This window comes from Pantoea sp. App145 (assembly GCF_047947045.1).
Taxonomy (GTDB): domain Bacteria; phylum Pseudomonadota; class Gammaproteobacteria; order Enterobacterales; family Enterobacteriaceae; genus Pantoea.
The window spans coordinates 288,201-345,066 of record NZ_CP133292.1; the positions used below are offsets into that span (position 1 = coordinate 288,201).

At 51.3% G+C, this 56,866-nt stretch carries 54 protein-coding genes, 9 pseudogenes and 2 riboswitches (2 of these 65 only partly in view); of the genes and pseudogenes, 30 read left to right on the forward strand and 33 right to left on the reverse strand.

The genetic code is table 11. The annotated features are described in order from the left end of the window. The 5 genes and pseudogenes from RCF31_RS24265 to RCF31_RS24285 all read right to left on the reverse strand — a co-directional run. Positions 1-37: the 5' portion of a MutS-related protein gene (locus tag RCF31_RS24265; RefSeq protein WP_416413875.1), read on the reverse strand. The gene continues 1,502 nt to the left of window position 1, outside the view; only the first 37 of its 1,539 coding nucleotides appear in the window; its start codon is at positions 35-37; the stop codon falls past the left edge of the window. A gap of 48 nt (positions 38-85) precedes the next feature. Next, a complete protein-coding gene (locus RCF31_RS24270; RefSeq protein ID WP_416413876.1) occupies positions 86-508 on the reverse strand; it encodes a universal stress protein in 423 nt (140 codons plus the stop codon). Between the two features lie 11 nt (positions 509-519). Continuing rightward, on the reverse strand, positions 520-1,743 hold the full coding sequence (locus RCF31_RS24275; protein ID WP_416413877.1) for a cation:proton antiporter: 1,224 nt from the start codon (positions 1,741-1,743) through the stop codon (positions 520-522). 150 nt (positions 1,744-1,893) lie between these two features. Further along, positions 1,894-1,957: riboswitch (Fluoride riboswitch) on the reverse strand. 422 nt (positions 1,958-2,379) lie between these two features. Continuing rightward, positions 2,380-2,450, forward strand: a riboswitch (Fluoride riboswitch). A 183-nt stretch (positions 2,451-2,633) separates the two neighbouring features. Further along, positions 2,634-2,945, reverse strand: coding sequence for a hypothetical protein (locus tag RCF31_RS24280; protein WP_416413878.1), 312 nt, complete (start codon positions 2,943-2,945; stop codon positions 2,634-2,636). Positions 2,946-3,094: 149 nt separating this feature from the next. Then, positions 3,095-3,280: pseudogene (locus tag RCF31_RS24285) on the reverse strand (hypothetical protein); the annotation flags it as partial. Between the two features lie 163 nt (positions 3,281-3,443). Here RCF31_RS24285 and RCF31_RS24290 point away from each other — a divergent pair. From RCF31_RS24290 to RCF31_RS24300, 3 genes are all read left to right on the forward strand, one after another. Further along, complete coding sequence (locus RCF31_RS24290) at positions 3,444-3,974, forward strand: plasmid SOS inhibition protein A (RefSeq protein ID WP_416413879.1); 531 nt, start codon at positions 3,444-3,446, stop codon at positions 3,972-3,974. Positions 3,975-4,109: 135 nt separating this feature from the next. Then, positions 4,110-4,391: a type II toxin-antitoxin system RelE/ParE family toxin gene (locus tag RCF31_RS24295; protein ID WP_012439768.1), complete on the forward strand. Its 282-nt coding sequence runs from the start codon at positions 4,110-4,112 to the stop codon at positions 4,389-4,391. After that, complete coding sequence (locus RCF31_RS24300) at positions 4,391-4,708, forward strand: HigA family addiction module antitoxin (protein WP_416413881.1); 318 nt, start codon at positions 4,391-4,393, stop codon at positions 4,706-4,708. Before RCF31_RS24295 ends, RCF31_RS24300 begins: the two co-directional genes overlap by 1 nt. On the opposite strand, the gene RCF31_RS24305 is transcribed toward RCF31_RS24300, so the two are convergent. Next, a complete protein-coding gene (locus RCF31_RS24305; protein ID WP_416413882.1) occupies positions 4,690-4,863 on the reverse strand; it encodes a hypothetical protein in 174 nt (57 codons plus the stop codon). The two genes, RCF31_RS24300 and RCF31_RS24305, sit on opposite strands and share 19 nt — an antisense overlap. A gap of 581 nt (positions 4,864-5,444) precedes the next feature. On the opposite strand from RCF31_RS24305, the gene RCF31_RS24310 reads away from it, so the two are divergent. The 5 genes from RCF31_RS24310 (at position 5,445) to RCF31_RS24330 (ending at position 8,757) form a co-directional block, all read left to right on the forward strand. Beyond that, positions 5,445-5,918 (forward strand): DUF905 family protein, encoded by a 474-nt coding sequence (locus RCF31_RS24310; protein WP_416413883.1) that lies wholly within the window; start codon positions 5,445-5,447, stop codon positions 5,916-5,918. Further along, complete coding sequence (trbC, locus tag RCF31_RS24315) at positions 5,891-7,690, forward strand: F-type conjugative transfer protein TrbC (protein WP_416413885.1); 1,800 nt, start codon at positions 5,891-5,893, stop codon at positions 7,688-7,690. Before RCF31_RS24310 ends, trbC begins: the two co-directional genes overlap by 28 nt. 14 nt (positions 7,691-7,704) lie before the next feature. Further along, positions 7,705-7,890 (forward strand): hypothetical protein, encoded by a 186-nt coding sequence (locus RCF31_RS24320; protein ID WP_416413886.1) that lies wholly within the window; start codon positions 7,705-7,707, stop codon positions 7,888-7,890. Between the two features lie 122 nt (positions 7,891-8,012). Further along, positions 8,013-8,222 carry a hypothetical protein gene (locus tag RCF31_RS24325; protein ID WP_416413887.1) on the forward strand — a complete coding sequence of 70 codons (210 nt, stop codon included), beginning with the start codon at positions 8,013-8,015 and terminating at the stop codon, positions 8,220-8,222. A gap of 229 nt (positions 8,223-8,451) precedes the next feature. After that, positions 8,452-8,757, forward strand: coding sequence for a hypothetical protein (locus tag RCF31_RS24330; RefSeq protein WP_416413888.1), 306 nt, complete (start codon positions 8,452-8,454; stop codon positions 8,755-8,757). Between the two features lie 85 nt (positions 8,758-8,842). Here RCF31_RS24330 and RCF31_RS24335 read toward each other — a convergent pair. Then, positions 8,843-9,442, reverse strand: a pseudogene (locus RCF31_RS24335) (ISL3 family transposase); the annotation flags it as partial. 4 nt (positions 9,443-9,446) lie between these two features. Between RCF31_RS24335 and RCF31_RS24340 the strand changes: the two are divergent. Together RCF31_RS24340 and RCF31_RS24345 are read left to right on the forward strand one after the other, a co-directional pair. After that, positions 9,447-9,838, forward strand: a pseudogene (locus RCF31_RS24340) (2Fe-2S iron-sulfur cluster-binding protein); the annotation flags it as partial. Positions 9,839-10,120: 282 nt separating this feature from the next. Beyond that, on the forward strand, positions 10,121-10,312 hold the full coding sequence (locus tag RCF31_RS24345; RefSeq protein WP_416413890.1) for a hypothetical protein: 192 nt from the start codon (positions 10,121-10,123) through the stop codon (positions 10,310-10,312). A gap of 223 nt (positions 10,313-10,535) precedes the next feature. On the opposite strand, the gene RCF31_RS24350 is transcribed toward RCF31_RS24345, so the two are convergent. Both RCF31_RS24350 and RCF31_RS24355 read right to left on the reverse strand, forming a co-directional pair. After that, on the reverse strand, positions 10,536-11,336 hold the full coding sequence (locus tag RCF31_RS24350) for a shikimate dehydrogenase family protein (protein WP_416414168.1): 801 nt from the start codon (positions 11,334-11,336) through the stop codon (positions 10,536-10,538). Between the two features lie 195 nt (positions 11,337-11,531). Then, positions 11,532-12,119, reverse strand: coding sequence for a hypothetical protein (locus tag RCF31_RS24355; RefSeq protein WP_416413891.1), 588 nt, complete (start codon positions 12,117-12,119; stop codon positions 11,532-11,534). Between the two features lie 98 nt (positions 12,120-12,217). Here RCF31_RS24355 and RCF31_RS24360 point away from each other — a divergent pair. The 5 genes and pseudogenes from RCF31_RS24360 to RCF31_RS24380 form a co-directional block, all read left to right on the forward strand. Next, positions 12,218-13,144: pseudogene (locus RCF31_RS24360) on the forward strand (IS3 family transposase); the annotation flags it as partial. Between the two features lie 705 nt (positions 13,145-13,849). Next, on the forward strand, positions 13,850-14,077 hold the full coding sequence (gene feoA / locus RCF31_RS24365; protein WP_416413892.1) for a ferrous iron transporter A: 228 nt from the start codon (positions 13,850-13,852) through the stop codon (positions 14,075-14,077). Next, complete coding sequence (gene feoB, locus RCF31_RS24370) at positions 14,074-16,389, forward strand: Fe(2+) transporter permease subunit FeoB (RefSeq protein WP_416413893.1); 2,316 nt, start codon at positions 14,074-14,076, stop codon at positions 16,387-16,389. The genes feoA and feoB overlap by 4 nt, the downstream gene beginning before the upstream one ends. A 231-nt stretch (positions 16,390-16,620) precedes the next feature. After that, the gene (locus RCF31_RS24375) at positions 16,621-16,911 is read left to right on the forward strand and encodes a nucleotidyltransferase family protein (protein ID WP_416413894.1); all 291 of its coding nucleotides are present in this window, start codon (positions 16,621-16,623) and stop codon (positions 16,909-16,911) included. Further along, positions 16,908-17,279 (forward strand): annotated as a pseudogene (locus tag RCF31_RS24380) (DUF86 domain-containing protein). Before RCF31_RS24375 ends, RCF31_RS24380 begins: the two are co-directional and overlap by 4 nt. A 47-nt stretch (positions 17,280-17,326) precedes the next feature. On the opposite strand, the pseudogene RCF31_RS24385 reads toward RCF31_RS24380, so the two are convergent. From RCF31_RS24385 to ptsP (RCF31_RS24415), 7 genes and pseudogenes are all read right to left on the reverse strand, one after another. After that, positions 17,327-17,427 (reverse strand): annotated as a pseudogene (locus RCF31_RS24385) (IS481 family transposase); the annotation flags it as partial. Between the two features lie 42 nt (positions 17,428-17,469). Continuing rightward, complete coding sequence (locus RCF31_RS24390; protein WP_416413895.1) at positions 17,470-18,324, reverse strand: hypothetical protein; 855 nt, start codon at positions 18,322-18,324, stop codon at positions 17,470-17,472. 162 nt (positions 18,325-18,486) lie between these two features. Then, positions 18,487-19,437: a transaldolase gene (gene tal / locus RCF31_RS24395; RefSeq protein WP_416413897.1), complete on the reverse strand. Its 951-nt coding sequence runs from the start codon at positions 19,435-19,437 to the stop codon at positions 18,487-18,489. A 75-nt stretch (positions 19,438-19,512) separates the two neighbouring features. Continuing rightward, positions 19,513-20,766 (reverse strand): class II D-tagatose-bisphosphate aldolase non-catalytic subunit, encoded by a 1,254-nt coding sequence (locus RCF31_RS24400; RefSeq protein ID WP_416413898.1) that lies wholly within the window; start codon positions 20,764-20,766, stop codon positions 19,513-19,515. A gap of 9 nt (positions 20,767-20,775) precedes the next feature. Continuing rightward, positions 20,776-21,879, reverse strand: a complete 1,104-nt coding sequence (locus tag RCF31_RS24405; RefSeq protein WP_416413899.1) for a PTS fructose transporter subunit IIC — start codon at positions 21,877-21,879, stop codon at positions 20,776-20,778. 156 nt (positions 21,880-22,035) lie between these two features. Beyond that, entirely contained in the window at positions 22,036-22,356 is a 321-nt protein-coding gene (locus RCF31_RS24410) for a PTS fructose transporter subunit IIB (RefSeq protein WP_084879630.1), read from the reverse strand. Positions 22,357-22,420: 64 nt separating this feature from the next. Further along, positions 22,421-24,931, reverse strand: coding sequence for a phosphoenolpyruvate--protein phosphotransferase (gene ptsP, locus RCF31_RS24415; RefSeq protein WP_416413902.1), 2,511 nt, complete (start codon positions 24,929-24,931; stop codon positions 22,421-22,423). 300 nt (positions 24,932-25,231) lie between these two features. Between ptsP (RCF31_RS24415) and RCF31_RS24420 the strand changes: the two genes are divergently transcribed. Together RCF31_RS24420 and RCF31_RS24425 are read left to right on the forward strand one after the other, a co-directional pair. Beyond that, the gene (locus tag RCF31_RS24420; protein WP_416413903.1) at positions 25,232-25,885 is read left to right on the forward strand and encodes an HAD-IA family hydrolase; all 654 of its coding nucleotides are present in this window, start codon (positions 25,232-25,234) and stop codon (positions 25,883-25,885) included. A 101-nt stretch (positions 25,886-25,986) separates the two neighbouring features. After that, the gene (locus RCF31_RS24425) at positions 25,987-26,805 is read left to right on the forward strand and encodes a phosphatase (RefSeq protein ID WP_416413905.1); all 819 of its coding nucleotides are present in this window, start codon (positions 25,987-25,989) and stop codon (positions 26,803-26,805) included. Here the strand turns inward: RCF31_RS24425 and RCF31_RS24430 are convergent. From RCF31_RS24430 to RCF31_RS24455, 6 genes and pseudogenes are all read right to left on the reverse strand, one after another. Then, positions 26,767-27,153: a fructose PTS transporter subunit IIB gene (locus RCF31_RS24430; RefSeq protein ID WP_416413906.1), complete on the reverse strand. Its 387-nt coding sequence runs from the start codon at positions 27,151-27,153 to the stop codon at positions 26,767-26,769. The two genes, RCF31_RS24425 and RCF31_RS24430, sit on opposite strands and share 39 nt — an antisense overlap. Next, positions 27,153-28,007: a helix-turn-helix transcriptional regulator gene (locus tag RCF31_RS24435; protein WP_416413908.1), complete on the reverse strand. Its 855-nt coding sequence runs from the start codon at positions 28,005-28,007 to the stop codon at positions 27,153-27,155. Before RCF31_RS24435 ends, RCF31_RS24430 begins: the two co-directional genes overlap by 1 nt. Positions 28,008-28,019: 12 nt before the next feature. Next, positions 28,020-29,039 (reverse strand): fructose-specific PTS transporter subunit EIIC, encoded by a 1,020-nt coding sequence (locus RCF31_RS24440; RefSeq protein WP_332668906.1) that lies wholly within the window; start codon positions 29,037-29,039, stop codon positions 28,020-28,022. Between the two features lie 26 nt (positions 29,040-29,065). Then, positions 29,066-31,579, reverse strand: a complete 2,514-nt coding sequence (gene ptsP, locus RCF31_RS24445; protein WP_416413909.1) for a phosphoenolpyruvate--protein phosphotransferase — start codon at positions 31,577-31,579, stop codon at positions 29,066-29,068. A 321-nt stretch (positions 31,580-31,900) separates the two neighbouring features. Continuing rightward, positions 31,901-32,059 (reverse strand): annotated as a pseudogene (locus RCF31_RS24450) (helix-turn-helix domain-containing protein); the annotation flags it as partial. Positions 32,060-32,127: 68 nt separating this feature from the next. Then, on the reverse strand, positions 32,128-32,601 hold the full coding sequence (locus RCF31_RS24455) for a hypothetical protein (RefSeq protein WP_167379271.1): 474 nt from the start codon (positions 32,599-32,601) through the stop codon (positions 32,128-32,130). Between the two features lie 415 nt (positions 32,602-33,016). On the opposite strand from RCF31_RS24455, the gene RCF31_RS24460 reads away from it, so the two are divergent. Then, positions 33,017-33,316 carry a helix-turn-helix domain-containing protein gene (locus RCF31_RS24460; RefSeq protein WP_416413911.1) on the forward strand — a complete coding sequence of 100 codons (300 nt, stop codon included), beginning with the start codon at positions 33,017-33,019 and terminating at the stop codon, positions 33,314-33,316. Positions 33,317-33,434: 118 nt separating this feature from the next. Here the strand turns inward: RCF31_RS24460 and RCF31_RS24465 are convergent, their stop codons facing one another. Next, positions 33,435-34,070: a DNA-binding protein gene (locus RCF31_RS24465; protein ID WP_416413913.1), complete on the reverse strand. Its 636-nt coding sequence runs from the start codon at positions 34,068-34,070 to the stop codon at positions 33,435-33,437. Between the two features lie 143 nt (positions 34,071-34,213). Here RCF31_RS24465 and RCF31_RS24470 point away from each other — a divergent pair, with 143 nt between their 5' ends. Next, the gene (locus tag RCF31_RS24470; RefSeq protein ID WP_416413914.1) at positions 34,214-35,134 is read left to right on the forward strand and encodes a YncE family protein; all 921 of its coding nucleotides are present in this window, start codon (positions 34,214-34,216) and stop codon (positions 35,132-35,134) included. Positions 35,135-35,295: 161 nt separating this feature from the next. Beyond that, a complete protein-coding gene (gene fliB / locus RCF31_RS24475) occupies positions 35,296-36,498 on the forward strand; it encodes a flagellin lysine-N-methylase (RefSeq protein ID WP_416413916.1) in 1,203 nt (400 codons plus the stop codon). A 187-nt stretch (positions 36,499-36,685) separates the two neighbouring features. Here fliB and RCF31_RS24480 read toward each other — a convergent pair. Further along, positions 36,686-36,823 (reverse strand): annotated as a pseudogene (locus tag RCF31_RS24480) (ISNCY family transposase); the annotation flags it as partial. A 372-nt stretch (positions 36,824-37,195) separates the two neighbouring features. On the opposite strand from RCF31_RS24480, the gene RCF31_RS24485 reads away from it, so the two are divergent. Then, a complete protein-coding gene (locus tag RCF31_RS24485; protein ID WP_416414169.1) occupies positions 37,196-38,983 on the forward strand; it encodes a thiamine pyrophosphate-requiring protein in 1,788 nt (595 codons plus the stop codon). Positions 38,984-39,044: 61 nt separating this feature from the next. Here RCF31_RS24485 and RCF31_RS24490 read toward each other — a convergent pair whose 3' ends face one another. The 4 genes from RCF31_RS24490 to RCF31_RS24505 all read right to left on the reverse strand — a co-directional run bounded on the left by RCF31_RS24490 (position 39,045) and on the right by RCF31_RS24505 (position 40,587). Next, positions 39,045-39,167 (reverse strand): hypothetical protein, encoded by a 123-nt coding sequence (locus RCF31_RS24490; RefSeq protein ID WP_416413917.1) that lies wholly within the window; start codon positions 39,165-39,167, stop codon positions 39,045-39,047. Positions 39,168-39,226: 59 nt separating this feature from the next. Further along, positions 39,227-39,736, reverse strand: coding sequence for a ferritin-like domain-containing protein (locus RCF31_RS24495; RefSeq protein WP_416413918.1), 510 nt, complete (start codon positions 39,734-39,736; stop codon positions 39,227-39,229). Positions 39,737-39,760: 24 nt separating this feature from the next. Beyond that, entirely contained in the window at positions 39,761-40,234 is a 474-nt protein-coding gene (locus RCF31_RS24500) for a ferritin-like domain-containing protein (protein WP_416414170.1), read from the reverse strand. A 185-nt stretch (positions 40,235-40,419) separates the two neighbouring features. Beyond that, positions 40,420-40,587, reverse strand: a complete 168-nt coding sequence (locus tag RCF31_RS24505) for a general stress protein (protein ID WP_021185151.1) — start codon at positions 40,585-40,587, stop codon at positions 40,420-40,422. A gap of 259 nt (positions 40,588-40,846) precedes the next feature. On the opposite strand from RCF31_RS24505, the gene RCF31_RS24510 reads away from it, so the two are divergent. Further along, positions 40,847-41,980: a glutathione-independent formaldehyde dehydrogenase gene (locus RCF31_RS24510; protein WP_416413919.1), complete on the forward strand. Its 1,134-nt coding sequence runs from the start codon at positions 40,847-40,849 to the stop codon at positions 41,978-41,980. A gap of 49 nt (positions 41,981-42,029) precedes the next feature. Here RCF31_RS24510 and RCF31_RS24515 read toward each other — a convergent pair whose 3' ends face one another. After that, on the reverse strand, positions 42,030-42,515 hold the full coding sequence (locus RCF31_RS24515; RefSeq protein ID WP_416413920.1) for a CinA family protein: 486 nt from the start codon (positions 42,513-42,515) through the stop codon (positions 42,030-42,032). 315 nt (positions 42,516-42,830) lie between these two features. Here RCF31_RS24515 and fdhF point away from each other — a divergent pair, with 315 nt between their 5' ends. From fdhF to katE, 7 genes and pseudogenes are all read left to right on the forward strand, one after another. Then, a complete protein-coding gene (gene fdhF / locus RCF31_RS24520) occupies positions 42,831-45,803 on the forward strand; it encodes a formate dehydrogenase subunit alpha (RefSeq protein ID WP_416413922.1) in 2,973 nt (990 codons plus the stop codon). After that, positions 45,803-46,288 (forward strand): DUF1641 domain-containing protein, encoded by a 486-nt coding sequence (locus RCF31_RS24525; RefSeq protein ID WP_416413924.1) that lies wholly within the window; start codon positions 45,803-45,805, stop codon positions 46,286-46,288. Before fdhF ends, RCF31_RS24525 begins: the two co-directional genes overlap by 1 nt. Before the next feature lie 52 nt (positions 46,289-46,340). After that, positions 46,341-47,648 (forward strand): annotated as a pseudogene (locus RCF31_RS24530) (cytochrome ubiquinol oxidase subunit I). 10 nt (positions 47,649-47,658) lie between these two features. Then, the gene (locus tag RCF31_RS24535; protein ID WP_416413925.1) at positions 47,659-48,594 is read left to right on the forward strand and encodes a cytochrome d ubiquinol oxidase subunit II; all 936 of its coding nucleotides are present in this window, start codon (positions 47,659-47,661) and stop codon (positions 48,592-48,594) included. Between the two features lie 112 nt (positions 48,595-48,706). Further along, positions 48,707-49,144, forward strand: a complete 438-nt coding sequence (locus RCF31_RS24540) for a hypothetical protein (RefSeq protein ID WP_416413926.1) — start codon at positions 48,707-48,709, stop codon at positions 49,142-49,144. A gap of 11 nt (positions 49,145-49,155) precedes the next feature. Continuing rightward, on the forward strand, positions 49,156-49,605 hold the full coding sequence (locus RCF31_RS24545; protein WP_416413927.1) for a DUF421 domain-containing protein: 450 nt from the start codon (positions 49,156-49,158) through the stop codon (positions 49,603-49,605). 529 nt (positions 49,606-50,134) lie between these two features. Beyond that, a complete protein-coding gene (gene katE, locus RCF31_RS24550; protein WP_416413928.1) occupies positions 50,135-52,399 on the forward strand; it encodes a catalase HPII in 2,265 nt (754 codons plus the stop codon). A 28-nt stretch (positions 52,400-52,427) separates the two neighbouring features. Here katE and RCF31_RS24555 read toward each other — a convergent pair whose 3' ends face one another. From RCF31_RS24555 to RCF31_RS24565, 3 genes are all read right to left on the reverse strand, one after another. After that, a complete protein-coding gene (locus RCF31_RS24555) occupies positions 52,428-54,791 on the reverse strand; it encodes a phosphoketolase (protein WP_416413929.1) in 2,364 nt (787 codons plus the stop codon). Positions 54,792-54,873: 82 nt separating this feature from the next. Beyond that, the gene (locus RCF31_RS24560; protein ID WP_416413930.1) at positions 54,874-55,638 is read right to left on the reverse strand and encodes a hypothetical protein; all 765 of its coding nucleotides are present in this window, start codon (positions 55,636-55,638) and stop codon (positions 54,874-54,876) included. A gap of 147 nt (positions 55,639-55,785) precedes the next feature. Further along, positions 55,786-55,968 carry a hypothetical protein gene (locus RCF31_RS24565; protein WP_416413931.1) on the reverse strand — a complete coding sequence of 61 codons (183 nt, stop codon included), beginning with the start codon at positions 55,966-55,968 and terminating at the stop codon, positions 55,786-55,788. A 228-nt stretch (positions 55,969-56,196) separates the two neighbouring features. On the opposite strand from RCF31_RS24565, the gene RCF31_RS24570 reads away from it, so the two are divergent. Further along, a complete protein-coding gene (locus RCF31_RS24570) occupies positions 56,197-56,604 on the forward strand; it encodes a YgiW/YdeI family stress tolerance OB fold protein (RefSeq protein WP_416413932.1) in 408 nt (135 codons plus the stop codon). A 73-nt stretch (positions 56,605-56,677) separates the two neighbouring features. Here the strand turns inward: RCF31_RS24570 and RCF31_RS24575 are convergent, their stop codons facing one another. Further along, a protein-coding gene (locus RCF31_RS24575) for a biofilm development regulator YmgB/AriR family protein (protein WP_416413933.1) crosses the window boundary here: on the reverse strand, positions 56,678-56,866 show its 3' portion. Its footprint extends 72 nt past the window's final position; only the last 189 of its 261 coding nucleotides appear in the window; its start codon lies off the right edge, out of view; it ends in the stop codon at positions 56,678-56,680.

A 56,866-nucleotide genomic window follows, 5' to 3' on the forward strand; every position in this document is an offset into this window, starting at 1 on the left:
TGTTTTCGTCTGGGTATAAGATATTATCATATTCCATAACTACCTCGTTCATTAATATCATTATCAATGAATGATCTCATGCATATTATTGCCGTATCACTGTCACCGGGCACCTTGCATGATCAATAACCTGTCTTGCCACCGAACCCAGGAGCCAGCGCTCAAACAGTGAGTAACCGCGGTGTCCCAGCACAATATGATCTATTTGATTGCCGTCAGCATATCGCAACAGCTGCTCTGCCGGATGTCCGGTCACGACTCGGAATTTCGTATCACTACCCAGCTCTGAGTGGTGATTCTTCAGGTGTTTGAGCATCGAATTGAAATGGGCCTGCGTTTTTTTTACCACATCCTGTAACTCAACTTCGCCACCAAACTCTGGTGGCTGACAGACAGCAATAACATGAATGTGACTGCCGAATTTTTTCGCCAGTTCACATGAGTAATCCAGTGCCGCACGTGCAGAGTCAGAACCGTCATAAGCAATAAGAATTTCTTTCATCATCATCAGGCTCTCCTTCAAATCTGATGTTTCCCGGATATTGATCGTCGGGCTGTGTTGTCTTCTCTCACGGCTTTACTGCTTTCCTCATCATCAGGTAGTAAATGTCTGGGTAGGAAAAATGCATTCGCGATTAGTGTAGGAATAACTGCACTACCTATTACAGCTGCTACGAGAGCGGAATATTGTGATTCATTGATAAGTTTGTGTGACAAACCGAATAACGCTGATATCGTCCCAAATGTCAGACCTGTAGACATCAAAAGAGTGGTGTACATTCCCTCCTGAGCACTGGAACCATAGGCGCGACTCAGAGGATATACACCTGCCATTTTGGCGCACATTTTTACTGCCAATAATGTTAAAAATGCTCCTGGTGCTGCCACCAAAGCGGGCAGGGAGACCAGTGAACCAGCCCTTATAAAATAGAATGGCGTTAACAATCCAAATGTGAGCGTTCTGAGGCGACGAATCAGCGCATGGTCTTTTCCGACAGTGCCGGCAAGCACCATGCCTATCAGATATGCAGGCAGTACAGCTTCGCTGTCAGCCCAGGTGGCGAGCCCCCCTAATCCAAACAAGCATAACATCAGAAATTTTGCTTCAAGCTCTGAAGGTCGTTCCCCGAAACGTCGAAAGAACCGCGGAGTCAGCCAGGGAAGAATAAAGGCTGCTGCAACTATTGCACCGGTAAATGCCACCGTTTTCATAGTAAAGGGGGCGAAAATTATACCCAGTGCAATAACTGTGGCCAGATCGTTGACAAAACATGCAGCCAGAACGGTTTTTCCGTATTCAGAATTATTAAATCCTAATTCAAGCATTACTGCATAAACTACGGCTACTGAAGTCGTTGACATTGCAATTCCTGCCAGCCAGCTTGCCGGTTGCGTCCATCCAAACCCCCAATACGCCACTGCTGCACAAAGCAGGAAAGGTACAAAGAAGCCAATTAATCCGATGAATAATGCCTGCTTCCACTGCTTTCTGAATACCCCGGGGTCAAGTTCCGCTCCGGCCAGAAAAGTCAGGAGTATCGCTCCTGCTCCAGAAAGAAACTGGATCCAGCTGGAATTGCCGGCGAGCACTGTCGCGCCAAGCAATGCCCCAATAAAGAGTTGCGCGATAGTACCCACAACAATCTCAGACAATGCCGTGGCTATACGCAGATAAATTGACAGAAGCGTCGCGACTAAGGCAAGCCCCAGCCACAGGGCTGCCTGAAACCATATTTCAGTCATAAGCTTCACCATATAAATCTGAACGAATGTCACAGGAAGCAGAGTGACGGAATCGCTCTGATGAATGCTGACTCAGGGAAAGTACGAATCTGTTTGACTGGTTCATGATGTCTCCCACACACAGACTTTCTGACAAGTCAGAAAGCATCATATCGTGTAGGCATCATCAGCCATTGCGGGCGGTTAAGGGAGGAATGCCATCTCCTTATTACAACTTAGCAGATACTCGCGGGATCTGTTGAAAATAATCTTTGACATGCACTTAATTAATCAAAAAAGCAAAGGAAAATTATCTTATCGCAATGAAAGTATTCATATTTTTAGGTTTAAAAAATTATTCTTTGAAAAAATTTTCTGAATTATGAACATAATAATTATTGTTATCTGAACTTACTGAGTCATGCTGGCATAATTTTCCTGCCGTGGGCACACAATCAGGTCTTTCTGAAGGGCGCGACAGAATTTGTTATCACTGGCACCGTTACACTACGGATGCTCATAAACTTCATTGGAATTACTCTGGCACAACAAGTATTGTTCGGGCTCTTATGTACCTCCAATCCTTCACTCCCGTTTTCTGGCACGGGTAAAAAATTGCCACAAAACGATTACCAGTTTGTAAAAAGTATCAGAAACTGAATTCAGGGTGATGGCATTCCACCTTATCCAACCGCTCCTCCCTGGGAGCTGATGACGCCTGGTATGTCTCATTTTATCCATTTGAGGCATGTCAGGCTCATACCGTTTGTTCAGTGGCCTGCATGCTTTATCAGCAGGGTATGTCATAAAAGGTTTTCCGTTATGGCGGCAGCGGAACTGCCAGAGAATCAGACGTTAATCAGGCCTGCCTGCGCACGGCGGTGAAGAGACCTTTTCTGAAGGCTGTGAATTCAGATCGGGATGATGGTATCAAACAGCCAGACAGCGGCGACAGACAGGATAACCGCCATGACTGTCTCGCCAACAAGGATGAATTTCTCCTGCCGCAGTCCTTCCCCGGTATACAGGTGCAGTCGGTATCCCTCCCGGTTAAGCCGTTTTACCCTCAGCCAGTTAAGGAATCGCATCACCAGTCGGGACCAGAGGATGACCAGCAGAATCAGCAGAAGGCAGACCAGCGCCCGCTGTTCAAAACTTAACTGAGAAGTCTGCAACCCTGTCTCCATCGCCATCCCCGCATCATTAGCCCGTCGTCTGCACATACACTACACCGCCTCCGGTTTACAGAGGTACCATCATGACACAGGTTCAGTCTGCACGTTTCCCCTCACCTTCGGGGGCGGACTGCATGCCGTGGCGGCGCATAACCTCACCAATGTCTTTGTCCGTCAGCGATGCCAGCACGATGGCCGACCGGATCCACAAACACCCGGAGGAACGAACTGTATTCCCCGCTGGAAATCATCACTGAACTGAAACCCGTATCACGTGCGGGCTGGAAACCGCGGATAACCAGCGTCTCCATTTCGCTGAACTGATCCGGGTTGGCATTGAGGTAGGTTTTGAACGCTTTTGCATCCTGCAGCAGCGTCACTTTGGCATCCGGCGATTTCATGTACAGCACCACGCCGCCGGCCTGCGCCGCCCGGGCGGCCTGATTTTACCCCGTTAACCTGACAGAAAGGATAAGAGCATGACTGAGCACACCCCGGATACCCTGTCCGATCAGCTGGCCCCGCTATCCTTATGCCTCCGCGTTAATGAAGCAGCTGAGTGGCACCATCCTGGCACTGAACCGCATACGGGCCATTTACCTGCGCCCGCGCGAAAAACGCGCGCCGCTGCCGGAGTGGGAAAGCGCACAGCTCAGCACGGCGGGTGAGGTGTGCCCCTTGCCGCTGCCGGGCGAGCTGGCAACAATCCTGTTTCCGGAGGCGGTTTTCCGCCGGGCTGAGCGCGCGAAGCACGTTGCAGATAAGACGGTTCACCACGCCGCGCGACGTGAACGGCAGGCAGCAGACTACCGGGAACGCCAGCTGGAGAACAGCATCCGGCAGTCTGAAACAGAACTGGCATTCCGCACGCCGGAGACGCTGCGCGGCTGGTTTGCCGCCTGGTGTGACAGTGTACCGGAAAACGACCTGAAGAATATGATCGCCGTGTGGGCGAGGCGCTTTCCGTCGCTGAGCGGACTGGAAACCCTGAACCGTATGCCGGAGACGTTGCCTGCGAAGTGGCGGGAGAAATTCACCTGCGATCGCTGCACATGGACAGCGCGCAGAAGGGCATGAATCGCTGGCTGGTGCCAAACAAGCTGACGACCCGGGCCCCGTCTGTCCGGGACAGCAAAAAATAATGAAACCCACCGTTTCTCGATGAGAAACGCATGATATACTGTTTCTTAACAGGAAACGCGGAGCCGCAAAGTGATTAAAAGCTGGAAGCACAAAGGATTACAGAAGCTGTTTGAAAAAGGAGATATCAGCGGCGTACAGGCGCAGGATGCAGAACGCATCCGCCTTCGCCTGCTGGTCATCGATGAGGCGCTCTCCACGGACGAATTCAGAAACTATCCGGGCTTTCGTTTTCACCCCCTTAAGGGTGACAGGAAAAACCTGTTTTCTATCACTGTCAGAGCTAACTGGCGCATCACCTTCGAATTCACGGACGGCGATGCCTATATTCTTAACCTGGAGGACTACCACTGATGGCCATGTTCAATCCCCCGCATCCGGGCGGCCTGATCACCGAGTACATTGAAGATAACAATATCGGTCTGCGCGTACTGGCGAAAGAGCTGGGCGTGTCTGCTTCGGCGCTGAGCAAGGCCGCCAGCGGTAAGGCGTCGGTCAGCCCGGAAATGGCGGTACGACTGGAGGCGGGGCTGGGGATTGCTGCGCGCCTGTGGTTATCCATGCAGGCCGCCTGCGACCTGCATAAGGCACGAGAAACGACGGACGTTTCGGGTGTTCACCTGCATCCGGGTGTGAGTGACGATTCTGCGGCTCAAAGCGCGGTAAAGTAACGCTCCGGTACAACCCTGCCCACACCGCGCTGACTGGCGCGGTTTTTCTTTGCCCCCCTGCATACCCCGGTAAAAGCAACACGGCCGCCCTGCGGGCTGGGAAAAGCCGGTCCTGGCGCAGCGGTCATCCCCGCCAGACTGCGTATGTCCTTCATACGTTTCCCTGAATCTGCATCGGTAGCTTTCAGATCAATGGTTTCTTCCCGCCGTCGATAAAATCGTATTAACAGCAACAGCATGGGACCCCTTCGGCTCCCCAGCAGGCCGGATTGTCGAGCCCTATGTCGCTAACCGGCAAGCCGGTAAGCGCCACCGAACCCTGCGGGTTTCGGCCGCAGGCGGTTTCGGTCTGATGTCCGGGGTCAACGACTGCTGCCGGCTGCGCCGTCGCTTTCACCGTCCCGGCAAACCCCGCCGGGACTTTAAAGCCAGCCCGCGGGGCGGTCTGAAACCTCCCTTCTGACGCTTCTCTGCCTTCCGGCCAGCCCTAGCGCGGAGGGCTGGTCGTAGCACCGCCGGTTCGTGCAGAAAGGGGTGAAATGCACGCCGCCAAAAAATTTTTGCCAGGGGCCTCAAAAACTTTTTGTCGTCGCCCCTTTATGCCCTCTCTTCGTCGTTGCTCCTTTGCCCTTTGCTGCGAAAGGCCAGACCGGAAAGAAGAAACCCGCGTCAGAGAAGGGCTTTTCGGGCACCGCGCGGCGGTCAGCCGGATCATTAATTCTGACAGGAGCACATCATGACTACAACCCGGACGGGCATCATCACCGAAATGCGCTGCGTAGCCGCGCTGGGAAACGGCATGATTACGCGCGAGCAGGCCGTAAACGTTACGGCCGCCTTCAGCAATGTTTACATCGACGACGATCAGGGCAGCCACTTCCGTCTGGTTGTGTGCGAGCCGTTTGGCAGTCCCATCTGGAGCGCCTACAGCTTTGATAATTACGCGGGCAACGGGCTGCGTAAGTACATCAACAGCTGGGGCATACGCCAGTTCCTGAGTGACCAGCTTACGGCACTGACCGATCTGAATGATGTCCCGATGACGCTCAAACAGCGCCGGGAGTCTATGGCCCGGATCCTTAACGATTTAGCCAGTGCAGCGGCGCAGCGGGTGCCGGACAACCCGGTTGTGATTCCGGCTGCCTGCGCGGCAGGGACGCCGGGCGCGAGCTGTGGCTCTCCATGGATGACCTGTGCCGCCACATGCTGATGTTCGGCACCACCGGCGCCGGTAAAACCGAGATGCTTCTCGGGTGGGTATTCAACTGCCTGTGCTGGGGCAAGGGGCTTATCTACTCTGACTTTAAAGCACAGAACGATGTCGCATTGTCGATCGCTTCTCTGGCCAGGCGTTTTGGCCGCGAGGATGACCTGCGCATAATGAACTTCATCAACGGCGGGCGATCCCGGGCGCAGGAGCTGCTGGAAGACATGAAGGGCCGCCCGCAGACCAATACCAACAACGCATTCGGCATCGCGCAGGAGTCATACATCATCAATCTGATGGATTCCATGCTACCGCAGACCGGAGGCAGTGGCGGAGACTGGCAGGAAAAGGCACGCTCCATGAACCAGGCGCTGGTGACCGCGCTGGTCTATAAGTGCCGGCGCGAGGGTACGGTGATGTCGCAGCGCACCATTCAGTCACACCTGCCGCTGCGTAAAATTGCCGGCCTGTACGTGCAGGCGGTCGGGGAGCAGTGGCACGAAGATATTCGCTTTGTACTGGAAAACTACCTGAGCACGCTGGCAGGCTTCGACATGGACAAGGTAGCCACGCCGTCTGAGTGGGACCCGGAGGCGAACCGCCAGCACGGCTACCTGATGCAGCAGTACACGCGCATGCTGAGCCTGTTCAGTGAGACATACGGACACGTGTTCGCGCGCGACGCGGGCGACATTGACCTCCGGGACGTGGTGCACAACGACCGCATCCTGACCATGCTGGTGCCCGCGCTGGAGGTGTCCAGCAACGAAGTGTCCACGCTTGCACGTCTTATTCAGTCCCAGCTGGCTATTATTATCAGTCAGGATCTCGGCGAGAAAATCGAAGGACGCCCCGGGGACAATATGAAGGTACGGAAATTTAAGGATCGCTTTCCGTTCCTGTGGATTATTGACGAGGCAGGAGCAGGATATACAGAGAAAGTGGGCGAGCTGGCCACACAGATACGCTCGCTTTGCATTGCGCTGCTGCTGGCCGGGCAGGAGGTCCAGCGCCTGAAGACGGCGGCGGGCGAGGCGGTCTGGACGCTGATTGCCAACATGGGGACGCGTATCACCGGCAAAATCATGGATCCGAAAGACACGCTGGAAATCCTGCAGCTGATGGCCGGCACCGAATACCGTGCGCACATGGGCGCCATGGTGCAGCAGGGCAGCATTATCGGCAGCGGCCTGAGCGATGACCCCCGCCTGCAGGTAACTGAGAAGAAAAAGGTCGACGTGGAGGAAGTACAGAGGCTGCAGGAGGGTGAAAATATCACTTTGTTTAAAGGGCAGGTCATCCGGGGCAGTTCACTTTACATAAGCGACGTGGACAAAATCAGTCGTCAGGACATCCGGATCAACCGGTTTGTTGAGGTAGCGCCGCCCTCCGAGGCCCGGCTGCTGGCAACCATGCCTTACCGTAAGCGCCGCAGTTACGTGCGCGCTGACCGGGTGCAGCGCATCCTGCGCGTGCTGGACGAAGCTCCGGGGGCACAGGATACCCGCCGGCTGGTACTGACCGACCCGGCGCTGGCCGCAGTCTGTGAGTTCTCTCTCGAATGTGAATACAGCTGGAAGCGCCCCCCTTCTGCAGCGGTCCGTTCGTCGGTACTCTGGCGCATGGTGATGGCCAGCCTGCCGGCGCGGGGCAGAGGCTATAAGGTGCGCCTGCGTGAGCCGCGTCTGATGGGCGTGGGGCGCGAGGCGATTGAAAAAGCCGCGCAGAACTATGTGGCGCTGGCGCCTCTTAAAGCGACTTCACAGGAAGCCTGACAAAAGGAGAAACGATGATGAACAGTGGTACCACCCCTTATCGTGAGTCCCTTATCCGCCTTTGTGCGCTGCGCCTGCGTTACCGCCGGGCCTGCCGCAATCCCGCTGCGGACGTGGTCTCGCTCGCGGCGCTGATAACCCGGGTGGAAGACGCGGAGCGTGATGTGGCGCAGCATCAGCAGACGGGTGACGGCGCGTAACCGCCCGGTATTTACGGGCTGAACGGTTTCAGGACATAATCATTGCGTACTGTTCGTAACGGCATGCGGCCGGGAGAGGGGCTCCGTGGCTGCCATGTCGGCGGTTTACGGAGGGGATACGCATGCAGGAGGTTTCAGCCCGGGTCTGGACGGTTCATGTACTGGCCCTGATAAGCCTGCTGCTCTGGAGCTATGTGTGCTGGCGGAGCATTGATTACTTTTTACCTGCGGATGAACGTAAGCGGGCGCGTCAGAGCGTGCGGTTGCGCCGGGCGGTGCTGACGGCGGTGCTGATGTCGCTGGCGACGCTGCTGCTTCTGCTGCCCGGCTGAGCATGGCGCGAAATATTCTGTTCCTGCGTTAAGGTTTTCCGGTAAACGGACGATAACAGACATAACCGGGACTTCCCGCCTGTCTCTCATTCTCTGTACTGATTCCATACTGCTTTCCTTTGGTTATTTCCGGGGCTGTCCACGCCCCCCTTTTTTCCTTCAGGCTTATGCTCCTGACGTTCGCACACACTGTCACTTCCGTTATTTACTTTGTTATGGACCATTCTGAATGAATATTCTGCCCCTCTTCCGTCTGCCGCGGCAGCCTGACTGGATACCCGTGTGTGCTCAGCTGCTTCTCTCGCTGTCGCCATGGCTGTTTCTGCCGCTGACGCGCTACCTGACACCGCTGTGGCCGGTATCGGTCACGGTACTGGCGCTGGCCTGGGGACTGGTGATAAGGGAATTCTGCTACCCGCGGCGGGCATCGGGATTCCGGTTGCAGCTGCGGGTTTTCAGCCTGCTGTGGCTGCTGTTTTTTATGCTGTTGTCCGCGTACTCGCTCTGGCCGCTGCGGTATGGCGTGTCTGGTTGAATGTCAACAGTAGTCGAACTTTTACCCTCTCTTGTTTAACAACAGCAGCTGTAATTTGGGTCTTCCGCCACTTGGGTGGATCCCTTTACACCAGAGGACTCATTACCCGTTGCATCAGTAGCTCAAAACCGGCACGCCCGTTCATCGGTTTCAGCATCTTGAGACGATTTACATGTCCCTCAACTACACCGTACTCCATCTGCTGCTGATGGCTTTACATATTGCTGCTGCACCTTACATCCCGGCTGCAACGCGCTGAAGTTTCACAGAACCGCTTTCGCTGACGCGGGTGAACCAAAATTACTCAGCTCTTGTCTGTTTTTGGTCTTAAGGAGCCGATAGCAGTCCAGCGCCAGTTGCTGTGTTATTTTCAGCTGTGGCTCTTTTTCGCACATCAGCCCGGTTAAACGGGTAACATAATTTTCTTTCCCTCTGATTATTCTCCAGGGCATCAGCCACCTGCTCACTCCCGAAGCTAATGGAAGACGGGCGGGTGCAGTAACCGGTGCGGCCCTTGCCTTACGGCATTTGGCAACTTCATCCCTGACGAGGGGTTCACTTCCGGCGAACCCTTCTGCGACCATACCCCTCCATATCTGGCTGGCATTAAGATCACCGCTTTCCCGTCGTTCTTCCAGCCACTCACGCCTGGCTCTAGCAGACCGGTTTTCGGAGGATGGCTGGATATGGCACGTACGGTGATGTGTTGCGCCCGGTGCATATATGACATGGGCTGAACAGGCTGTGCGAACGCTTGGCGTAACGCGATTTTTTAAAGAGCAGTTCTTTACCCCTCCGACCGAGATGTCCACCAACGGGAAAGATCTGAAATTCAGCAAGTTGTCTCCTGCCGAAAACTTTTTATGCAGCACAGGGCTGCTCCTTACTGGAAACGATGGAAAGTAACAAGGTTCCTATTAATGCAGCTTGCCGTGGTGGTGTTTGCGGCTGCTGCAAAACGCAGATCCTTGAAGGGGAATATAACGTCAACAACACCATGACCCTGACCATTGAGGAAATTTCACAGGGGTATGTGTTGGCCTGTTCCTGTCATCCACAGGGTGATTTAGTGCTGGCTTAAGCCACAACGAATTTCTAACCTGATTGATAGAAAACCGGGTTGTAACAGGAGAATATTGATATCAATCCGGCCTTTCTACTGAAGGTGTTCGCGCCTTATTTCTCTTTCGGGCGATGTGCCTCTTTTAAATTCGTCCTGAGATTACTTTTATGAAATTTGGTGTTGTACATCGCACCGGTATCTTGGGCGCTGCCATTTATATATTGTCCGGCTTTACCCTCTCAGCCGCCATCGCGATCCTGTAATGCCAGCAACAGTTTTACCCGCGGAATGAATGACTGTATGGCTGGTGGTCCGATGGACAATAATTACATTCACTTCTGCCCCGAAAATAACCAGAATGCGATGCAGCAAGGCTATTGCGATGGTTATATTAAGGGGCGCAAGACGAAACGACAGGATGCGCATATTTTAACAATGTCGGTATCACCAGACGTAAATATCAACATCGGCAATGATCGCCTGGGGAACTAGCGGCCTTAAAACTCCGGCCAAAATTATTGTTGTAAGATAAAAGTATTTTTGAAAGAGCATTCAGCCTTTGGCCGAACAGAACTGGAAACACGCCAGGCAGTCAGGGCGAAATTCGAAGCCGATAACGGCTCAGATGCCATGTTCTGCCGGAATAAGAATATCGATTGCCAGAACAGTAAATAAACAGCGCCATTGAGTGAAGTGGCCACTATGGAAACGCATCTTATTGATGCAGCATATATTTCAGCATCAGGCTGATTTGTTGCTGCAACATTGCTCTACCGTAATGTGTGGGAAGACCTTGTTTCTCCGCCTGTTGCAGTAACAAGGTTCGCTCAGGGTAGATGATGATGTCGCAGATTAACGTCGGCTGCGTCAGTTTCTCCAGTGAGAAGGGCAACAGTTCAGAGTTTCCCATCCCTGCCGAGGTTGCATTAATCGCAATATCATGAGGTTCTGGTGTGTCAGTGCCGATGTAAACCTGCAACTCATGATACTGCTTGTGCAGCGCCTGACGGAGTTCCTCTGCTTTGGCTTGAGTGCGATTGTAAATCGTTATCCCTGCTATGCCATGGCTTGCCAGTGCGTGAGCAATGGCGCTGGCAGCGCCCCCTGCTCCGGCAAGATAGATACTTTTTCCCGTAACCTTATAACCCGCCGCCAGCAGGCTACTGACAAATCCTTCACCATCCAGCATGGTACCGGTTAAGCTGCCATCAGTTTCTCTCCTGATAACATTACAGGCCCCAATTGCTTTTGCCTGTTCCGATACCTGATCCAGACTTGCCATGACAGCCTGTTTATGAGGCATGGTGACAATGGTTCCACGGAAGTTTTGCCACGATTTCAACCCCGTCAAAAACTCATTCAAACCTTCGCGGGAGACATGGAACGGTATCATCAGGGTCTCGGCTAGCTGATTACGCCTGATTTCGGCATTCATCATCAGCGGTGCTTTCACCTGATGGACAGGGTCGCCCAGGATGCCTAATACCACCAACCGACCATCGACCTGCTCCAGCATATCCAAGTTTTTTGCCTCATTGCAGAGTTTGGATTGGGTGTGATTTCAGTTATACCAGAAAATATCTCACTGCTACCAATAAGGCTTTTGACTGTCATGATGGGCATTGGGTATGGTTCGCCAGACTACGCAAGACAACATTCATTTTATTTAAAACTGTTATTGCTGGCACCGAGTTGATGCTAACTCCCCCATTCACCATTTGCCAGGTTCTTCCTGGCCAATGTGCAAATACCACTGTTTTAGCCAGATTTTGCCGTTATGAGAGACTTTGGTGCAGGGCACGATATATTTTGTATGGCTATCGTATGCCGGGATAGCTCCGGTATCCTCGCCATCTCCATCTCCATCTCCATCTCCATCTCCATCTCCATCTCCATCTCCATCTCCATCTCCATCTCCATCTCCATCTCCATCGCCATTACCATTGTCACCGGCCTTCACCTCCATAATAATGTCTTCGCTGACGGAGCCATACTTGTTGCTGGCAGTCACGCGAAACACGCCGGAGCCGCTTTGATTGGCCGCCACCCATGCGCATGGGGAGGTCAGCGTCGGGCCTTTCAGGCACTGGCTGGTTGTTGCTCCCTGTTTTTCCTGTACCTGGAAATTGCCGAAACCTAGGATAACAATCCAACTGAAATCTATAGCATATTGGGTTCCTGAGGCATCCATGTCATAGGCAGAGGATTGGTTAACCACGCTCCGCACATTTGCCACATTGATGAGAGGTTTCTGCTGTCTGGGGTCACCTCCCGGCGTGCTGTCGCTATCGAATTTCACACCCACCAGCTGATAAAACGTTTTATCGGTATCACGAATGCGCTAGGCCGCATAAATCTTTTGCTCTCCTGTGTGTTCAGGAACGTTACAGACGTGGTGAAGAGGAGAATCGCCATCTGAAGCAGATGTTCGCTGATTTAAGACTGGAAAACCGGGCGATCAAGGACGTAAAAAACTTTAAAGCCAGTACTGAAGCGGGAGCTGGCCACTTATATGGTTCAGGCATTTTCTCTGAGCGTCCGTCAAGCTTGCAGGATTCTGTCGCTGAGCCGTACGGTTTATCATTATCGCAGGACTTACAACGTGACGAACCCGTTATCGCCGCGCTTTAGCAGGCGGCTGAGTGCTATCCCCGTTACGGCTTCAGCAAGCTGTTCCGGATACTGCGCCGGCATGGGTATCCCTGAAATCACAAACGTGTGCACCGGATTTACTGTCTACTGAAACTTAATTTCAGGCGCAGAGGCAAACAGCGGTTGCCCGCCAGTAATCTGGCGCCTCTGGCAGTACCTGCATCACTCAATCAGAGCTGGTCAATAGATTTTATGTACGTTGCGCTGACCTGTGGACGGCAATTTCGCACTTTCAATGTGGTGGATTACTTTAATCGTGAAGCACTGGCGATTGAGATCGACCTGAATCTGCCAGCACAATACGTTATCTGGGTACTGGAGCGTATTGTTATTGGTCGGGGATATCTGCTGAAGCTCAGGATGGACAACGGCCCGAAATTTATCTTACTGGCTCTGGCCGAATGGTCCGAAAGATATGCGGTAATATGCGAATTTATTAAATAGGGCAAACCAACTCAGAATGCTTTTATTGAACGCATCAACCGGACATATCGTATGGAAATACGGGATTTTTACCTGTTCAGAACACTGAATGAGGTAAGGGAAATCACAGACAGATCGCTGACCAAATATAACTGCGAACACCCGCATGAATCCCTGAACCATATGACGCCCGAAGAATATCGCGTGCTGAATACTGACGCCGGAATCTCAGAAAGTGTCTGGAACTAAACCGGGACCTTTACATGGGCAATGCGGCTGGGCGTGCATGGTTAGCAAACGCGGTGAGTGGGAGATAATTGGCTACAGCTGTGGGGGACAGTTTTTTACTTACCGGCAATACCTATACCTTGCTGAACGGCACCTGACCAGATAATGCAGATCCGGTGCTGTCTATATCAGCACCGGGTCCCCGCTCTGGTTTAGTGATTTTAACTAAAACGCATTCATATTTTTGCGGGACGGATGCCATAGCTCCTTTAATTGCATCTATCGGCATAATAAAGCCTCCTTATTTTTAGTGACCAGTTGCACAAATAAACGAATGGGTAATTTGTGCATGGCAGAATGTAAAACTGTACTGGCAAAGCGGTCTTGCATCCCGTCGTTTCAAAAGATCACTCCCGATAACTGGAAGCTGTGATCTGATCCGATGTCTGAAGTAGATAGAATATAGTTACAACATACATTATAAGAGTAAATTATCGTGCCAATCTCAGCATTTGTACTGGTCATATCTTCTTTATGTAACTATCTGAATTGTCTGATGCTTTCAGAGCAGGGCTGTGTTATTCGCTTTCCATAATGAATTGCTCGTTGTTAACCCGCCATTGAAGTTAAAGCCTGATTGTTCGCCACAACCTGATCCTGGATCAAAAGTGGGAATGGTTATCATTTATATAATCATCACTCCTTGTTACTAAGCTGGCTGATGATATGCAAATTAAAACCAACCGCGTTTATCGGATTGCAGGCTATAAAAGCCCGATTAATCCTGCCTGGCGGCAAAAGCTACTGACGATGGGCATGATCCCCGGCGCGCTTATTGAAGTTATCCGCGTGGCCCCGATGGGCGATCCGGTGCAAATCCGCACGCGGCGCATCAGCCTGGCAGTACGGCAGCAAGATCTGGCGGCCATCCTTCTTGAGGAAATGACCGCATGAAGAAGTTAATCATTGGTTTGATCGGCAACCCGAATACCGGCAAGACCACCTTATTTAACCAGCTTACCGGTGCACGGCAGCGGGTAGGCAACTGGGCGGGGGTGACAGTTGAGCGCAAAGAAGGGCAGTTTTTTACTGCGGCTTCGGATGTGCATTTGATTGATTTACCCGGCACGCGCTCGTTAACCACCATTTCGGCGGATACCTCGATAGATGAAAGTATTGCCTGTCAGTACCTGTTTAACGACCAGGCCGATCTGGTGATCAATGTCGTGGATGCGTCGAATCTGGAAAGTAACCTGTTTCTGACAGTGCAACTGCTGGAATTAGGTGTTCCCTGCATTATCGCGCTGAATATGCAGGATATTGCTGCCAGTCAGAATATCAGCATTGATATTGATGCGCTTTCAAGCCGACTGGGATGTCCGGTGGTATCCCTGACGTCAACCCGTGGCGCAGGGATTGCCTGTCTCAAGGAGACCATCGACCATCACCATCACCGTGCGCCGATGAAATGGGTGGCATATCCGGCTGAGGTTGAAACCATGATCACCCGCCTGCGTGCCATGATGTCGTCTGCTATCCCGGAACAAAAGCAGTACTGGCTGGCATTGCAACTGCTGGAAGGGGATCTCAACAGTCAGAAAATCTGTCCGGAGGTAGTGCAACATCTGCCGGAGATCAGTAAAGAGGCAGGTGGCGATCCGGGTATGGTGATTGCCGATTACCGTTTCCGCGCGATTACCGATCTCTGTGCCGCCGTCAGCAATATCCATCAGTCAACACCGGGCCACCTTACCGGCATGATCGATAAGGTGGTTCTTAACCGCTGGGCGGGCATCCCGATATTCCTCGGCGTGATGTATCTGATGTTTGTGCTGTCGATCAATATCGGTGCGGCGCTGCAACCGGTGTTTGATAGTGGCTCGGTCGCCTTGTTTATTCACGGTACGCAGTGGCTCGGCTACACCTTCCATTTCCCCGACTGGCTGACGGTATTTCTGGCGCAGGGGATCGGTGCAGGTATCAATACGGTGCTGCCGATTATTCCCCAGATTGGCCTGATGTATCTTTTCCTGTCATTTCTGGAAGATTCCGGTTACATGGCGCGTGCTGCCTTCGTCATGGATCGCCTGATGCAGGCACTGGGTCTGCCGGGTAAATCGTTTGTGCCACTGATTGTCGGCTTTGGCTGCAATGTGCCGTCAGTGATGGGGGCGCGTACGCTGGATACGCCGCGTGAACGCCTGATTACCGTACTGATTGCTCCCTTTATGTCCTGCGGTGCGCGTCTGGCGATTTTTGCCGTGTTTGCTGCGGCATTTTTTGGTGCTCACAGTGCCAGCTTGGTGTTCTCGTTGTATGTGCTGGGGATTGCCGTGGCAATCATCACCGGGTTGATCCTGAAACATACGTTACTGCGGGGTGAAGCCTCACCTTTCATTATGGAGCTGCCGGTTTACCATCGTCCTCACCTGAAGAGCCTGCTGATTCAGACCTGGCAGCGCCTGAAGATGTTCATTATCCGCGCGGGCCGGGTGATTATCCTTGTCAGTATGATTATCGGGGTGCTGAGCAGCTTCTCGTTTAACGGTAATACGGTGAAAAACATCAATGACTCTGCGCTGGCAGCGACCAGCAAAGTGATTACGCCGATTCTCCAACCCATTGGGGTCACGGATGATAACTGGCAGGCCACAGTAGGGCTGGTGACGGGCATCATGGCAAAAGAGGTGGTAGTGGGTACCCTCAACAGCCTGTACACCGGTGAAGATGTGCAAAGCGGTGGTTTCAACCCTGAGGAGTTTAATCTGCTCACGGAACTGACAGGATCGCTAACCGCCACCTGGGAAGGGCTGAAAGCCGCAGTCAGTCTGGGGGCGTTAGCCAACCCGATTGAAGCCAGCAAAGGGGACGGTGAGATGGCTGCCGGACAGATGGGGGTGATGAGTGCGAAATTTGGCAGTGTTTTTGCCGCCTACAGCTACCTGATTTTCGTGTTGTTGTATGTGCCTTGCGTCTCAGTCATGGGGGCGATAGCGCGTGAAGCGGGCAGAAACTGGATGCTGTTCTCTTTCTTCTGGGGTCTGAATGTGGCGTTCTCTATCGCCACCCTGTTTTATCAGAGCGTGACCTTTAGTGCGCATCCGGCCTATAGCGCAATCTGCCTGCTCAGTGTCGTGGTGGTGAATGTAGTGCTTATTACGTTACTGCGGAAATGGGGTAAACGCATCAAAGAGCAGCGTCTCAATATTCCGGTAGCCGAAAATGGTGCGGGGTGTGCTGGCTGCAAAGGCTGTTGTAATAGTTAACATTCAGGCGCAACACCTGTCCGGGATAGTATGACGGCAGGTGTTGCCAGAGACAGGTTAGGTGTGTGATTCATTGATATCGTTTCACTATATGGACGGAATAGACAAAAGTGGATTGTTGATGATGGGTGATATTTGCGAACAAAAGAGTCAGATTTTCATCTAACTTACAGTTTAAAGATGTATTATTCGGGTACGTGTTTGAATGCAGAATGTTAAGGAGCGAAAGTTATGCGACCATCGATTGCTCTCAACATGCAGCGTGGTGCTGTACTGGCAACGGTAAACCGCTATCGTACCGCTAATCCTCGGATTTTTGGTTCTGTACTGCATGGGACTGATAAAGATGGCAGCGACCTTGATCTGCTAGTCGATGCGCTTCCGGGAGCCACTTTGCTGGACTTAGGCGATTTGGAAGATGAACTGAAATCACTTCTTGGTATAGAAGTCGATTTATTGACGCCGGGTGACTTACCATCGAAATTTCGGGCGAAAGTTCTGGCTGAGGCCCGCCCTATATGAGTGAAAACCGTCTACCTGATTATATTGAGCATATCCAGCAAGCAGCGTCAGATGCTATCAGCTTTGTTGAAGGCTTAACAAAGGATGATTTTCTGGTGGATAAACGAAGCCAGCAAGCAGTCATTATGAGTCTTATTATCGTCGGAGAGGCTTCCACCAAGGTCATGGATGGCTATGTGGATTTCACCCAAAAGCACTCGGAAATTCCATGACGTAGCATGCGCAATATGCGTAATCGCATGGCTCATGGGTATTTTGACATAAACCTTGATGTGGTGTGGGACACGGTGAAGGAATGGTTGCCAACGTTGTTGAGTCAACTGCCAATAGTGCTTGAGGATGCTGAAAATGGAGATGCTGGCTCCTAAGAATAATCTTTTGATCCCATCATTCGATTGTGCTGATATCTGCGCTACCATTTACGCAATGTGGGGCGAGAAACGCCACAGCGACTGCATACGAACCCCGCATCACCAGACGTTTCAACTGTATCCGCTGCTGAATTTCCCTGCTCACAGTGAGGCATTATAGTGAAGCGATGTCTATGAATCACACAGTTCAGGTTACACGATTGATGGTTAAACCCGCCATTTCTCCGCCGGTATAATGGGCGCTACCTTCGAGATTCATAATCAAATTCTTTCCATTGAACTCGACACGGTGAAGTTCAGCGCCATCCTTCAGAGTAAGAATTTGTGTTAGTTTTTCGGCAGCGTCGCCCGGCTGCGTTGTGGGGAATCGCTGAATACCATTAATAACGATCTTAACATTCCTGGTTAACCTGAATGAGGATAAGGCGACGACCGATATATCATTAACGCAGTTCATTTTTACATGATGAACGGATGAGTGTTTACCGATCTCCATTTTGTTGCTATTCAACTCGAGTGTCCCACCGATGGTGGATGAGTCTATGGAGATGCTGCCATTGCTGAGGGTAACGTCGTATTTAACTGCGGAATGGTCTTCCAGGGAAACATTGCCATTATGGGCAATTATCGAGTCAGCATTGGAACGCGTTAATGCTACAGTTCCTCTGGAACTGTTAATGTTTTCAACATGTGAGTGATGTAATGTGCAGGACCCGTTGTGGTTGATTAAGTCACCTTTGATGGTGGTTTTTTCTATGGGTGCATGGCCTAAATCAATTTCAACGTTTCCCTGGATTTGACAATCCTCTTTAAGAATAACTTTTCCGTTATATTGTTTGATGGCAACAGGTTTTTCTGGTTTTCCGGCCCGGCAATCGGTGAGAATAATATCACCGCGGTTTGAGGTTGTTGTGCCGTTAATATCTGTTCCGGTTTTTTCAATTTTCCCATTGGCTGAATATATACCGGGAATTGCCGGTCGGTGGCTGGCGGTGTTCTGATTGCCGTGGCTTGTGCCGGAAATGCTATTAACATTCATCATTCAATTCCTTTGAGTCAGGTGTATATAAACGTGCCAGTTTTAAATTTTTACCGGCAGAAGGTAGCAGAAAATGCAGCAGTCAAAGGCGATGATATTCAGAAACCGATTAAACTCACAAAAAAATCAGCCAGAGCATATCTGGCTGGTTGTAATCAGAAGAAATCAGAGATATTGGGTGAGTAACGTCTCAAGGCTATTTTGATCGATGGCAAACAGGCGGATGCCTTCGGCAAGTTTTTCGACTGCCATCGCATCCTGATTATGCGCCCAGTAAAATTCCGCTTCTCTGATGGCCGCGGGTCTGGACTGAAGCTCGCCGTCGTAAGCCAGCGGGGCAAGAACAGCCGCTTCGCTTTGCTGCAGCTGTGCCAGCAGATTAGGAGAAACCGTCAGACGATCGCAGCCGTTCAGCGCCAGTACCTGCTCCGGGGTACGGAAGCTGGCACCCATCACCACTGTCTGGTAGCCATGCATTTTGTAGAAATGATAGATATTGCGTACTGACTCAACTCCCGGATCGTTGTCGATGGTAAAAACGGTGTCCGGTTTATTCTTTTTGTACCAGTCATAGATCCGTCCGACAAAAGGCGAGATCAGGAAAACGCCAGCATCGGCGCAGGCCCGGGCCTGAGCGAAGGAGAACAGCAGCGTCAGATTACAATTGATGCCTTCTTTTTCCAGCACTTCGGCGGCACGAATTCCCTGCCAGGTGGCAGCCAGCTTGATCAGAACACGGTCTTTGGTGACACCTCTCTCTTCATAGAGGGCGATCAGTTCCCGCGCTTTATGAATGCTGGCTTCGGTGTCAAAAGAGAGCCGCGCATCAACTTCGGTTGAAATACGTCCCGGCACGCTTTTCAGGATCAGCGCGCCAATGCTGACAGCCAGATAATCGGCGATGACTGAGGGGTGGACTTCTTTACCAGCCTGACGCGTCTTTACTGCCGTGACCGCATCTTTTATCAGCTGTTGATATTGCGGCAGCTGCGCTGCTTTATAAATTAATGACGGGTTGGTGGTGGCATCTTCGGGTTGATAAGCCAGAATGCTGTCAATATCCCCACTGTCGGCGACAATAATGGTTCGCTGTTTTAATTGCTCAAGCTGGTTCACAATCTTTACCTCGATAATATGTTTAGCCGGATAACCGGGAACATCCTTTCCCCGGTTATTAATCGCATTAAAAGATTATTTCGCGAGAGCGACGCGTGAGGTCAGACCCGGCATATTGAAGCATTCCGCTTCATTCTGGATCATGTCTTTAATTTTGTTCACTACATAACGCTCAGGTTCCACACCAAAGGAACGCAAATTGGCGAACAGGGTTTTCATTTCTTTCACGACATCTGGTTTTTCATAATTATAATGACCGCTGAGTTCAAGAATTTCTTTCAGCAATGCCGGCTCATTAAAAATCTGTTCTTCTGACTTATTTTTATGCTCATCGGTCATCCATTTCTCCCATTTGTGGCTCAGCACGCACTCACGGGTCAGCACATTTTTAAGATTAGAAGCGGACTGGATAAAACCTTTGGCCGCCAGATCTTTCTCTACTTCGGCCAGTTTGAGGTAGGCGCGGGTTTCGATGGTGCCATACGCCGGGGCAACGTTCATTGCGGTGATCCCCAGGCCCGGGTGTTTCAGCAGGATGTCATCCGGCAGATAGTCACCGTTATGCTCTTTTAAACCCACACCGTAGCGGGTACTGATCGCTGAGAGTTCAGCCGACTGTTTATCGTTGAAATGTCCGACATTCTTTGTCAGGCGCGTCAACGTACCCGTCTGGCCGACGATAAATAACGGTTGCGGCAAGCTGGCGGCCAGCAGACGTTTGTTGAGTTCAACAATAAAGCCTTCATACGCGCTGATATCGGTCAGGCCGCCATTGGTTTCTTCGGTGCCGACTTCATAAAAGAACTCTTTCAGGTTATTGGCCTTACGGTATTCTTCACAGAAGTGAATCAGTTCGACGGTGCGGCTCAGCACCAGTTCGATATCAATCACTTTCCCCACGACATACGGGTCTTTGGTTGGGTCAATGTGCAGCAGGTCGAAACCAGCATCCATATCAATCTGATAGGAGCGGCGCGCCAGCGCCATGGCTTCTGCTTCCGGAATATGGTCTTTACGTTCTTTGTCACGCTGCCAGGGACCGCCGTGGTCACGGCAGAGGAAATAGTCGCCATCGAAGCCAACTTTTTCCGCCATTGCTTTTAAATCTGCCGCAAAGCGGAACTGATCCCAGTTATTGACATAACCCGCACCAAATTCATCGGCATCAACCTGATTACGGCTGGCGATAAACATCAATGGCAGATCTTTTTCTTTACCCAGTTCAAAGCACGCCTGAATAAGCGCAGGTGACATGGGGCCGATACCCAGCATCGTTGATTTTCCACCGTTAACAATATAATCGACGTACTGTTTCATGGTATTTTTCATAATAACTCCTTACGCTTTATTTAAATCGGAAGTGACAGGTTTTTTAGCGGGTTCTTTTTTAACGACTTCGCTAATGTTGGGTCGCAGAATATGCAGGCATACAGCCGTAACAATGACGCCGATGGCCATATCAATGACGTACCACATCGCGCCTTTATTCACGCCGGCAATGGCAATTAAGCCACCGTGCGGCACCATAGATTCAACGCCATGAATCATCGCCAGACCGGCACCCACGGCGCTGCCAATAATGATTGAGGGGAGAACGGTTTTAAGGTTTTTCACTGCAAAAGGAATGGCACCTTCGGTGATACCTATTAAGCCCATAAACGCGGCGGAGGTCCCCATGCGTCTTTCATCTTCCGCCCATTTACGGCGCGAAATTAACGTTGAGAGCGCAATACCCAGCGGCGGAATAGCACAGGCGATACGATAGGCACCGTTCGGGCCATATATCCCTTCGGCCATCAGCGCCAGGGTAAATGCCGTCGCGGTTTTATTCACCGGTCCGCCCATATCAAAGGCAGCCATTGCTCCGAGAATTAAACCCAGCACCAGACCGCTGCCGCCCTGCATATTCGACAGCATGGCCACCAGCCATTTCATCGCCATACCGATGGGGCCAATCAGCACATACAAATAAAGCATGCCGACCAGGCAGCTGGTAACGATAGGGATAATCAGGATCGACATCACCGGCATCAGCACTTTGCCGACCTTCCAGGTCTTGACCCATTTCGCGACGTAGCCGCTCAGGATGCCGAGCAGCATCGCACCGAGAAAGCCGGTGACCACATGCGCTTCGCCGAGCGGCGTGGCGGCCATAAATCCGGTGACTAAGCCGGGCGTCAGGCCCGGTTTGCCAGCAATGGAGTAGGCGATATAGGCGGCGAGCACCGGGATCATCATGCCCAGCCCGGCGCTACCGATGGCTCCAAGGTTTAGCAGGAATGGATTGGTGACCACAATGCCTTTGCCCGGTGTGGGTTCTCCACCCACCAGCGACAGCGCCAGGCAGATCCCGCCGACCACCACCACCGGCATCATATAAGACACCCCGGTGCTGAAGGCTTTGACTAAATCATCCTTAATGGTTTTCATCGTATCCGACATTTTTATTCCTCCCGATCTCCGCGATCGCAGTGCTATGGCCGAATAAATCCGCAGGCATAATTGCCTGTACACAGAAATAACGGAGGTCACAGAAATTTATTTAACGTTGTTATGCACGTTGGTTTCTGCGAAAAATAAACGCAATTTTACGCAGGGTTATTGTGCAAGCTGTTCGGCTTTATTAATGATTGCCGCCGGATTACGAATGACCTCAGCCGGGTTTAATGAAATAATCCGGCCTGCGTCTTCTTTTTCTTCAAAGCGCTCCACGCCCTCAATACCGATGGCGACGGCCATAATCACCACATCCGCTTCGGCGATGTCTTCTTCGCTTAATTCATTTTCAATTCCCATGCCGCCCTGGGTTTCGACTTTTACGTCATAACCTCTTTTCTTGCATTCCTGTTCAATGGCTTCCTGTGCCATATAGGTATGTGCGATGCCTGTAATGCATGCTGCGACTCCGACGATTTTCATAACTGACTCCTGGTCTTTTATTTGTCTGGCTGATTATTAAAAGTTTTATTGCGTGATTCTGACTTTATACATCTAATGTTTTGGTCATCAGGTTGTAGAGTACGCTGACGTTATCGGCGTGTTTTATTTCATTACGAAACTCCTCTTTCATCAGTTTTCTGGCAAGGACGGAGAAATATTTCATATGCTGGTTGGGATCGGCAGATTTATTCACTGTCAGCATAAAGACGGTTTCAACCTGCTGCTCCCCCCAGGTAATGGGTTTATCGAGGGTGGCCATGCTGATGGTTGAATAGCGGAGATGATCGGATTTGGTGTGCGGGATGGCGAAACCATAGCCGACCGCGGTGGAGAAGGCGTCTTCCCTTATCCAGATATCGTCACATAATTGTTCCCGGTTATCGGTGCGATGGTGCAGCCACAGATTATCGGTCATCATTTTAATGACCTCATTTTTATCGCTGGCCTGTAAACCGCAGAGCATAAATTCCGGCGCCAGGATCGGCTTGCTGCTGACCTGTTTGACATCGGGAGCCTGCAACGCCGTTTTTACCTCAGCCGAACGTTTGAGCGTGACGGCATGCCGCGCCAGTTGCTGGCATTTCGCGAAGTTCAGCTCACGCAACGCATGTTTGACGCCGGGAATGGCGGTGCCGCTCATGCTGAGTTCGTCAAAGCCCATGCCGGTGAACAGCGGCAGGAAATCCGGGCTGGCTCCCAGCTCGCCGCAGATGCCAATCCATTTACCGGCTCGATGTACCTCTTCAACGGCGAACTGCATGGCACGCAAGAAGGAGGGGGCGTAGTTGTCATACACATCTGCCACCTGGGAATTGCCCCGATCGGCGGCAAAGAAATATTGGGTCAGGTCATTACTGCCGACACTGAAAAAGTCGGCATAGGCGGCGATTTCAGGAATGGCGAAGATAACCGATGGCACTTCCAGCATCACGCCTAATTCGATGCCATCGTTGTAAGGCAATCCGGCGTTATCCATCTCCTGCATCACCGCGGCCAGCACCTCACGACACCAGATCACCTCATCAACGTTCGAGATCATCGGAATCATAATTTTGGCCGGTCCATGCGCGGAGGCGGTCAGCATTGCTTTCAGCTGCATGCTGAACAAATCCCGGTAGAGCCGATAGGTGCGTACCGCGCGGAATCCCAGGAAGGGGTTCTCTTCGTCACCCATATTCAGATAATCCACCGGTTTGTCACCGCCGATATCGAAGGTGCGAAAGATCACCGGTTTGCCCGCGGCGTGTGCCATGACATTGGTGTAAAGCGCGGCCAGCTCGGCATAATCAGGCGGGGTTGCGCGGTCCATAAACGACATTTCGGTGCGAAACAGACCGACGCCTTCTGCGCCATTGTTAAAGGCGGCGACGGCTTCTGACAGGCTGGCGATGTTGGCGGCGATCCCGATGCCATGCCCGTCCGCAGTGACGGCGGGTTGGTGGACATCTGCCAGCATCTGTTGCTGCATTTGCTGTTGTACGGCCATCTCATGACGGTAATAACGCAGCACACGCTCATCCGGGGAGGTGATCAGAATGCCCGGGTTACCATCAATAATAATATCCTGCTGCGGATGCAGGTTCAGCGCCGAAAAGTTGATATCTGTCAGCGTGGGAATTCCCAGCGAACGCGCGAGGATGGCGGTATGCGAAGTTTTACCTGTTGAGGATAATACCAGGCCTGCCAGCCAGTCTTTGTTGATACCGAGAAATTTGCTCGGGGTCAGATTGTCGGCCAGAATAATTGATGGTTCTGTCAGTTCCAGGTTGTTTTGTGGTAACGCGTTACCACCATACAGCGTCATCAATAACTGGCTGGTAATATCTAATACATCGAGGGTTCTTTCTTTAATATATTTGCTCGATGAGCGGTTCAGTATTTCACAGAACTCTATTGCGGCAAGTGTAATTGCTGACCAGGCATTGTTGCCGTTATGGATAAAGCCGGTGATGGAGCTCTGGAAAGCGGCATCGGTGATAATCGATAAATGTGCCTGAATAATATCGTGCTCGACACCGCTATTCATCTCCAGAGCGGCAACTTTCTCATTCTTCAGGGCTTCCAGACCGGTAATCACCGACTCTTTTTCCTGGACAGCGGAGTGTTCCTGTACCGGGCTACGTGCCAGTATTTCCTGCAAAGTCAGGCTCTGGATAATCACCGGTCTGGCGATCGCCACACCACTGCTGATGCGTGATCCCTGGATAAAGCTCAGCTGTGTTTCCCGCAGGGAACGCGGCAGATAACCTGCTGGCGCTGCAGGTTCTTCTTCCTGCGTCACTTCAAAAGAAGGCAGTTTTTCCAGTAAGGCCGACAGCTGATTTGCGGCGTCGCGCGCATCTTCACCGCTGAGGGTAATTTCACAGCGATCATTCAATAAGGTATCGGTGGCGACAAGCGAAAGGGCGCTCTTTGCACTGCCTTCGAGGCCGGTACGGATATTTTTCCAGCGCACAGTAGATTGAAAGGAATTACAAAGACGCTCGATGTGGCCTGCCGGTCTGGCATGAATTCCGTCCTTAAGCTCACATTGATAGCTTATTAATTCTGACATAACCACTCCCAATAAATTGCTAAGAGAAACGCTGTTTAATTTTTCCAGGCAGATGTCACACTCTGCATTCGATGTTTAATATCCTTCCGCGTTCGCCCGGAAGATTGAATAGAAAAAATGTATCCTTTACTTGAAAAATGGTTTCCTGTTTTTGTTGTGTGAACCTTGTCATAAATTAATGACGGCTGCGAGGAGTGGTGCCGCAATTGCTATTAAAGCTTCATTTTTACTCTTTAATGCCTGGCAAAGAGGGGGGTAAATAATAGGCATGTTTCTTTAATTCCCCTGATGGTGAGTAATATGCATTTTCGTGGTCTGTTATTTGATTTGGATGGGACCTTAGTCAACTCACTGGATTTCGTCGAAGCGTCGTGGAGTGCCTGGGCAAATAGAAAAGGCTTGAACGCCGGGGAAGTGCGTAATTATCTGCATGGCAAACCGGCCATCAGCACGCTGCGTCATTTTATGCCGGACGCTAGCGAGACGACTATCGGGCAGGAATTCCTGGCGCTGGAGGATTATGAAGCCCGCAACACTGAGGGGATTACCCCGGTTGCTGGCGCCGCCGAATTCCTCACCCGGCTCAACGCGCTTAACGTTCCCTGGGGAATCGTCACCTCTGGCTCGTTGCGGGTCGCTTCTGCACGTATTCACCAGGCCGGTTTTCCGTTCCCTGGCGTGCTGGTGACCAGTGAGGATATTCAGCACGGTAAACCTGATCCGGAGCCCTTCCTCAAGGGAGCGCAAAAACTCAATGTATCCCCGTCCGGGTGCATCGCCTTTGAAGATTCGGAGGCGGGACTGCGCTCAGCCAGCGCGGCGGGGAGTGTGGTGGTGGAGGTCCTTACGCCGCAATCGACTTCCCATGATATTGAGGCTTACGCCACCATCCGCCATTACCTCGACCTCGCCGTGACGCATCAGCGTGGTGCCGATTTCTCTCTCAGGTTTTAACCACGGAGTTTGATATGTCCTCAAGAAACATCCTGGCCAAAGCGCTGCTGGCGTAATCATACGGGCCTGTCTGGCAGGGGCCCGTAAAGGGAGAAGTGACGATGTACAATGTCGATCTGCATATGCACACCGTAGCCAGTACGCATGCTTACAGTACTGTTCATGACTATATTGCCGCAGCGGTGCGCAAAAACCTTAAACTTATCACCACCACCACCACCACCACCATCACCATCACCATCACCATCACCATCACCATCACCGATCACGGTCCGGCCATGGTGGATGCGCCTCATGCATTTCACTTCAGCAACATGCGCATTTTGTTGCGCGTGGTGGATGGCGTGGGGATTCTGCGGGGGATTGAGGCGAATATCAAAGCGGATGGTGAGACCGATTGCAGTGATAAAATGCGTGCGGCGCTGGATGTGATTATTGCCGGGTTCCACAAGCAGGTGTTCGCCCCGGCGGATATCGTCACCCATACCGATGCGCTGATCGCAGTGATTGCCAGCGGTAAGGTGCATATCATCAGTCATCCTGGCAATCCTGAGTATCCTATTGATATCCCGGCAGTGGTGGAGGCGGCAAAAGCCTGTAATGTGGCGCTGGAAGTGAATAACGCCTCGTTTGTGCATTCAAGAAAGGGCAGTGAGGGGAATTGCCGCAAAATTATTGCCGCCGTTCGCGATAGCGGCGGAATGCTATCGCTGGGAACCGATGCGCACAGCGCATTTGCGGTGGGGGATTTCAGCGCCTGCCTGCCGCTGTTGCAGGAGGCGGATTTTCCCGCCGAGCGAATTCTTAATGCTTCGCCGTGGCGCGTACTTGAGTTTCTTGAACGTCACGGCGGTGAGAGGATTGAGGAGATTGATGCGTTGCTAAAGCTCGATAACGTTGCCTCTGGGCAGACTGAGTGATTTTCGGATGGCCGACACCACCTCAGCCGGTTTCAGCAGCAGGGAATTGATGCAGATGTTCAGGATGCGGCACCCCTCAAAGCGCAATGCGTTGTCGATGGTGATATCAGAGGCAATGATGACCAGTTCGGCGTCGAGGATATTTTTCTCGGTGATCGGGTTTTTTAATCCCAGCACGCCCTGGGTTTCGATTTTGATCGAAAAATTGTAGGTTTTCGCCAGCTTTTCCAGTTGTTCGGCCGCCATATAGGTATGCGCCACGCCGGTGGCGCAGGCGGTCACCGCCACGATATGCAGATTGCGTTCACTGGTGAAAGGATGCACTTCATCTTTTGCTGTTCGGGCCATTATAAACTTACTCCCTTGTTCTTACGCCGGTACTCAAGTGGCGTACAGTCATTGACATCCCGGAACACTTTGCAGAAATAGTTGGTATCGGTGAAACCACACTTCTCTGAGACTTCATTGATTTTCAGGTTGGTGCCTGTCAGCAACGTTTTCGAACGCGAGATCCGGGCTAACTTGAGGTATTCATTAAATTTTACGTCTGACTCACGGGAAAAAAGACGCGACAGATAGCCCGGTGAGATGTTGAAGGTCCCGGCAACGCTCTCCCGGCTAATATCCGTCTGGTAGTGGCTATCAATATGGCTTTTGATTTCATCGAGCAGGGAGAGAGGTCCCTTGTGATTATTCATACCGTCGGTGATTTGGTACAACAGATCATTCAGCAGCGCATAGACGATATGGGCAAAAGTTTCGCTGGTGTGGTTCTGCGCCCAGGCCAGGATCTCCGCCAGCTCAAGCAGGCGATCACGCACCGAGCTGATGGAGTTTTGCAGGTTAAATTTCTCCACCTCTTTGAACTGCGTCCCGTCCCAGTTGCTGATGCTAAACCCGACATCCTGCTTCCAGAAGACGATGGACATGCAGATCACCGGCTCTCCCCACAAAGGTGAGTTCCAGCTACCGGCGGGAATATAGGTCACGGTACCCACCGGGCGCTGGCATTTGACGATCTTATCCTCCCCTTTGGGAAGCAGCATGCTTAGCGTGCCTTTCACCGTCAGCTCAATGCGCGGAACGTGCAGGTGATACGCCATGATCGGTGCCTGTGCGTTGCCATTCGCAACCAGCACAGTTTCTGTGGTGGAGCACTGAGTGCTGAACTCGCTCAAAATTGATTGTATGAATGCGCTCATAGTCTGCCTGCCTTATGCCTGTGGTTTGACGACACTTTTCAGTACCTTAACCGCGATGGCCGTGGTTAAGGTTCCGGCGGCTACCGCGACAATGTAACCCAGATGATTGCTGACCACGGGCAGCACGATAAGTCCGCCCCAGGGCGCAGCATTGGTGGCACCAAACCACAGCGAAAGAACGGCAGCAACCGCGCTGCCGAGCATAATCGCCGGGATCACCCGCAGGGGATCGGCGGCGGCAAAAGGGATCGCGCCTTCGGTGATCCCCATGAAGCCCATGATGACGGCCGGTTTACCTGCTTCCCGTTCGACATCGTTAAAAATGCCTTTGAACATGAAGGTGGCAAGTGCCAGCCCCAGTGGCGGGGTGCAATCGGCGGCAGCGACAGCGGCCATCAGTTGTGGATTGGTGGAAATAAGCGCGACGGCAAAGAAAAAAGCGGTTTTGTTCATCGGGCCGCCCATATCGACGGCGATCATGCCACCCAGCACTGTGCCAAGAATGATAAAAGAGGCACCCTGCATATTGCTCAGCCAGACGCTGAGCCATTTCATCAACCCGGCAACCGGGTCACCAATGATGTAATAAACCGCCATGCCGGTGAGAAAGGTCCCGGCCAGCGGGATGATAAAAATCGGCAGTACCATTCTGAGAAAGTGGGGGATTTTCAGCCGGGCAATGATATTGAGCAGGCACCAGACAATCAGCCCGGCAATGATCCCCGCCAGCATTCCACCTAAAAACCCGGCCCCCATCTGATACGCCATCAGGCCACCGATGGCACCGGGAGCAATGCCGGGCTTATCCACCATCGAGTAGGCGATAAATCCGGCCAGAATTGGAATAAACAGGGTCAATCCCGCGAGACCAATCTGCGACATCGCTTTGAGAAAGCCGTGATCGGGGACTGCCGCCTGGCCGTTGAACATTACCGCCAGTGCCAGCAAAACCCCGCCAGCGACCACAAAAGGGATCATGTAGGACACACCGGTCATAAAATGACGTTTGGTATTTTTTAATAGTTTTAACATACCCGCCTCATAACATAATTCGGCAACTAGCAAGATAAGGCACTGATTATCAGGTCACAGAGCGCTTCGGGTGTGGCAACACGCTGTGCTTTGACGACAAACTCATCATTCATTAGCATTCGCGCCAGCGTTGAAAAATATTTCATATGCTCGTTTTCTGCTGCCGCCTGGCTGATCGTCAGCATAAAGACTTTATCCACCGGTACGCCGCCCCAGGACACCGGTTGCCGGAGCGTGGCGACGCTGATGGTGGAGTCATGGATGGCATCTGTCCGGGCATGGGGTATAGCAAAGCCGGAACCTACAACGGTAGGAAAGGGGATCTCCCTGGCCCAGATGTCCTGACACAACTTATCGCGACAGTCGGTGCGCTGGTGCAGCCAGAGGTTGTCGACCATTTTTTTGATAACTTCGTTTTTATCTGCCGCGTCCAGTTCCCACAGAATGGTTTCCGGCGTCAGCAAGGGCTTGCCGGTGTGGGATTTCGTTGCTGCTGCGGATTGCAGTAGCGCGGCGGCCTGTGCAGAGTAGTGAGTCAGATTTATTTGCCGCGCCAGCCCCTGGCAACGCGTGAAGTTTAACGATTTCAACGCATGTTTAACGGCGGGAATGGCGCTACCACTCATGCTCAGTTCATCAAACCCGATACCCACTAATAGCGGGAGCAGAGCGTTATCCGCGGCGAGTTCACCGCACAGGGCGATGCGTTTGCCAGCACGGTGAACGTCGGTGACGGCCTGTTGCATGGCACGTAAAAAAGCCGGGGCATAGTTGTCATACACTGCGCTGACACGCGGATTACCCCGGTCAGCAGCAAAAAAATATTGCGCTAGATCGTTGCTGCCAAGGCTGAAAAAGTCGACATGTTCGGCCATGTCCGCGATGGCAAAAAGTACGGAAGGCACCTCCAGCATGATCCCCAGTTCGACAGCCGGATTGAATGGATGGCCTGCGTCGCGCATCTCCTGTTTAACGGCCTCCAGTACCTCCCGGCACCAGATTACTTCCTCCGGCCGTGCGATCATCGGCAGCAGGATTCTGGCATCTCCGATAGCAGATGCACTGAGAATGGCTTTCAGCTGCATGGCAAACAGCTGGCGGTGTTGCGGATAGCTGCGCACGGCGCGGTAACCCAGCGCGGGGTTGTCCTCTCTGCCGGAAGCCAGCCAGGACACGGGTTTATCACCGCCGATATCAAAGGTACGAAACACCACGGGTCTGCCGGCAGCGAGGGTTACCACCGAGTGATAAAGCGCCTCCAGCTCCGGGTAGTCTGGCGGGGTTTCCCGCGCCATAAACGCCATTTCGCTACGAAACAGGCCAATCGCTTCCGCTCCGTTAGCAAAAGCCACTTGTGCCTCTTCGACGCTGGCGATATTGGCGGCAATACCGATGTGATGCCCGTCCGCCGTGACGGAAGGTAGTTGGGCAAATTCCTGTATCTTTTGCCGCATCTGCTGCTGAACATCGATTTCATGGCGATAATAGCGCTGGATCTTTTCATCCAGCACGGTGATCAGGATGCCCTGATCGCTATCCAGCACGATATCCTGATTGGGTGGCAGGGTGAGGGCTGAAAAATCAATATCGGCCAGGGCAGGGATGCCCAGTGAACGTGCAAGAATCGCCGTATGTGATGTCGCACCGGTTGATGACAGCACCAGACCAGCAAGATGTGTTTTGTTGATTGCCAGAAACTGGCTTGGGGTGAGCGCACTGGCGAACACAATCACCGGTTCATCCGGCATAAGAAAGTTTTGTGCCAGTGACTGTTCGCCATAGATCCCGGTCAGTAACTGGGTAGCGATATCCAGCAGATCCAGGGTTCTTTCCTGAATGTAATGGCTGGAGGAGCGTTCAAGAATCGCGCTGAAGTCCATGGCGGACCGGACGATAGCCGACCACGCATTCCTATGCTCATCAAGATACCCGATCATACTGGCCTCGAAGGCGCTATCGGTGATGAATGACAAATGGGCTTCAATCAGGTCGTACTCGATGCCTTCGGCTTGTGCGAGTGCCGCCATTTTAGTCCGGCGCAGATTTTCCAGCCCCTCTGCCAGACGCCGTTTCTCACTTTGTGGACTGAACGCGTCGGTGGGGCTACGGCCCAGTAACTCGGTAAACGTTACGCCTGCCATGAAACAGGGTTTGGCGACCGCTATTCCCACGCTGATACGGATGCCGCAAAGATACAGTGGACGTAATTCGAGTAAACAGCGGGGAAGGGATCCGGCAACCAACGCGTGCTCAGACTCCTGTTCGAGGTTGAACTCAGGCAGGCGATAGAGTAACCCTTTTAGCGCAGCCGCTGCGGCAGGCGCGTCAGATCCGCTGACGGTAATCAGGCAGATATCATCCCGTAATGTATCGGTCGCGACCAGGGAGAGCGCGCTCTTCGCACTGGCTTCCAGCTGTGTGCGGGTGTTGTGCCACACCATTTCGGCCTCAAAGGTGTTACACAGCCGGGCGATATGCCCGGCAGGTCTGGCGTGGATCCCTTCGTTCAGTTCGCATTGCCAGGTTATTTCCACCACCATTCTGACTCCTGAAGCGTAATGCCGGGATCGGTGTATCCCTCTTGTGCGGTATCTTTAACCGTTTGCCTTAGTGCAGATATAGTAAAAAAGAAACCTTTTCTGGAAAATAGTGACCTGATTATGAATTTGTGACAGTTGTCATATTTAGCCGATGTCGGTGTATTCCTGATCTTTTGTTTTTATTATCAATAAGTTCTTCGGGTCGAAGGACGGGTTTGCGGCCCAGGTCACAATTTTTAAGAAATGCGGGTGGAGTGGGGAGTAGAAGTGAGGATGCCCCCTGCCTTCCGCAGCAGGAGGCACTTCTCTGGTGAAACTCGATTAATACTTTATGTCGTGTTTATTGTGGCTCACGCCAGAGTGGATAATGGCTTGTTTGGCATTTTTTACGCCCAGTTTTTTTACAATGTTTCCCATATGGAATTTGATGGTGCTTACTGATGTTTCGAGAATATCAGCAAGTTCCGGATAGGTTTTGCCAGTGCGGCACCGAATTAATTTTGATATGTAGAGCCCCGTGCATAGTATTTGCAATCAATTTCTAACTTTTATCTGAAACTCCACTGCACAGTAATGACAAATACACTGGGGATGATGATGCCGGTTTCGATGCCGAAATAACTGGTGAAGTTGTATTGAAAGCCATGATAGATATAGGGAGAGAAGCCGATGCCGGTGGCCTTTTTGAAATCATGATAGGACCCATGATCACCACAGTTTTTGAATGCATCGAAGAAAAACTCACCAGTATAACCATATACCCCTTTGAAAACCCAGCCATTATCCCAGTCTTTCCAGTCTCTTCTCACACCCATAGCCAGACAACGATCGTCGAAGCTGTTTTTCATCGTTCCGATGAGAATACTGTATTTTGAGTCTTCTGAAAGTTTTCGTTCGACAGAGAAGAAATTATTTTCGAAATTTTCTGTGTATTGGCCGTGATTTCCCGTCAGATGATAAACAAAGGAACCCGTATTGATTGAATAGAGATTTATCTCGCTGGCCTGACTCATGAAAGCCATTACCAATAAAAAAAGCACCAGGCACTGGTTTATTGTCTTAAGCATTTTGATGTCCGATTTAATTATGGTTGTCAGAACGCTGCGCGAGAAAAATAAGACAAAATAAGGCAGGAAAAGTGACAGGGAACCTTCCCTTAGTGCAGAGCGGGGTCTGGTCAGGTAGCGAAGGAATACAAGACAACTTTGCGAATGGCGACATGTATTGGAACCTTATACTGACTGAAAATGATTTATAAACAACGCATTACAGTATCTGTGCCACAGTCCCAGAGTTTTACGTTAATGTGTGGGACTACCGTAAACAAGCATAGTCTATTTTTTCTACTGCGCCGTGTCGCTTGCAGGTCATCACAACCGGTTATACGGAGTAAGGTAGAGGTTATGATGGTCTCTCGAAACTGAAGCGAGGTAATTTATGAAAACTCTGAGCGATTTAAAAGCGGGGCTGTCTCCGGAAAGCCTTGCGAGAATTGATGAGAAAGTCAGTGAGATGCGTCTGGAAAGTCAGCTGTATAAACTTCGCGAAGCTTTAGATCGCACCCAGCGTGAGCAGGCAGCAGCGATGGGAATAGCCCAGCCATCGGTAGTAGCAATTGAAAGCAGAGGAGAAGACCTGAAAATCGCCACGCTAAAAAGGTATGTGGAAGCTCTGAGCGGTACACTGACTATCGGGGTGAACATGCCTGGTGGTGAGCATGTCGATTTCACATTGTAAGAAAACGGTTGTCAGTCGGGCACGGTCAAACGGTCACTTTTGTGCGCTATGCATGTGGTTAACTGATCTCGCAAGCAATATCCGTATCGATGTATTTTGGATTTTGGCGTGCCCCAAATTATGTATCAATCTCACATGAGTAAACGGGAACCGACCGGGTCGTACCGGTGAGATTTTCGAAGACTTCGGTTTCAACTGTCCTGATCCTCATGCCTTTTTTGCGCAAACTCAGTACATCTGCCGCGATACGCTGTGAGCCAAACCAGAATAATCCGTCCAGCGCCGATACAGCCAGACCCTCTTCCAGTGCCTTTTTAAGACGTTCACGCGGTGCTTTCAATTTTCTGGCGATATGCTGGTAAGGGGCTGCGGTGATACCCGCTGAATCTACCCGCCGGATACGGGTTACCAGCCGGTACTGGAACTCATCCGGCATGTTGCTCAAGTCCGATTTTACGCTCCAGATGCAACCAAAACGCTTGCCGTTGAAGGTGGCACTTTTACGGGTAATCTGAAGTTCATCACGCAATCCGGCAATCAGCTGCGGAGTTCGCACCAATAGCAGCCGGAAAGGCAGCTCAAAACTGGTGACGTAATCCAGATTCAGTAATGCAATACGTAACCGCTCTTCAGCTCCAGCCTGTAACTGACGACACTCATCCAGTACCTCTTCCCACTGCCGGGTCCGGGCAGGCGATTCGTTGACTTCCATGAAACTGTACTTCTCGATTTGATACTCTATCCGTTTCACCATGGCTCTATACTTTCCTGCTTCCGGGGGCTGGTTATGGGTTGGTTAAATGATTTTGACACACTTTGCGCTTATGTTTCGCCAACTGATGCTCATAAAGTACTTGAGCGCCGGGATAAAAGCGGAACCCGGGTCATGGTAGCAGCATGAATTATGTAGAGGATTTTATGAGCACTAGCAATCTTTATCTGTTACAACCGCTTGATGGCACCATCATTAAGTTTAATCCTGAAACCGGTGAACAAATTTCTGTCATTTCAGGCCTGCGATCTCATCCAGATGGCATTGCCGTCGATGCGCCGAATAACAAGATCTATTGGACCAATATGGGGGAAAACAAGGAGCCTGAGACGCTGGAATTTTTCCAGGCTGATGGCAGTGTTGAGACGGCGAACCTGGACGGTTCTGAAGGTAAACGCTTGGTGGGAAATGGGCTTTTCGTCACCGGTAAGCAGCTTCTCCATGATCGAGAGAACGGACATCTTTACTGGTGCGATCGTGAAGGGATGCGTGTTTTTCGTTCAAAGGACGATGGTTCGGATCCATCGGTACTTATTCAGACGGGACTTTTTCCCCAGGATGCCAGAGACTATACGCGCCATTGCGTAGGCATCGCTATTGATGCCAAAGGAGGTTTGTTCTACTGGACGCAAAAAGGCCCTTCAAAAGGTGGGAAGGGGCGCATTATGCGCGCATCGCTCACTTTCCCCGCAGGAACAACGGCTTCTACACGTCAGGATATTAAGCCGGTGATGGAAAACCTGCCGGAACCGATTGATCTGGAATACGATTTTGCTAATAACCTGATGTACTGGACAGATCGGGGGGATTCGCTGCAAGGGGGGAATACGTTAAATTGTGCCTCGGTGAAAAATGGCGAGTTTACCCATCATCGTATCCTTGCTACGGGCCTGGACGAAGGTATTGGGTTGGCCTTAGACAATCATCGTGGCGTGATATGGATTACCGACCTAGGCGGTAATTTATGGCAGTACAAACTGAACTCTGATGAACCGCTTAAACGTATCGCCAGCTTTGGCCCGCTGACGGGTATTGCTCTTGGCTGAGTCGGTTTGGCTCTATCAGTGATCGGGATCGAACCTGCGTTCAGGCGGGTTCGTTATGAGCAAAACAGGCAGCGATTTCGCTTTTTGTTGAGACTATTGATTCCTTTACTTTTGGTTATCTTTGAAGAACTTTATTTTTTCTTCTGAAGAGAGCGAGTTGTATGGAAGAGATAGTTATTGTTGAGCCAGCTTTTTTCAGCCAGTTTCATTGTGTGGGCAGTGCCTGTCCCGACCATTGCTGTAAAGGCTGGGACATTGAACTTGATGAGCCGACAGTGAATCGCTACATAAATAGTGATGAAATTGAAATTCGTAATATTGCTGTGGGAAATATCATCACTACAAAAGAGAGTCAGAGTAGCTGGGGGAAGATTCAATTAAAAAACAATGGTGACTGTACTTTTCTTGATGAAGACCGCTTATGCAAAGTGCATAAATCTCTGGGGGAAAAAGCGCTAAGTACCACTTGCGCGATTTATCCTCGCCTTTATGCAAGCTATAAATATGAAATCAGAAGTAACCTGACTCTATCTTGTCCCGAAGCAGCGAAGAGACTGTTAACTACCGCTGGCGCGATGCTCTACAGCGAAAGAATCAAACTCAGCCCCGAAGCGATAAATGCACCTGATATTCGCCAGGAAGATCGCCTGCTCAATCTGATGTGTTCGAATATTATGGTCAGTTGCGGTATGGCAATCGAAGAAGGCTTTTACGGTATCACAATGCTGCTTCTTTATCGTGATAAACTGGCAGAAAGCGATGATCTGTATGAAAATTTGTTAAGTTATTTTCAGGATATCCAGGCGGCGATTCAAAACGGCCAGATAAGAAAAATAATTGAAGAATTAATCCCGGATTATCAGCTGCAATCCGAGCTGCTTCTGCGACTGCAAACGTATCTGAGCACAAAATATGAAGGGCGCGGCGGGGCGACGTTACGAAAATATTCGCAAAAATTGATTGAGTTGCAGAACAAAGTCATTGAAGAAAATGATGTTCTGACACCCATGCAGCGGTTAAATAAAATCTGGCAAGAGAAAGCGGTGCCGTGGCTACAGAATCGCCCCGAACTGCTCAGTAACTATATACAGTACCGCATGTATGAGGATTTTTTTCCGGTAAAAAATGGAAGGAAACCTTTTACCAATCTTTATTTTTTGATGTCAGAATGGTTCCTGTTGAAATGGCTTGTTGCTGCATCTGTTGAGCTTAAAAGCGATTTCAATCAAGACGATGTGATTAATATTTTTTATAGTTATCATGGTATTACCAGGCATAACAAATACGCTGAAGATGATTTTTTGGCAGAGATTGAAGAGGTGAAGCTAAAAGATAATTCAGCACTGGTTTATCTGTTAAAATAACGCATGATATATGATGTGAGTCTTTTTTTAGAGGAAATATCGAGTCCGGAAAAGTGTCCGTATCTCCGATGCGGACATCTGAATTTAGCGCCCTAAGCTGTCTATCCATATTGATAATGTCCCCTGATTTCCCGTTTTTGAATGTCACTTTTTGCTGCTTTCTGATGAAGAGAAAAGGGCAGTCGGATTATTTCTTCACGCCGGGTCTGAAGAGCGATGATTCAACCAGAACCGGATTGATTGCCCTTAGCTGCTCCTGAATCTGGGCCCGCCTTCCCGGAATATGCCGGCTGCGTTCTCTTTTCCCTGCCGCTTCCAGCTCATCTCATCGAAAACGAGTTAATGGTGTCAACAGCAGTCGAACTTTGCCCCCACCTTTGTTTAACAACAGAGACGTGTGCAGCACAATTCAGAGCATCTGGCAGGATTGCGGCCTTCATTATGTTTCGCGGATTCAGGTACGACTATTTAATGCCGGAACACGAAGAAAAAAATGCCAGACGGGAGGCTTTTCTGTGCATCAGCCGAAGTTTCGCTGGTCATGCCGTAAAAGAACGATATTCTGATCCTTAATAGCGCAGGGTTTCGGGGCAGTGTCACAGGATAATTCATTCCCTGGACGTGCATCAGTGGACAGTTCAGTCAGTCTCATCGTCTATGCTTTAGGTTCACATGACCTGAAGAAGGAAACATCATGATGAGCATGAAAACCAGTGACTTCTTTGTTCAGCGCCTGAAAGAGTGGGGTGTTACTCGCATATATGGTTATCCTGGCGACGGTATAAATGGCGTACTGGGGGCTATTCAGCGTGCGAACGAAAAAGGTGAGGGAATCGAGTTTATCCAGGTACGCCATGAAGAAATGGCGGCCTTTATGGCTGCCGGACACGCCAAATTTACCGGTGAACTGGGTGTTTGCCTCTCTACCGGAGGCCCGGGAGCAACGCATCTCCTGACGGGATTGTATGATGCAAAAATGGATCACGTTCCCGTGCTGGCCATTGCGGGTCAGGCAGAGGCTACAGCCAGAGGTGCCAGCTATCAGCAGGAAATGAATTTAGATCGCGTTTTCTCGGATGTGGCGAACTTCGTACAGGAGGCTGCATCATCTGCCCAGGTACGTCACCTTATCGATCGGGGCGTGCGCATTGCCAAAGCGCAGAATGGCGTGGCGGTAGTGATTATTCCTAAAGATATTCAGGATGAAGAATGGCAATCTCCCCCGCATCTTCATGGCTTCACTCACTCCGGAAGCGGATACCAGTCCCCAAAAGTCATCCCGTATGACGCAGACCTCAAACGTGCGGCAGATGTACTCAATGCAGGGAAAAAGGTCGCCATTCTCATTGGCTCAGGTGCGCGTGGGGCCGCCGTTGAGATTGTACAGGCAGCGAATGCATTGGGCGCTGGCGTTGCCAAAGCGTTACTCGGCAAAGATGTCCTGCCGGATGATGCGCCTTTTGTCACAGGCTCAATTGGTCTGCTGGGTACGAAACCTTCCTGGGAGATGATGCAGCACTGCGATACCCTGCTGATGGTTGGCAGCGGTTTCCCCTGGACAGAATTTCTGCCAAAAGAAGGACAGGCGCGTGCCGTGCAGATTGATATCGATCCAGCCATGCTTGGATTACGTTACCCCTGCGAGGTCAATCTCCACGGTGATGCAGCGGAAACCCTTCGCGCATTGTTACCTCTCCTGTCTCATAAAGAAGATCGCAAATGGCAGGAGAGCATTGCACTACAAGTCCAGGAATGGTGGAAACAAATCGAGGAGCGTGCGTTTGCCGCCGCTAACCCTGTTAATCCTCAGCGTGTCGTCTGGGAGATGTCTCCACAGCTGCCTGACAACGCCATTGTCACATCAGATTCCGGTTCCTGTGCCAACTGGTTTGCGCGCGACTATCGCGTCAGGCAGGGACAACGTGCCACATTGTCAGGCGGTCTTGCCTGCATGGGGGCTGCTGTTCCCTATGCCATAGCGGCAAAATTTGCCCATCCTGAACGCCCGGTCGTGGCACTGGTAGGGGATGGGGCGATGCAGATGAATAACATGGCGGAACTGATCACCATCCAGAAATACTGGCAGCAGTGGGCGGATAAGCGCCTCATCATATGCGTGTTTAATAATCAGGATCTGAATCAGGTAACCTGGGAGCAGCGCGTGATGGAAGGTAATCCCCGTTTTGAAGCCACACAGCAGCTGCCTGACGTTAAATATGCCGAATTTGCCGAGTCGCTGGGGCTGAGAGGCATCTACGTTGACGATCCGGAGCAACTAACCAGCGCCTGGCAGCGTGCCCTCAGCGCTGACCGTCCTGTTTTGCTCGAAGTTAAAACGGATCCGGAAGTGGCTCCTCTGCCACCGCATATTACTTTTAAGCAGGCTAAAGCGTTTATGTCATCCATGGCTAAAGGCGACCTCGGTGCATCTCAGGTCATTCGGGACACTGCCAGCCAGTTATTCTCAAAAAAACGGGATCAATAAGTGCATCGTCTCCGGAGCTGGCTGGCAAAAAATAGTAAACCGCCTCTCGGCGGTTTAACAGTCAGTCAGGTTGTTTGTCGCCTGACCCCGGTGCATTTTTTTCATCATCTTTTAGCTTTTTATCAGGCGATTCTTTACGCGGATTGTAGTCCGGGTGGTCACCTTCAACAGGACGATCGGTCATAACACTCCCCTCCTATAAGCTGAATGAAGGGTAAGTTAGCTAGGGTAAACCAATAGCTCTTACCGCTTTGCCTCTACTCCAGGCTCTTCACTTCTTGTCAGGAATTGCTGAGTGAGTTCAGGCAGATAACTCACCAGCCAATCCGACATAGCCAGTTCCTGTTCGCATATTTGCTTCAGGATAGGAATGCTTTCATCATCACCCACCTGAGCTGCCGCCTCGATAAGACTCATATAGCTCGCTATTTCTGCATTTTCAAAAACATACCCACTTATTGCACCCTTCACCACCTCATCCTCGGTAAATATGCCGCCAAAAGCCTGTCCTATCGCGGCCATTTTTCCCATCACGTCCTTAATGCTTGAATGGGTAATACCCTGGCGATCAAGAATGGTTTCAAGCAAAGTCTGCTGTTGCCGGGTTTCTTCCAGATGCTGTTCAATGCGAATCCTCAGTTCAGGGTAGTTTTCCAGTCGTTTAGCCATTTGCTCAAGCATGGATTCGGCCTGCTTTTCCATTGCATGCGCATCTTTCAGCCAGTCATGATAATGAGAAAGTGAAGAAGACATAATTTACTCCTTGTTAGCAACAGATTAATGCTGTGCGGCTATCTCAGTTAATTTAACATCCGTACTTTTTTCTTCTTCAAGCGTTTCAGCAAGTAAAGTAGCTGCTTTATTCAGACCCAGTTTTTTGGCCATCGCGATGAGAGTTCCATACGTAGCAATCTCATAATGTTCAACTTTTTGCGCCGCGCCAATAAGACCGGCATCTCTTACCGGACCCGCAACAACACTTTCAATAATTTCCTGTGCTTCTTCGGCTAAACCTTCGAGCGCATGGCATTTCATTCTCCTGATACGCAATTCTTCATGGCTTTCGACAACGTTATCAAGGCGTTCAATGTGTCCCTGCGTTTCTTCCAGATGCAGCTGAAAAGCATTAATAAGGTCGGGGTCGGTTGCCGCTCGCGCCATCTTAGGTAAAGCGCGGGTAATTTGTTTTTCAGCGCTGTAGATATCTGAAAGGTCATGAATAAACAGTTCTATTAATGTTTCCACTTTCATAATAATCGGCTCCAGAGAAATAATGCAGTTAATATATTTCATTGGAATACTCCCCCCTGCATAGAAGCTTAAATTCCCGAGAGGTGATATTTTATTTTCAGGCAACATATTGAAAAGCGGGGTGTTGTCGTGGGATTTTTAGCGTCCCTGCCGAAATCTGAACATTACCGGAGTGGTAATTTTATTCAGGAGCCGCGATTACTGTTCTGGCCGCCTTTTTTACCGGCCTCAGAAGCTTTTTCACGGTCGTTTTTGAAATTACCGCCGCTGTGCTGTCCGCCTTTTTTACCCGCTTCAGACGCTTTTTCTTTGTCTTCTGCGAAATTCCCTGAACCGCCTCTGTGCTGAGTCATAATAATACCTCTTCATGAGTATAATTTACATGGCAACAAATATTTATTTTGTCATGTGCGTCGTTCAATTTAAAGCCTAACTAAGAAATGATAATGCGCAAGTAAAATACCTCATTTATTTTGTCTGTTTTTCATATTATGCCATGCTTAGTTTTTAATAGGTTGTACATGCAGTGTTTTTAATTTTGTAAAAATCTCCGCTCCGTTTGTTAATTTATAACGCAAATTTGAATGAATCATCCTGTGAGGAATATAATCCATGAAAGCAATTGTCTATAACGGGCCTTATGACGTAACGGTAAAAAATGTACCGGATGCGAAAATTGTTCGTCCAACGGACGTCTTAGTCCGTATTACCACCACCAATATTTGTGGTTCCGATCTTCATATGTATGAGGGAAGAACCAGCTTCGAAGAGGGAAAAATTTTCGGTCATGAGAACCTCGGCCAGGTGGTTGAAATTGGCAGTGGCGTTGAAAGGATTAAGGTGGGCGATTATGTTTGTATGCCTTTCAACGTAGGTTGTGGTTTTTGTGAAAACTGTGAAAAAGAGCTGACCGGTTTTTGTCTCACGGCGAACCCCGGTTCCGCTGGGGCGGCTTATGGATTTGCTGAAATGGGTCCCTGGGACGGGGGGCAGGCTGAGCTATTGCGTGTGCCTTTTGCTGATTTCAATTGTCTGGTGCTGCCACCGGATGCGGTCGAAAAGGAAGAGGACTATGTCATGTTGTCTGACATTTTTCCCACCGGCTGGTATGCTACCGAGCTGGCAGGGTTACATCCTGGTGAGAGTGTGGCGATTTATGGTGCCGGACCCGTTGGTTTAATGGCTGCACATTCAGCCATGATCAAAGGTGCTTCGCAGGTTTTTGTGATTGATACCCATCAGGACCGCCTGGCCCTGGCGGAAAAAATGGGAGCCATTACGATTAATGCGCCAGCAGAAGAAGCCGTACAAAAAATTCTGGATCTGACGGAGGGGCGCGGTACCGACTGCGGCTGTGAGTGTGTGGGATATCAATGCTGCGATAAACATGGGCATGAGGATAATTCGGTGACAATGAACTGCCTGGTTGCCTCAACTAAAGCCACCGGCGGGATTGGCGTGGTGGGGGTGTTTGTTCCTCAGGATCCCGGCGCGACAACTGAGCTGGCAAAACAGGGTAAAATGCCGTTCGATTTCGGCAGCTTCTGGTTCAAAGGGCAGGCCATTCGCACCGGCCAGGCCAATGTTAAGGCGTATAACCGCCAGCTTGCCCGGTTGATTGCTCAGGATAAAGCGCATCCGGGGCAGATTATTTCCCACCGGCTGGCGCTGGCTGATGCACCTGAGGGTTACAGGCATTTCGATGACCGCTCTGAAGGGTGGACCAAAGTGATCCTTAAGCCATGATCAGTTCCTCAGGCGGTCGCTGCTATTGGTCGTGACCGCCACAACATTATCACCCCAGTATCTGCCGCAATTCCTCCAGACAAAAAAGTGTTGCCTGATGGACTACCGCTTCACTGCTTCCTTCAAATTGTCGGCAGGCGGTATGGACCTGGTCGCCGGGTAAGTGCCAGGCAAACCAGACAGTACCTGGCGGGGTGCCATCTTCACCGCCGTCCGGCCCCGCATAGCCACTCACTGCTATCCCGATGCCATCACCCGCGCGCTGTTTTGCCCCCTCAGCCATCTCCCGGACGACCTGTTCACTCACGGCGGTATAGCGGCGCAATGTTTCGCTGCTCACGCCCAGCAGACGCTGCTTCGCCCGATCGGAATAGGTAATAAATCCGCTGCTGTAAAAACGGCTACTGTCAGTCACTGCGGCCAGCGATGACCCCACCCAGCCGGAGGTGCATGATTCCGCTGTGGTGACTGTTAGCCCCCGGGACAAAAGTGTTTTACTTAAGGCCGTTGCAGCATTGATTAATTCCTCATTCATATTTCACCGGAATAAATTCCCTGTTGCATATACGTAAGGGAATTATAGATAAAATCCCCGCCTGCAGTTTTAAATAAGCGATGCGGCAAATAGACAGATTATTCTTAGTTGTCGCTTTAGCAACGTCTTGTTACTTTCGATTTATCTCTTTCAGATTTCATCATTTCAAATGAACGTCGGTTCGGTGAAATTAACTAACCGAAGCGGCCTGACTGGAAACCCAATTGTTTAGGACTAAAATTAAAAGCTCAACACCAAATAATTAAGATATAAGCCTGTCTGCTGGCCTTTTGCATTGTCGTGATGAGGCATTCAATGAGCGAAACGAGTTGCAGTATTTTATTCAATGGTGAGCGATTAATGGGTAAGGCAAATCAACCCTTAATTGATTTTTTGCAAGCCAGTGGGAAAAAACTTCCTCACGTTTGCTACCACCCGGCGTTACCACCACTTGAAAGTTGCGATGTATGCTGGGTGGACGCCAACGGGGAACGTGTCCGGGGGTGCACCCTGACCACTCATGATGGTCTTGTCATCACCAGTGAAAGTGAAGAATTACGGGTAGCGCAGCAGGAAGGAATGGATCGCCTTTTAAACCGTCATGAACTGTATTGCACGGTATGCGAACACAATACGGGTGACTGCACGTTACATAATACCGTCGCTGATATGCATATCCCGATCCAGTATTATCCCTACCAGCCTAAGCCCGACGATAAAGACAATTCCAATCCGTTTTATACCTACGATCCGGATCAATGTATTCTCTGCGGTCGCTGCGTCGAAGCCTGCCAGAATGTCGAGGTCAACGAAACGCTGTCGATTGATTACACCGATGCCCATCCACGGGTGCTGTGGGATGGTGGCACGCAGATTGCCGGGTCCAGCTGTGTCAGCTGTGGTCATTGCGTCACGGTGTGCCCCTGCAATGCATTGCTGGAAAAAACCATGCAACCCGACGCCGGGCCATTTACCGCGATGGATGAAGGGTTAAAACGTCCCCTGATCAATTTCATTAAAGCGCTGGAACCCAGCATTGGCATGGAACCGATTACCGGTATTTCCCTGATTGATAATGCCCTGCGCCAGGCGGAGATCAGGAGAACCAAAACCGTCTGCACCTATTGTGGCGTAGGCTGTAGTTTTGAAGTCTGGACGCGTGACCGCCATATACTGAAAATACAACCCGTGGCGGAAGCGCCGGCAAATGGCATCTCTACCTGTGTAAAAGGAAAATTTGGCTGGGATTTTGTCAACAGCCCCCATCGACTTACCACGCCGCTGATTCGTGAAAATGGCCGTTTCCGCCCGGCATCCTGGCAGGAGGCGCTGCAACGCGTCGCTGAGGGGTTACGCAAGGTTGAACTGCGTTATGGTGGTGATGCCATCGGTTTTATTGGCTCCAGTAAGGCAAGTAACGAAGAAGCATACCTGACTCAGAAAATAGCCCGCTTAATTTTCGGCACCAACAACGTCGATAATTCCTCACGTTATTGTCAGAACCCGGCTACCGAAGGGTTGTTCCGCACCGTGGGGTATGGCGGTGATGCCGGGACCATCCGGGATCTGCAACAGGCTCAGCTGATTATCACCGTCGGGAGTAACCTGGCGGAAAACCATCCTGTCATTGCGACCCGTATTAAACAAAGCCACAAGCATCACGGGCAAAAGCTGATGGTCGTGGATCCACGCCGTCATGAAATGGCAGACAGGGCAGACTGCTTTTTGCGTATTCGCCCCGGCACCGACATGGTGTGGGCATCGGCGATGGCGAAATATATGTTTGATCACGACTACGCTGACCAGGACTTTCTTGCACAACGCGTAAACCAGGTGGATGAATACCGGGCGTCGCTTGCGCCCTTCACGCTGGAGTTCGCCAGTGATATCACCCGGCTGTCGCTGCAGCAACTGGCAGAAGCTGGTGAGATGATTGGGCAGGCGGGCAGCGTCTGTCTGCTCTGGGCGATGGGCATTACGCAGCATAGTCACGGTGCGGATACCAGTACTGCGCTTTCCAATCTGCTGCTGGTTACCGGTAATTATGGCCGTCCGGGAACAGGCGGCTACCCTATGCGCGGTCACAATAACGTGCAGGGGGCCAGTGATTTTGGCTGTCTGAGTAACGTTTACCCGGGGTATGAGAAAGTCAGCGATCCGAATATTCGTGATAAGTGGGCAAAAGCCTGGGGTGTTCACCCTGAGGCCTTATCGGACAAGCCGGGCGTGGATAACTTTATGATGGTGCAGCATGCGCATGAAGGGAAGCTGCGCGCGATGTATGTCATTGGTGAAGAAACCGCTTTTTCAGACGCGGATGCAACCAAAGTTCACGAAGCCTTCAGTCGCCTGGATTTTATGGTGGTGCAGGATATCTGCATGAGCCGTACGGCGGAATTTGCCGATGTGGTGTTACCCGGGTGTCCGTCCATTGAGAAAGAGGGCACCTTCGTTAACACCGAGCGACGAATCCAGCATTTTTTACCCGCGATGAGTCCGCTGGGTGACTGCCGACCCGACTGGCAGATTCTCACCGAACTTGCGGCGCAGCTCGGGCATGACTGGCATTACCCGAATCCCGGCGCGATTATGGCGGAAGCTGCGGGCATCGCGCAGATTTTTGCGGGTGTAAGTTATGAGTATCTGGTGGGCTGGCAATCGCAAATCTGGCCGGTCACGCCACAGGGAGAGAGCACCCCACTGCTGTATACCGAACAATTTCACTTCCCCGACGGCAAAGCAAAACTCCACCCGCTTGAATGGCAGCCGCCGATGGAGCAGGCGGACGAAGAATACGATTTGCTACTGGATAACGGGCGTATGCTGGAGCATTTCCAGTCGACCAATCAGACCGGACAGGGTGGACGAATTATGTCTCTGTCACCTAACTGGTTTGTCGAGATTTCCCCCGAACTGGCGGAGCAGAGAGGTTTACAGCAGGGAGACTGGGTGCAGCTGCGATCCCGCCGGGGCGAGCTGGATGTGCCGGTGGTAGTGACAAAACGTGTTAAAGGCAATGTGCTGTTCATACCCATCCATCATGGTAAACCCGGCATTAACGGCCTCACCGGTGAACATCATGATCCCGACGTGAATACACCCGCATATAAAGAAATCGCGGTCAGTATGACCCGACTGTCGCGCCGCCCACAGCCTGATCCCATTCCTCAGCACAATTTCCGCAACGGCAGCCGCACGCCACTTGATCATCTACCCATCGAGGATAAAAGGCAGCAGGAAGGCTATTGCCAGCCCCCCTATCACACCGATCACCCGGAGAAATATTAATGGCTGAACGACTTGAGTATCAGGTTCCGCCAACGCGAACCGAAGCCACCGCTCAGGAAGCGCTTGATGAACTGATTGAAAATCTGCATCAGCATGGTTTTCTGCGTCTGGCCAACGATGCGGTCAAAGCCAACGGCGACATCGGGAAGATTCTGGTTGCCGGACTGAACCGGCCAGCGACGCAAAACGTGGTACAAAACCTTTCGTTGCTGCTGATGGCGATCGGAACCATACCGCCGGAACGTTTTAACCATATTTTGCTGGCATTACGTGAGGCGGCAATGGCACTCAAACCCGCCAGTGATAAAGCGGAACAGTCGGAAGCCGCACCCGGCGTTCGCGGTGTTCTGAAGCTGCTCAATGATGAAGCACTGTGGCAAAGCCTGAGGCCATTTTTCGCTGCCGTCGAAACCTTCAGTGAACAGATGCGCCAGGATGAGCAGCCGCCGGTAACACGCTACAGCGGTAAAAGCACCCATGAGTAGCGCTGACTGGGTGCTTTTGATTGCACGCGTTCAGTTTGGGCTGACCATGAGCATGCATATCACCCTGGCAGCGCTGACGCTGGGGCTGGCTCCCTTTCTCGTCTGGTTTGAGGCCCGATGGTTGTGGGGAAAACAAAACGGTGCCCGTGAGGCGCTGCACTTCTGGTTAAAAATCTTCTCGCTGACTGTCGCGGTGGGAGCCGTGTCAGGCGTAGTGATGGAATTTCAGTTTGGCACGCATTGGGCTGGTTTTGCCCGTCAGGTGGGAGGCATGATCGGCCCGCTGCTGTTCTATGAAGTTCTGGTGGCTTTTTTTCTGGAATCGGCACTGACCGGCGTAATGTTATTTGGCATGGGAAAGATCCCGCCGAAACTCCATTTTGCTGTCACCTGCCTCGTTGCCTTTGGGGCTTTTCTGAGCACGTTCTGGATCCTGGCAGCAAACTCATGGATGCAGACACCGATCGGGTTCTCCAGGGATGATGCCGGGCATTTTTTACCACTAAATGGATGGATGATGCTGGCGGCTCCTTCATTTCCCTGGCGTTTCATGCATATGGTACTGGCTTCATTAATCAGTGTGGCTTTTTTGCTGATGGGGGTAGCAGCCTGGCGGCTACTCCAGACACCTCAGGAGACCGCATCCCGTCTTATGCTCTCAGGCGCACTGGCACTCTCGCTGGTCGCGCTGCCATTGCAAATGGTGACGGGCGATCTGCATGGAGAAAATACGCTAAGCTATCAACCCGCCAAACTCGCTGCTATCGAAGGGGCCTGGCATCCCCCGGGAAACGGTGAAGGTGAACCACTTCGGTTATTTGCCATCCCGGATCAGCAATTACAGAGCAACCATTTTGAAGTCAGCATCCCGGATATAGGTTCACTGTATCTGCGGCACAATATGACCGGCCACATCAAAAGCCTGAGCGAACTCCCCCGTAACCAGTTGCCTCCGGTTGCCCCGGTATTTATCGCCTTTCGGATCATGGTTGGGTTCGGCATGGTCATGCTTATGACCAGCTTCGTGGTCGGGTAACAGCGCTGGCGGGGAAAACTGTGGCACGCCCGCCGCATGCTACGCGGGCTGGTGTGGATGTCACCGGCAGGGTTTGTCGCGTTACTCTCGGGATGGATGGTGACAGAAATTGGCCGGCAGCCATGGACGGTCTTCGGCATGCTGCGTACCAGCGACAGCATCTCTCCACTGTCGCTCGGCACGACCCTCATCATCTTTCTGTTGGTTGTGATGACCTATGGTCTGGGTTTCTCGCTCGGATTGCGCTATCTCCTGCGGCAGGTGGCATCACCGTTACCTCAGGAAGAAGAAACGGTGGTACTGGTCCTGAAAACGCCAAACTAAGGAGATAAGTATGCAACTGGCTGAACTGTCTGCTCTGGTACTGTGCTTTTCTCTGCTGATATATGTGTTACTGGACGGCACCGATTTAGGGGTGGGAATGCTTTTCTTCTGGTTCAGTGAAGAAAAACAGCGGGAGCTGATGTCCCACAGCATTCTGCCAATCTGGGATGCAAACGAAACCTGGCTGGTTCTGTTTGCAGGGGGCATGCTGGCATTATTCCCTGCGGCGTATAGCCTTGTGTTGAGTTCGCTGGCTGTGCCGGTATTTATCATGTTGTTGTCATTGTTTGGGCGGGCACTGGCGCTGGAGTATCGCGCTGAAGCAACAGTCAGGCTGCGACGCTGGCTTGATCGCCTGTTGGCAGCGGGTTCGGCCCTGGCTGCGTTTACTCAGGGCTGGTGCGCTGGGGGCATCATCACCCCACAGCCGGATGGCAGCATAAATCTTGCTGCCATAATGAGCGGACTTGGCGTCATGACGATTTATATGTTGCTGGCGAGCTGTTGGCTACGCTGGCGGATCGGGGATTCAGTGTTTCCTCTGGCAGGCGCACATGCCTGGATGTGGTGGGTCATAACGTTACTGATATCTATCGTTCTGTTGCTGCTCAACCCGTCACTCTGGTTGCAGTGCTGGCAGCGACCGTTCGGTAAATTAATCATTATCATGATGGGGCTGTTCTGGTTTTTACAGCTTTTCACGCTGTGGCGCGGTAATGCTCTCTGGCTGTTAATCGTGACCCTTACGCTTATTACCATGACGTTAACCGGTATCATCTGCGCTGTTTATCCCTGGCTCATTCCAGGTCAGGTTAATTTGTATCAAAGCGCGGCTTCCAGTGTTACCCAACAGGTCGTCCTGATTGGGGCTGCAGTCATGATCCCCCTGACGCTGATTTATCACACCTGGTCGTTCTGGATAATGAAAGGCCATCATCAGAAGTAAAGCATCTTTAAAGATCGCGAGGTTTATGGCCTATGAATCCTATGAATAAAGATGAATTCAGCAGCCGGGATTACCCGATAAAAGAAAACATCATCTGGTTACGCAGGAGTCATTGATTCAGCGCATCGGGGAATACGCTCTGATTGCCATTGTCATCCTTGGAGCATGCGGTTTGTTTTCTAAAGGGTTTCTGAGTAATGGCCTGGCACAATCAGCTGATGGCTCGCTAAGGGTGGAGTATGAACGCTTTGGTCGGGTACAGAGCAATATGGAAATGAGTATCAGGATTGATACGCCGCCCGGTGGACAATTTACTGTCACGATAGGAAGCGGGGCATTGAATACCTTGCAGATACAGACATTACAGCCCCAGCCAGTCCAGGCCCTTTCCGACGGAAGTGATATGCGGCTGACGTATTCATCCCGCAATACGGGAGGGAGCCATACGGTATGGCTGGGACTCCAGTCACAGCAACCGGGGCGGGTAGCCATCAGTGTCAGCGCTGATAACCATCAACCGGTCAACTTTACCCAGTGGATATACCCCTGAAGGAGTATGATATGGAAACCGTATTGCGAGCGGCTGGTATCTACCTTGTTCTGATGGTGGTATTTAAAATCGCGGGCAGACGTACGCTTTTGCAGATGACATCCTTTGATCTGATTCTGTTACTGATTATCAGTGAAGCCACTCAGCAGGCGTTGCTGGGCGATGATTTTTCTGTGACGGGTGCTGCACTGACTATTATCACCCTCGTGACGATTGATATTTTACTCGGAAAACTCAAAACGCGATTTCCTTCGCTGGAACAAATGGCAGAGGGCGGACCGATTATTCTGGTTGAAAATGGCAACCTGCTGGAAAAACGTATGAAGATGGCCGGGATAAGTAAGGAGGATATCCTTGAGTCAGCCCGGTCATCACAGGGGCTGGAGCAGATAGACCAGATAAAATATGCCGTATTTGAAGTCAATGGTCATATTTCCGTCATACCTGCGGCAGAAAAATAAATAGCCTTATGATGACACACAGCACCGGTAAAGAATGCCCGGCCATTGTCCGGGCGTTTCCATTCAGGACTGAGGTTGTCCAACAGGACCGGAACCCAGAGTCCCTCCAGGGTTGGCCTGCCCGCTCGGCGCATGGGGACGTCCATCATCGCGGACGGCTTCACTTCGGTGCATACATCCTGTCAATGCGGCAAGACTCAATGCGACACAGGTTACTTTAGTCAATAATTTCATATGTTCTCCTTTTCAGTGAGTGAATGAAAAATAAGGTTTACTTGTGGAATTAATATATTTTCAGGCTATCGATGTGTTGTCGTTTATGAAATTGTAGTGCACGCATGTGGGTTATTGTCCGGTCTGGCAGATTTAACGCTAAATTTCATCATTATTCAGTGCATTCTTAATGAGAAATAAGCGAGTCCGCTGAGATGAATTTCATGTCATTTCCTGTAATTTAGCATTTCAACGCTAACTTTTGACGCGATTGCTCTACAGTTAATAAGGTGATAATTCACTGGAGACTTTCGCAATGTCAAAAGATACAGAAGGAAAAAAACTCACCCATCGGGCACCCCATAAAGGACCAGAAACCGCTAAGCCCGGCCTGGGTAGCCTGGCTCCGGCTGATGGCTCACATCAATCATCAGCCAGACCGACACCACCGGGGAAAGAACCCACCGCACCGGGCAGCCTGAAAGCTCCCGACACCCGAACCCCTAAAATCGATCAGCTGGATCCCTTTAGAAAAAATGGCACGCAGCAGGACCTGACCACCAATCAGGGCACCCGTATCGCCAATGATCAGAACTCACTGCGTGCCGGTACGCGCGGGCCGACCCTGCTGGAAGATTTCATCATGCGTGAAAAAATCACGCATTTTGACCATGAGCGTATTCCCGAGCGTATCGTGCATGCCCGTGGTTCAGCGGCACACGGCTATTTCCAGCCGAATCGTTCACTGAAAGAGTTAACCAAAGCGGGATTCCTCAGCGATCCGGACACCGTCACCCCGGTGTTTGTGCGTTTCTCGACGGTACAGGGCGGGGCAGGCTCTGCTGATACGGTGCGCGATATTCGCGGCTTCGCGACCAAATTCTACACTGAAGAGGGCGTATTCGATCTGGTGGGGAATAACACGCCTGTGTTCTTCATTCAGGATGCCCATAAATTTCCGGATTTTGTGCACGCGGTGAAACCCGAACCGCATAACGAAATGCCACAAGGTCAGAGCGCACACGACACCTTCTGGGATTACGTTTCGCTGCAACCGGAAACGTTACATAACGTGATGTGGGCGATGTCCGATCGCGGTATCCCCCGCAGCTATCGCACCATGGAAGGCTTTGGTATTCATACCTTCCGTCTGATTAACGCGGAAGGTAAAGCCACCTTTGTCCGGTTCCACTGGAAACCGGTGGCCGGGAAGGCTTCGCTGCTGTGGGATGAGGCACAGAAACTCACGGGTCGAGACCCTGATTTCCATCGTCGCGATTTGTGGGAGGCCATTGAAGCGGGTGACTTTCCTGAGTATGAACTGGGGCTTCAGCTGATACCCGAAGAGGATGAGTTCAGTTTCGATTTCGATATCCTTGATGCCACCAAGCTGATCCCGGAAGAACTGGTGCCGGTAGAGCGGGTGGGCAGGATGGTGCTGAATCGGAATCCCGATAACTTTTTCGCGGAAACCGAGCAGGTTGCTTTTCACCCCGGCCATATCGTGCCGGGGCTGGATTTCACCAACGATCCGCTGTTGCAGGGCCGTCTTTTTTCCTACACCGATACCCAAATCAGCCGCCTCGGTGGACCTAATTTTCATGAAATACCAATCAACCGGCCGGTCTGCCCGTACCATAATTTTCAGCGTCAGGGCATGCACCGGATGGAGATTGATGCCAATCCGGCCAACTACGAACCTAATTCAATCAACGATAACTGGCCACGGGAAAGCCCCCCTGCTGCGGAGAAGGGTGGCTTCGACAGCTATCAGGAAAGGATTGAAGGGCAGAAGGTACGTGAGCGCAGCGACTCTTTTGGTGAATATTATTCCCAGCCAAAACTGTTCTGGCAGAGCCAGACGCCCGTGGAACAGCAACATATCGTCGGTGCTTTCTCATTCGAGCTGAGCAAGGTGGGTCGGGCCTATATCCGTGAACGGGTGGTCGATCATCTGCTGCATATCGATCCTGACCTGGCGCAGGGCGTGGCGGATAATCTCGGCATTGAATTTACCCAGGAACAGCGGAAAGTTGTCACCGCAAAAGAGGTGAATGGGCTGACAAAGGATGACAGCCTCAGCCTGTATGCCGTGCCGGGTGGGGATATCAAAGGGCGGCAGGTAGCATTGCTGGTCAGTGATGGTGTGAAAGCGGCTGATATGCTGGCGGTATTGCAGGAACTGAAAGCCAGAGGCGTGCACGCCAAACTGCTGGCGGCCCATATGGGGCAGGTACGCGCCGATGATGGCTCGGTGTTGCCGATCGATGCGACGTTCAACGGTCTGCCGTCCCTGACGTTTGACGCGGTGCTGGTGCCGGACGGTAACATTGATGCTTTGTTGCTGAGTGGGGATGCGCGTTACTTCCTGCTGGAAGCCTATAAACATCTGAAGGTCATTGGCCTGAGCGGTGATGCGCGCCGCTTCAAAGCGCAGTTCAGCCTGAAGGACAGTGAAACCGAAGAAGGGCTGGCAGAAGGAAGCAAAGCTGAGGGTGCGCTGATGACCGATTTTCTTGCCGCGATGGCGGCCCATCGCGTCTGGTCACGCAGCCAGAAGGCGGCGACAGTGGCGGCATAACCCGGCAGGCGGACTTCGGTAGTCCGCCTTACTGCGGGTTCTTCCCTGACCATTGCCAGTTACGGACTTCCGGAACATCTTCGCCATATTCCCGGACATAGCGGTGATGTTCCGCGATGCGTTCCTGCAGGTCATCGAGCAATTCAGGATGACGCTCGGCAAGGCCGGGGACACGTAAAATCACCTCCTGCGCCAGATGGTAACGATCCAGTTCGTTCAGTACCGTCATATCGAAAGGGGTGGTGGTGGTGCCTTCTTCATTAAAACCCCGCACATGAAAGTTGCGGTGGTTGTTACGCTGACAGGTCAGCCGATGGATCAGGCTGGGGTAACCGTGAAAAGCAAAAATCACCGGTTTATCCGCTGTGAACAACGCATCAAATTCAGCGTCGGATTTACCGTGCGGATGTTGCTCACAGGACTGCAGCGCCATCAGGTCCACCACGTTCACCACCCGAATACGCTGGCCTGGAAGACAGCCACGCAGTAAATCCACGGCTGCCAGTGTTTCCATCGTCGGAACATCGCCCGCACAGGCCATCACCACCTCAGGATCCTCACTGGTGCTCGCCCAGCGCCATTCACCCATGCCCGCTTCACAGTGCACAATGGCGCTATCACAATCGAGCCACTGCGGCGCAGGTTGTTTGCCTGCCACAATCACATTGATGCGATCCCAGGTCTTCAGGCAATGATCGCCCACCCATAGCAGGGTATTGGCATCGGGTGGCAGATAGATACGCACAATGTCGGCCTTTTTATTGGCGACATGATCGATAAAACCCGGATCCTGATGACTGAAGCCGTTGTGATCCTGATGCCAGACGTGTGAGGACAACAGGTAATTCAGCGAGGCGATGGGCTTACGCCATCCCAGTTTGCGCGTGACTTTCAACCATTTGGCATGCTGGTTGAACATCGAGTCGACGATGTGAATAAAGGCTTCATAACAATTGAAAAGACCATACCTACCCGCCAGCAGATAGCCTTCTAGCCATCCCTGACATTGATGTTCACTGAGGATTTCCATCACGCGCCCGTCGCGCGCCAGCTGTTCATCAAAAAGTTTGATTTCCCCCATCCAGCTGCGACTGGTGACGTCAAACACCGGTGACAGCCGGTTCGACGCGGTTTCATCAGGGCCAAACAGGCGGAAATTATCCTTATTCCGCCGAAATACCTCACTGAGATAATGGCCAAGACGTTCCGTCGCCTGGGCGCTGTCAGCACCGGGCGTGGAGATATCTACCGCAAATTCATGGATATCAGGAACGTTAAGCTCGCGGCGCAGCAGGCCACCATTGGCATAAGGTGAAGCCCCCATACGTTTATCCCCTGCCGGGGCCAGTGCTTTCAGTTCCGGTTTCAGGCAGCCAGCGGTGTCAAACAAATCGTCAGGCTGGTAGCTACGCATCCACTCTTCAAGAATCTGCCGGTGGTCTTCGTTTTCCCGACAGGCTGAGACAGGGACCTGATGGGCGCGCCAGAAATCCCCGACTTTTTTACCGTCAACGGCGGCGGGACCCGTCCAGCCTTTCGGGCTGCGCAGGATAATCATCGGCCAGCGCGGTACCGTGTTGTCAGCCTGTCCCGTGCGTGCAAGCTGCTGGAGAGCGGCGATTTTATCAAAGGCAGTGTCCAGCGTATCTGCCATCTGCACATGCATGTTGTCCGGTTCATGGCCACTGACAAACAGCGGTTCGTAGCCGTAGCCGCTAAATAACTGCCGGAGATCGTCATCGCTGCTTCGCCCCAGCAAGGTTGGACTGGCGATCCTGTAGCCATTGAGATGCAGAATCGGGAGCACCGCACCATCACGTTGAGGGTTGAGGAATTTGTTGCCGTGCCAGCTGGCGGCAAGCGGCCCGGTTTCTGCTTCACCGTCGCCAATCACGCAGGGCACGATTAAATCCGGGTGATCGAAGGCTGCACCGAAAGCATGGGAAAGTGAATAACCCAGTTCCCCCCCTTCATTAATCGATCCCGGCGTTTCTGGCGCCGCATGGCTGGGGATGCCGCCCGGAAACGAGAACTGCCTGAACAGCCGCTGCATTCCTTCGGCGTCTTCACTGATGTGCGGATAAATTTCGCTGTAGCTGCCTTCCAGCCAGGTGTTAGCCACCATGCCGGGGCCGCCATGACCGGGACCACAAACGTAGATAAGATTCAGGTCACGCTGGCGGATGATGCGATTGAGATGAGCATAAATAAAGTTGAGCCCCGGAGTGGTGCCCCAGTGCCCGAGCAGGCGTGGTTTGATATGTTCCGGGCGCAGGGGGTCCCGCAGGAGTGGATTATCCATCAGATAGATTTGGCCGACGGATAAGTAATTGGCGGCGCGCCAGTAACGGTCAAGAAGGGCGAGTTCGTTAGCGGAAATTGATGGGAGCATGCAGATTCCTCCAGCGGAGAATGGGGTGTTATTAAACCTGACAGGGCTGGGGCCACGCGCCTATACGGAGGCGCTATGAGAATCAGAGTGACACCATGCATGCTACCGAATCTTTCAGAATGGATTGGTCAGGGCCGCATAGCATTACCGGGTATCCGGATTCTCGTTCTTCAAGATACTTGCTCATCCTGCTGCTGCTGATACCTGCGCCACACCACATCAAATGATGCTGATGATGCTCCGCCGGGAGTTGCCCCATGTTGGTACCGGGACAGACCTCGATGCAGAATCCCTGCGCGGTCAGCCGAATGGCTTCGAGCCAGATTTCGTTACGATCTTTTGTGCTGACAGCTTCAAGGTAAAGCGGGATGGAGTCGTGTCGCTGAGAGGCCCGGCTGCTCGTTTCGGCATGAAACCGGACCAAATCATGGAAGCGCTGATGTCGCAGAGGCGATGTTTTATTGGCATCCTGCATCAGCCAGCAACTTAACGGGCGCATCAGGCGGTTAATAAAATCATCACCACTGAAATCACCCGCCAGACTGCGAACGATACGTGAAAGCGAACGCAGGGATCCGTATTCGAGTTCGAATAGCACTTCTCCCCGCCGTGCAGACCAGCCTCCGGTAACCAGGGGAATCCCCTGTCCGATACTGATCGCTAACTCACCGGCTGTCATACCGTTTGCGGTGGCAGCCAGAATGCCCTGTACCTGCTCCATATGGACGCTGTCCCATACTTCACCAGGATGCTGCAGAGAGAGTAATCCACTGCGATTCCAGCGACGAAGATTGGCCGGATGCGCTCTGGTGAGAGCGCAGAGCGTATCCGTGGTATATAAAATCATGCATGCCCCCTGATGGGGAAATTGATGGTGTAAATGCAAAGAGAAAACAAAAAGATCGGCTATCCGATTGCTCTCGCCGCTGTTGATGAAAACGGAATAATCTGGAGATGAGGGAACTGAATATTCGCGTTTAAATTCTGCTAAAGATCACTGAGGTTGTTTTTCCGCAACTGGAAGAGTTTTCTTGCCACTTTTGCAACTGGCAGCAATATCTCTTTCCAGATTATTCTTAAAGAAATTCTTCTCAACCCTGACTCCTGTTTGACTTTCGTCGTTTAACAGGGTTCTTAAATCATGTAAATTTCCTGCGTCTTTTCTGTGATTTTTCATAAGAATTTCCAGATACATTAACTTAATGAAATTTAAAAGTAACATTTAAAATGTAGCTTATGACATCATTAATGCAAGCGGTAAAGTGAATAAATGAAAATTAAAAATAGTTGAATAAGTAAATTAATCCCGCGCTTCGCCTATCATTCCTGGTTTGTCTGGTTGCTATTCGAACAATCAGGGTTAGACTTAATTCATTCATATTAAATTTCCCCGATGGAGGCTGTTTTGCAGAGACGATTACTTATTTCTCTCTTTAGTGTTCTCATAACGATGTCATTTCATGGATACTCCGCTGAAAAGGGTGGATTTAATCCTGATGGACAGCCGCCTGCACCGCATGAGCAAAAAGATGGCTATCGGGGAATTACTGATGGGCAGCATCAAATAACGACTAAAGAACTGGAAAAATTACCTGACCGGACATGGGTGTCACTGAAAGGAAATATCAACAAGCAGAACGGTAAGAATGAGTATCTTCTGCGTGATGAGCAGGGCAGTATTGCACTCATTATCAAAGATAATGTCTGGCAGGGACAGGAAGTGAAACCTGATGATCTTGTCTCCGTTAATGGTCAGTTGATGCATGAACAAACGCATTCGACAATCATCGTGCGGGAGATTCGACGACTTTAAATATCGAGATTAGCCGGTTGGTTGTAATTTACCTTCACAGTGCTCTCCGCCTTTCTGTGAAGGTTTTTTTTGGTTAACTTTCGGGATCGTCGGGTGTGCCTGCCACGACAATCTCTAAAGCGTTACGTAGTGCATCCTGCTGCAATGCATCATGGCTGGTTTCGAGTTTAGCGATTAACCACAGAATAATATCTTTATTCGTCGCGTGCTGGCGCGCGGTTTCAATAGACAAAACTGCCGCATCGATCCATTCCGTTTCACT

Coding starts and splice junctions, on each gene's coding strand:
- RCF31_RS24270 (WP_416413876.1), bottom strand. CDS start 508: ATGATGATGAAAGAAATTCTTATTGCTTATGACGGTTCTGACTCTGCA.
- RCF31_RS24275 (WP_416413877.1), bottom strand. CDS start 1,743: ATGACTGAAATATGGTTTCAGGCAGCCCTGTGGCTGGGGCTTGCCTTA.
- RCF31_RS24280 (WP_416413878.1), bottom strand. CDS start 2,945: ATGTGCAGACGACGGGCTAATGATGCGGGGATGGCGATGGAGACAGGG.
- RCF31_RS24290 (WP_416413879.1), top strand. CDS start 3,444: ATGAAGCAGCTGAGTGGCACCATCCTGGCACTGAACCGCATACGGGCC.
- RCF31_RS24300 (WP_416413881.1), top strand. CDS start 4,391: ATGGCCATGTTCAATCCCCCGCATCCGGGCGGCCTGATCACCGAGTAC.
- RCF31_RS24305 (WP_416413882.1), bottom strand. CDS start 4,863: ATGAAGGACATACGCAGTCTGGCGGGGATGACCGCTGCGCCAGGACCG.
- RCF31_RS24310 (WP_416413883.1), top strand. CDS start 5,445: ATGACTACAACCCGGACGGGCATCATCACCGAAATGCGCTGCGTAGCC.
- trbC (WP_416413885.1), top strand. CDS start 5,891: ATGGATGACCTGTGCCGCCACATGCTGATGTTCGGCACCACCGGCGCC.
- RCF31_RS24320 (WP_416413886.1), top strand. CDS start 7,705: ATGATGAACAGTGGTACCACCCCTTATCGTGAGTCCCTTATCCGCCTT.
- RCF31_RS24325 (WP_416413887.1), top strand. CDS start 8,013: ATGCAGGAGGTTTCAGCCCGGGTCTGGACGGTTCATGTACTGGCCCTG.
- RCF31_RS24330 (WP_416413888.1), top strand. CDS start 8,452: ATGAATATTCTGCCCCTCTTCCGTCTGCCGCGGCAGCCTGACTGGATA.
- RCF31_RS24345 (WP_416413890.1), top strand. CDS start 10,121: ATGGCTGGTGGTCCGATGGACAATAATTACATTCACTTCTGCCCCGAA.
- RCF31_RS24350 (WP_416414168.1), bottom strand. CDS start 11,336: ATGCTGGAGCAGGTCGATGGTCGGTTGGTGGTATTAGGCATCCTGGGC.
- feoA (WP_416413892.1), top strand. CDS start 13,850: ATGCAAATTAAAACCAACCGCGTTTATCGGATTGCAGGCTATAAAAGC.
- feoB (WP_416413893.1), top strand. CDS start 14,074: ATGAAGAAGTTAATCATTGGTTTGATCGGCAACCCGAATACCGGCAAG.
- RCF31_RS24375 (WP_416413894.1), top strand. CDS start 16,621: ATGCGACCATCGATTGCTCTCAACATGCAGCGTGGTGCTGTACTGGCA.
- RCF31_RS24390 (WP_416413895.1), bottom strand. CDS start 18,324: ATGATGAATGTTAATAGCATTTCCGGCACAAGCCACGGCAATCAGAAC.
- RCF31_RS24400 (WP_416413898.1), bottom strand. CDS start 20,766: ATGAAAAATACCATGAAACAGTACGTCGATTATATTGTTAACGGTGGA.
- RCF31_RS24405 (WP_416413899.1), bottom strand. CDS start 21,879: ATGTCGGATACGATGAAAACCATTAAGGATGATTTAGTCAAAGCCTTC.
- RCF31_RS24410 (WP_084879630.1), bottom strand. CDS start 22,356: ATGAAAATCGTCGGAGTCGCAGCATGCATTACAGGCATCGCACATACC.
- ptsP (WP_416413902.1), bottom strand. CDS start 24,931: ATGTCAGAATTAATAAGCTATCAATGTGAGCTTAAGGACGGAATTCAT.
- RCF31_RS24420 (WP_416413903.1), top strand. CDS start 25,232: ATGCATTTTCGTGGTCTGTTATTTGATTTGGATGGGACCTTAGTCAAC.
- RCF31_RS24425 (WP_416413905.1), top strand. CDS start 25,987: ATGTACAATGTCGATCTGCATATGCACACCGTAGCCAGTACGCATGCT.
- RCF31_RS24430 (WP_416413906.1), bottom strand. CDS start 27,153: ATGGCCCGAACAGCAAAAGATGAAGTGCATCCTTTCACCAGTGAACGC.
- RCF31_RS24435 (WP_416413908.1), bottom strand. CDS start 28,007: ATGAGCGCATTCATACAATCAATTTTGAGCGAGTTCAGCACTCAGTGC.
- RCF31_RS24440 (WP_332668906.1), bottom strand. CDS start 29,039: ATGTTAAAACTATTAAAAAATACCAAACGTCATTTTATGACCGGTGTG.
- ptsP (WP_416413909.1), bottom strand. CDS start 31,579: ATGGTGGTGGAAATAACCTGGCAATGCGAACTGAACGAAGGGATCCAC.
- RCF31_RS24455 (WP_167379271.1), bottom strand. CDS start 32,601: ATGGCTTTCATGAGTCAGGCCAGCGAGATAAATCTCTATTCAATCAAT.
- RCF31_RS24460 (WP_416413911.1), top strand. CDS start 33,017: ATGAAAACTCTGAGCGATTTAAAAGCGGGGCTGTCTCCGGAAAGCCTT.
- RCF31_RS24465 (WP_416413913.1), bottom strand. CDS start 34,070: ATGGTGAAACGGATAGAGTATCAAATCGAGAAGTACAGTTTCATGGAA.
- RCF31_RS24470 (WP_416413914.1), top strand. CDS start 34,214: ATGAATTATGTAGAGGATTTTATGAGCACTAGCAATCTTTATCTGTTA.
- fliB (WP_416413916.1), top strand. CDS start 35,296: ATGGAAGAGATAGTTATTGTTGAGCCAGCTTTTTTCAGCCAGTTTCAT.
- RCF31_RS24485 (WP_416414169.1), top strand. CDS start 37,196: ATGAGCATGAAAACCAGTGACTTCTTTGTTCAGCGCCTGAAAGAGTGG.
- RCF31_RS24490 (WP_416413917.1), bottom strand. CDS start 39,167: ATGACCGATCGTCCTGTTGAAGGTGACCACCCGGACTACAATCCGCGT.
- RCF31_RS24495 (WP_416413918.1), bottom strand. CDS start 39,736: ATGTCTTCTTCACTTTCTCATTATCATGACTGGCTGAAAGATGCGCAT.
- RCF31_RS24500 (WP_416414170.1), bottom strand. CDS start 40,234: ATGAAAGTGGAAACATTAATAGAACTGTTTATTCATGACCTTTCAGAT.
- RCF31_RS24505 (WP_021185151.1), bottom strand. CDS start 40,587: ATGACTCAGCACAGAGGCGGTTCAGGGAATTTCGCAGAAGACAAAGAA.
- RCF31_RS24510 (WP_416413919.1), top strand. CDS start 40,847: ATGAAAGCAATTGTCTATAACGGGCCTTATGACGTAACGGTAAAAAAT.
- RCF31_RS24515 (WP_416413920.1), bottom strand. CDS start 42,515: ATGAATGAGGAATTAATCAATGCTGCAACGGCCTTAAGTAAAACACTT.
- fdhF (WP_416413922.1), top strand. CDS start 42,831: ATGAGCGAAACGAGTTGCAGTATTTTATTCAATGGTGAGCGATTAATG.
- RCF31_RS24525 (WP_416413924.1), top strand. CDS start 45,803: ATGGCTGAACGACTTGAGTATCAGGTTCCGCCAACGCGAACCGAAGCC.
- RCF31_RS24535 (WP_416413925.1), top strand. CDS start 47,659: ATGCAACTGGCTGAACTGTCTGCTCTGGTACTGTGCTTTTCTCTGCTG.
- RCF31_RS24545 (WP_416413927.1), top strand. CDS start 49,156: ATGGAAACCGTATTGCGAGCGGCTGGTATCTACCTTGTTCTGATGGTG.
- katE (WP_416413928.1), top strand. CDS start 50,135: ATGTCAAAAGATACAGAAGGAAAAAAACTCACCCATCGGGCACCCCAT.
- RCF31_RS24555 (WP_416413929.1), bottom strand. CDS start 54,791: ATGCTCCCATCAATTTCCGCTAACGAACTCGCCCTTCTTGACCGTTAC.
- RCF31_RS24560 (WP_416413930.1), bottom strand. CDS start 55,638: ATGATTTTATATACCACGGATACGCTCTGCGCTCTCACCAGAGCGCAT.
- RCF31_RS24565 (WP_416413931.1), bottom strand. CDS start 55,968: ATGAAAAATCACAGAAAAGACGCAGGAAATTTACATGATTTAAGAACC.